Source organism: Spirochaetota bacterium (assembly GCA_025061835.1).
GTDB lineage: Bacteria > Spirochaetota > Brevinematia > DTOW01 > DTOW01 > SKYB106.
The window spans coordinates 1-44214 of the sequence record JANXAC010000012.1 but is presented as its reverse complement, the minus strand read 5'-3'; the positions used below and the strand labels follow the sequence as shown (position 1 = coordinate 44214).

General features: G+C 35.3%; 36 protein-coding genes. 22 read left to right on the top strand and 14 right to left on the bottom strand.

Translation table 11 applies throughout. The features are described from left to right. On the top strand, nucleotides 1–317 hold a 317-nt coding region (locus tag NZ579_05690; GenBank protein ID MCS7299432.1), incomplete at its 5' end, for an alpha amylase C-terminal domain-containing protein. 211 nt (nucleotides 318–528) lie between these two features. On the opposite strand, the gene gatA is transcribed toward NZ579_05690, so the two are convergent. From gatA to NZ579_05675, 3 genes are read right to left on the bottom strand one after another with little or no spacing between them, the layout of a single operon-like run. Continuing rightward, nucleotides 529–1962 (bottom strand): Asp-tRNA(Asn)/Glu-tRNA(Gln) amidotransferase subunit GatA, encoded by a 1434-nt coding sequence (gene gatA, locus NZ579_05685; GenBank protein MCS7299431.1) that lies wholly within the window; start codon nucleotides 1960–1962, stop codon nucleotides 529–531. Nucleotides 1963–1971: 9 nt separating this feature from the next. Continuing rightward, entirely contained in the window at nucleotides 1972–2322 is a 351-nt protein-coding gene (locus NZ579_05680) for a TraR/DksA C4-type zinc finger protein (GenBank protein ID MCS7299430.1), read from the bottom strand. A 1-nt stretch (nucleotide 2323) separates the two neighbouring features. Next, nucleotides 2324–2572: a bL27 family ribosomal protein gene (locus NZ579_05675; GenBank protein ID MCS7299429.1), complete on the bottom strand. Its 249-nt coding sequence runs from the start codon at nucleotides 2570–2572 to the stop codon at nucleotides 2324–2326. 121 nt (nucleotides 2573–2693) lie between these two features. Between NZ579_05675 and aroA the strand changes: the two genes are divergently transcribed. From aroA to infC, 4 genes are read left to right on the top strand one after another with little or no spacing between them, the layout of a single operon-like run. Continuing rightward, a complete protein-coding gene (gene aroA / locus NZ579_05670) occupies nucleotides 2694–4064 on the top strand; it encodes a 3-phosphoshikimate 1-carboxyvinyltransferase (protein ID MCS7299428.1) in 1371 nt (456 codons plus the stop codon). A gap of 7 nt (nucleotides 4065–4071) precedes the next feature. Further along, nucleotides 4072–4668 (top strand): signal peptidase II, encoded by a 597-nt coding sequence (gene lspA / locus NZ579_05665; GenBank protein ID MCS7299427.1) that lies wholly within the window; start codon nucleotides 4072–4074, stop codon nucleotides 4666–4668. 34 nt (nucleotides 4669–4702) lie between these two features. After that, nucleotides 4703–5083 carry a hypothetical protein gene (locus NZ579_05660; GenBank protein MCS7299426.1) on the top strand — a complete coding sequence of 127 codons (381 nt, stop codon included), beginning with the start codon at nucleotides 4703–4705 and terminating at the stop codon, nucleotides 5081–5083. 9 nt (nucleotides 5084–5092) lie between these two features. After that, nucleotides 5093–5611 carry a translation initiation factor IF-3 gene (gene infC, locus NZ579_05655; GenBank protein ID MCS7299425.1) on the top strand — a complete coding sequence of 173 codons (519 nt, stop codon included), beginning with the start codon at nucleotides 5093–5095 and terminating at the stop codon, nucleotides 5609–5611. 22 nt (nucleotides 5612–5633) lie between these two features. On the opposite strand, the gene NZ579_05650 is transcribed toward infC, so the two are convergent. Then, nucleotides 5634–6950, bottom strand: coding sequence for a hypothetical protein (locus tag NZ579_05650; GenBank protein MCS7299424.1), 1317 nt, complete (start codon nucleotides 6948–6950; stop codon nucleotides 5634–5636). Nucleotides 6951–7103: 153 nt separating this feature from the next. Between NZ579_05650 and lptB the strand changes: the two genes are divergently transcribed. Continuing rightward, a complete protein-coding gene (gene lptB / locus NZ579_05645) occupies nucleotides 7104–7829 on the top strand; it encodes an LPS export ABC transporter ATP-binding protein (GenBank protein ID MCS7299423.1) in 726 nt (241 codons plus the stop codon). A gap of 13 nt (nucleotides 7830–7842) precedes the next feature. On the opposite strand, the gene NZ579_05640 is transcribed toward lptB, so the two are convergent. Continuing rightward, nucleotides 7843–10986, bottom strand: a complete 3144-nt coding sequence (locus NZ579_05640; protein MCS7299422.1) for a DEAD/DEAH box helicase — start codon at nucleotides 10984–10986, stop codon at nucleotides 7843–7845. A gap of 107 nt (nucleotides 10987–11093) precedes the next feature. On the opposite strand from NZ579_05640, the gene NZ579_05635 reads away from it, so the two are divergent. After that, entirely contained in the window at nucleotides 11094–16742 is a 5649-nt protein-coding gene (locus tag NZ579_05635; GenBank protein ID MCS7299421.1) for a hypothetical protein, read from the top strand. A 239-nt stretch (nucleotides 16743–16981) separates the two neighbouring features. On the opposite strand, the gene NZ579_05630 is transcribed toward NZ579_05635, so the two are convergent. From NZ579_05630 to NZ579_05610, 5 genes are all read right to left on the bottom strand, one after another. Continuing rightward, nucleotides 16982–17965 (bottom strand): hypothetical protein, encoded by a 984-nt coding sequence (locus NZ579_05630; GenBank protein ID MCS7299420.1) that lies wholly within the window; start codon nucleotides 17963–17965, stop codon nucleotides 16982–16984. Beyond that, entirely contained in the window at nucleotides 17958–18344 is a 387-nt protein-coding gene (locus NZ579_05625) for a polymer-forming cytoskeletal protein (GenBank protein MCS7299419.1), read from the bottom strand. The genes NZ579_05630 and NZ579_05625 overlap by 8 nt, the downstream gene beginning before the upstream one ends. Before the next feature lie 9 nt (nucleotides 18345–18353). Next, nucleotides 18354–18581, bottom strand: coding sequence for a tetratricopeptide repeat protein (locus NZ579_05620; protein MCS7299418.1), 228 nt, complete (start codon nucleotides 18579–18581; stop codon nucleotides 18354–18356). Nucleotides 18582–18752: 171 nt separating this feature from the next. After that, nucleotides 18753–20558: an apolipoprotein N-acyltransferase gene (gene lnt, locus NZ579_05615; GenBank protein ID MCS7299417.1), complete on the bottom strand. Its 1806-nt coding sequence runs from the start codon at nucleotides 20556–20558 to the stop codon at nucleotides 18753–18755. 31 nt (nucleotides 20559–20589) lie between these two features. Beyond that, entirely contained in the window at nucleotides 20590–22461 is a 1872-nt protein-coding gene (locus tag NZ579_05610; protein ID MCS7299416.1) for a hypothetical protein, read from the bottom strand. 353 nt (nucleotides 22462–22814) lie between these two features. On the opposite strand from NZ579_05610, the gene NZ579_05605 reads away from it, so the two are divergent. The 5 genes from NZ579_05605 (at nucleotide 22815) to NZ579_05585 (ending at nucleotide 26804) form a co-directional block, all read left to right on the top strand. Then, nucleotides 22815–23222, top strand: coding sequence for a biopolymer transporter ExbD (locus NZ579_05605; protein ID MCS7299415.1), 408 nt, complete (start codon nucleotides 22815–22817; stop codon nucleotides 23220–23222). A gap of 1 nt (nucleotide 23223) precedes the next feature. Beyond that, nucleotides 23224–24387: a DegT/DnrJ/EryC1/StrS family aminotransferase gene (locus NZ579_05600; protein ID MCS7299414.1), complete on the top strand. Its 1164-nt coding sequence runs from the start codon at nucleotides 23224–23226 to the stop codon at nucleotides 24385–24387. A gap of 224 nt (nucleotides 24388–24611) precedes the next feature. Continuing rightward, complete coding sequence (locus tag NZ579_05595) at nucleotides 24612–25313, top strand: TRAP transporter TatT component family protein (GenBank protein ID MCS7299413.1); 702 nt, start codon at nucleotides 24612–24614, stop codon at nucleotides 25311–25313. 351 nt (nucleotides 25314–25664) lie between these two features. Further along, nucleotides 25665–26345, top strand: a complete 681-nt coding sequence (locus tag NZ579_05590; GenBank protein ID MCS7299412.1) for a hypothetical protein — start codon at nucleotides 25665–25667, stop codon at nucleotides 26343–26345. Continuing rightward, nucleotides 26346–26804: a 23S rRNA (pseudouridine(1915)-N(3))-methyltransferase RlmH gene (locus tag NZ579_05585; GenBank protein MCS7299411.1), complete on the top strand. Its 459-nt coding sequence runs from the start codon at nucleotides 26346–26348 to the stop codon at nucleotides 26802–26804. 155 nt (nucleotides 26805–26959) lie between these two features. Here the strand turns inward: NZ579_05585 and purB are convergent, their stop codons facing one another. Then, nucleotides 26960–28366: an adenylosuccinate lyase gene (gene purB / locus NZ579_05580; protein ID MCS7299410.1), complete on the bottom strand. Its 1407-nt coding sequence runs from the start codon at nucleotides 28364–28366 to the stop codon at nucleotides 26960–26962. Between the two features lie 182 nt (nucleotides 28367–28548). After that, on the bottom strand, nucleotides 28549–29484 hold the full coding sequence (locus tag NZ579_05575; protein ID MCS7299409.1) for a glycosyltransferase family 2 protein: 936 nt from the start codon (nucleotides 29482–29484) through the stop codon (nucleotides 28549–28551). Nucleotides 29485–29936: 452 nt separating this feature from the next. On the opposite strand from NZ579_05575, the gene NZ579_05570 reads away from it, so the two are divergent. The 4 genes from NZ579_05570 to NZ579_05555 all read left to right on the top strand — a co-directional run bounded on the left by NZ579_05570 (nucleotide 29937) and on the right by NZ579_05555 (nucleotide 34245). Then, nucleotides 29937–31535 carry a hypothetical protein gene (locus NZ579_05570; protein ID MCS7299408.1) on the top strand — a complete coding sequence of 533 codons (1599 nt, stop codon included), beginning with the start codon at nucleotides 29937–29939 and terminating at the stop codon, nucleotides 31533–31535. Beyond that, a complete protein-coding gene (gene der / locus NZ579_05565) occupies nucleotides 31532–32914 on the top strand; it encodes a ribosome biogenesis GTPase Der (protein MCS7299407.1) in 1383 nt (460 codons plus the stop codon). The genes NZ579_05570 and der overlap by 4 nt, the downstream gene beginning before the upstream one ends. A gap of 231 nt (nucleotides 32915–33145) precedes the next feature. Next, the gene (locus NZ579_05560; protein ID MCS7299406.1) at nucleotides 33146–33448 is read left to right on the top strand and encodes a hypothetical protein; all 303 of its coding nucleotides are present in this window, start codon (nucleotides 33146–33148) and stop codon (nucleotides 33446–33448) included. Further along, a complete protein-coding gene (locus tag NZ579_05555; GenBank protein ID MCS7299405.1) occupies nucleotides 33445–34245 on the top strand; it encodes an ABC transporter permease in 801 nt (266 codons plus the stop codon). Before NZ579_05560 ends, NZ579_05555 begins: the two co-directional genes overlap by 4 nt. A gap of 40 nt (nucleotides 34246–34285) precedes the next feature. Here the strand turns inward: NZ579_05555 and NZ579_05550 are convergent, their stop codons facing one another. Continuing rightward, on the bottom strand, nucleotides 34286–35581 hold the full coding sequence (locus tag NZ579_05550) for an HD domain-containing protein (protein MCS7299404.1): 1296 nt from the start codon (nucleotides 35579–35581) through the stop codon (nucleotides 34286–34288). Further along, entirely contained in the window at nucleotides 35574–36707 is a 1134-nt protein-coding gene (gene thiH, locus NZ579_05545; GenBank protein MCS7299403.1) for a 2-iminoacetate synthase ThiH, read from the bottom strand. The genes NZ579_05550 and thiH overlap by 8 nt, the downstream gene beginning before the upstream one ends. Before the next feature lie 176 nt (nucleotides 36708–36883). On the opposite strand from thiH, the gene NZ579_05540 reads away from it, so the two are divergent. The 6 genes from NZ579_05540 to NZ579_05515 all read left to right on the top strand — a co-directional run bounded on the left by NZ579_05540 (nucleotide 36884) and on the right by NZ579_05515 (nucleotide 44018). Next, nucleotides 36884–38053 carry an aminotransferase class I/II-fold pyridoxal phosphate-dependent enzyme gene (locus NZ579_05540; protein ID MCS7299402.1) on the top strand — a complete coding sequence of 390 codons (1170 nt, stop codon included), beginning with the start codon at nucleotides 36884–36886 and terminating at the stop codon, nucleotides 38051–38053. 115 nt (nucleotides 38054–38168) lie between these two features. After that, nucleotides 38169–38942 carry a hypothetical protein gene (locus NZ579_05535; protein ID MCS7299401.1) on the top strand — a complete coding sequence of 258 codons (774 nt, stop codon included), beginning with the start codon at nucleotides 38169–38171 and terminating at the stop codon, nucleotides 38940–38942. Next, nucleotides 38914–39168: an EscU/YscU/HrcU family type III secretion system export apparatus switch protein gene (locus tag NZ579_05530; GenBank protein ID MCS7299400.1), complete on the top strand. Its 255-nt coding sequence runs from the start codon at nucleotides 38914–38916 to the stop codon at nucleotides 39166–39168. Before NZ579_05535 ends, NZ579_05530 begins: the two co-directional genes overlap by 29 nt. A 181-nt stretch (nucleotides 39169–39349) precedes the next feature. Continuing rightward, a complete protein-coding gene (gene dnaE / locus NZ579_05525; GenBank protein MCS7299399.1) occupies nucleotides 39350–42802 on the top strand; it encodes a DNA polymerase III subunit alpha in 3453 nt (1150 codons plus the stop codon). Nucleotides 42803–42867: 65 nt separating this feature from the next. Then, the gene (gene rsmH / locus NZ579_05520; protein ID MCS7299398.1) at nucleotides 42868–43755 is read left to right on the top strand and encodes a 16S rRNA (cytosine(1402)-N(4))-methyltransferase RsmH; all 888 of its coding nucleotides are present in this window, start codon (nucleotides 42868–42870) and stop codon (nucleotides 43753–43755) included. Between the two features lie 29 nt (nucleotides 43756–43784). Continuing rightward, the gene (locus NZ579_05515) at nucleotides 43785–44018 is read left to right on the top strand and encodes a hypothetical protein (GenBank protein ID MCS7299397.1); all 234 of its coding nucleotides are present in this window, start codon (nucleotides 43785–43787) and stop codon (nucleotides 44016–44018) included. Nucleotides 44019–44214: the final 196 nt, after the last annotated feature.

Below are 44214 nucleotides of genomic sequence, written 5' to 3'. Positions count from 1 at the left end.
AACGCGTAAATAAACCTTGGTATGTCCCTATAACAATACATCATAATAACCTTAACGACAAAGTAATAGGTTTCTCTAGAACACCTGGTGGCAGTGATGATATTTACGTGATAATCAACTATGACAAACAAAACTATACTAATTATGGTATTCCATTCCCAAGTTCTGGAACTTGGAATTTAATCTATGCATCACCTAGTGGTGCTTATGGAGATAGTTGGGCTGATGCTCATTTGACAGGAACTGTAAACTATTCTGGTGGAAATGCGAATATAAAAATACCTGAGTATGGTGTTTTGATATACAAAAAACAATAAGTTGAAGATTGAGTTTTTGGGAAGGTTTTGTAGAATAACATTTCTACTTTTAGAAATGGCTTGAGATTAATTAGAGTGTTTGTTAGGAACAATGAACTCTAGTAAATTACTCTATTCTTGAGGATTTTAGAAGTCAAAAAGAGTGGTGCTTGAGTAAAGAGTTGTAGAGGATAAATAAACAAGCCTACCTAGTAGGAAGGTTTATTTTTACTTACTTTAATAGACTTTCAACAAAGTAAGCAAACCTTAGTAGTTCTCCATCCTCAAAAGGTTTGCCTATTATCTGCATACCGATTGGTAAGTTTTTATTGTCCTTGCCGACTGGTAGGACAATCGCACAAGTTCCAACGAGATTTATAGTTACGGTGAATATGTCTGATAAATACATCTCTATGGGGTTGGATGTCTTCTCTCCTATTTTGAATGCTGTTGTAGGTGTGGTTGGTGTGATGATAAAATCAACATCTTTGAAAGCATTATCAAAATCTTGCTTTAGTAATGTTCTAACTTTAAGTGCTTTCAGGTAGTAGGCGTCGTAGTATCCTGCTGATAGCACATAATTACCTAGCATTATTCTTCTCTTTACTTCTTTTCCAAATCCTTCTGCTCTTGTCTCAAAATAAGTTTCTCTCAAAGAATTAGATGCCTTTCTAAATCCATACCTAATACCATCAAACCTTGCTAGGTTTGAACTTGCCTCTGCAGGTGCGACTATATAGTAGGTTGGAATGGCATACTTGGTTCTTGGTAGGGAAATATTTTTTACTTTTACGCCCTTTTTTGAGAGTGAATTAACGACTTCTTGAATACTTTCAGATATTTCTTTCTGGACATCACTTGTGAAGTATTCTTGAGGAAGCCCTATCGTTATTGATGATGGATCAAGTGTTTTGTGAATGTAGTTTGAGAAACTTGTGTTATTTACCTTAACTGAAGTTGAGTCTTTTGGGTCGTAGCCTGATATGACTTCAAGTAAGATAGCACAATCTTCAACATTCTTAGTTATAGGTCCTATTTGATCAAGTGAAGAGCCGAATGCAACGAGTCCATACCGCGATACGAGCCCATAGGTTGGTTTAAGACCGACAGTTCCACAGAATGCAGAGGGTTGCCTAATTGAGCCACCTGTGTCAGAACCGAGAGAAGCAACGACCATATCACTGGCGACAGCAGCAGCGGAGCCTCCAGATGAGCCTCCTGGAACTCTCTCTCTGTCATGAGGATTTCTAACTATTCCATAATAGGATGTTTCTGTTGATGACCCCATAGCGAACTCATCTAGGTTTGTTTTTCCGATGAATATTCCTCCTTCTTTTCGGATTTTATCAATCACAGTAGCATCCTCAACTGCTATGTATCCTTCAAGTATCTTTGAAGCACAAGTTGTAGGAAGACCTTTTATGTTTATATTGTCCTTTATTCCAAGAGGAACACCTAGTAGTTTCCCATCAATCTTGTCAATATTTTCGTCAATGTATTTTGCTGTTTTTAATGCTTCCTCTTCGTTAAGAGATATAAACCCATTTATAGGCTTGTCTGAAGAGTTGTCCTGTTTTATTTTGTTAAGGTAGTAATTTACTATCTCTTGGCAAGAAAACTTTTTCTCTTTGAGCCCCTTGATAGTAGAAGTGATCGTGAGGTTCATATCTTTACACTATCTTCTTGCGTATTTTTTAGCACAGGCAGAGCATATATCAGTATACGGTATCGCTTCAAGCCGTTCTAGTTCAATGTCTACTCCGCAACTTCTACACTTTCCATAGGTTCCGTCTTCTATTCTTTTTAAGGCATCGTTAATTTTGTCTATTATCTCTCTCTGGATACCTGATATACTAGCGAGGAGTTGTGACTCATAAAAGTCGCTTGCTCTATCAACGATATCTCCTTCAGAGTTATTTGCAAAGTGTTTTATAGCCATCTCTTCGCCGAAGATGTCTGAAAGTATCTGGAGTTTTTCTTTTAGCAATCTATTCTTTAATTCGTTTAGTTTTTCTTGTGGTATCATACTATACTCCTTCTTTTGGTTCTATAACGGAGACATACTTTTTGCCTCTTCGTGTAAAGAATTTAACTATGCCGTTTTTTAGAGCAAAGAGTGTGAAATCTCTGCCCTGACCAACATTGTCGCCGGGATATATTTTGTTGCCTATTTGTCTTACGATGATATTCCCTGCTCTAGCAAATTGTCCATCGTACAATTTTACGCCTAATCCTTTACCTCTACTTCTGTCTTTCACATTCGGGTCTTTTGCCATACAGACCTCCAAAAAGATTTCAGTAATTCTAAACAAAATGTATAATAAGTTGAAAGTTGAATCTAGAAAGATTAATAAAATCTAGCGTTCTTTTTCTTATGAGTCTTGGTGGTCGTTTTTTATGTTGTCGTTTAAGGGGAATGATGTAAGAATATCATCGGTAGATCATTATATAGATAAGTCTCTAACGGTTCCAGGCTCAAAAAGTATAACGAATAGAGTTTTACTAGTGTCTGCTTTGAATAGTAATAGGGTTAAACTCAAAAACGTTTTGATTTCAGATGATACTACACATATGCTTAACTCTTTGCAGTTATTGGGATTTAAAGTAATTAAGGAAGTTTATTCAAAAAATATGGATTATCCAGAGATAAGAGATTTTATTGACTTTATACAGTCAAGGTGTGTGGATAGCCTAGTCGTTGAGATTGGGGGAGGTGCTGAATTTGAGACAGGTGATGTCAAGAGTCTTTTCACAGGTAATTCTGGAACAACTATGAGGTTTTTATGTAGTTTTTTGCCCCTGTTGAAGGGAGAGTTTGTATTGGATGGTGATGCTAGGATGAGGGAGAGACCTATATCGGACTTGACCAAGGCGTTAAGACAATTAGGAATCCAAATTGAGGATAATAATGGTTTTCCTCCTGTCAGAATATTAAGCAATGGTATAGTTTATGGTGGGGAAGTGAATATTTCGGGTAGGATAAGTAGTCAGTATATATCCTCAATCATGATGTCTGCTCCTTATTACCGTCAAGGAGTTAAAATCAATATAGTGGATGAACTCGTTTCAAAGCCATTTGTAGATATGACATCTAGCCTTATGAGTCAATTCGGTGTTAAGGTTAGCAATCAGGAATACAGACTCATATCTATACCTAGAGGTGAGTATAGTAGGAGTGCGGATTTTTTCGTTGAACCTGACCTTACGAATGCGTTTTACTTTCTGTCAATTCCCGCTATCATTCCTTCTAGGATAACGATATTTGGTATTGGTAGAAATACAATTCAAGGTGATATAAAATTTCTTGACATACTAAAAGAGATCGGTTGTGAAGTTGTAATTAGTGATAGGTTCATAACTGTTGAAGGAAGTGGTAATCCGAGGGGTATTGATGTTGATATGAATGATATTCCTGACCTTGTTCAGACGCTTGCTGTTATATCACTGTTTGCTAACAGACCTACCAGTATAAGGAATGTTGCTAACTTGCGAGTTAAAGAGACGGATAGAATATCTGCTCTGTGTAATGAGATAAGAAAACTCGGTGCTGGAGTTGAAGAATACGAGGATGGAATTAAAGTGATACCAAGGACTTCATACTCTCCAGTCTCTATATCAACATATAACGACCATAGGATGGCTATGAGTTTTGCTCTAGCAGGTTTGAGAATTGATGGACTTGTGATAGAGAACTATAGATGCACTTCAAAAACATTTCCTTCTTTCTGGGATTATTTTGAATTTATTTACACTAAACATTTATATTAGTGAAGTAATGAAAGAACTCATAGCAAGATTAAGATTAAGTCTAAAGAGTGTTCTTGAATTTGCTATCGCAAACAGGATAACAGCATCAATCATTGTTGTTGTAGTTGTTGTAGACCAGATAACGAAATACCTAGCTAGAACCTTTCTGGAGTATGGTAAGCCTGTTAATATTATAGGGGACTTGTTGAGATTTACGCTTGTATATAACAGAGGTGTAAGTTTTGGGTTGTTTGATGCTTCAGAGGCTAATGTGATACATGCTATATTGCCGTTTGTTGTAATCGTCATAATACTCTTTCTAATTTATATTTATGTCTCCATATCAAAGGAGTTAGAAATATCTTTAATGCCACTTGCTAAAGTGAGTTTTGGGCTTATATGGGGTGGTGCTTTTGGGAATTTGATTGATAGAATTATATTTTCTTATGTAACTGACTTTGTGGATTTTGGAATTGGCAATGTTTGGAGGTTTTACATATTCAATGTCGCAGATAGTTGCATAACAATAGGAACTTTAATTATCATATTTACAATGATATACTCAGACATACTTAAGAACAGAAAAGTTGAAAGTGATGGTTATGGTGGTGAGAAAGATATTTGAGATTGTTTTAAAACCTTTCAAATTTCTAATCTCTATGATTTCGGATCTTATCAAGGAAATAAATAGGAGGATTGTGATAAAAACCACTGAGAGAGATATTACTAGAAAACTTAATAAGTTCAAGGTAGAATTTGATGAATTTATGAATGAATACTATGATTATCTTCCGTTGCCTCAAGGCAAGTCAATAATACAGAATACTTTGAAATCAGGAAAGATTTTCTATCTTGTTATATTCAACGATATAAGGAAGAAATATGCTTTTGTCAGTGAAATTTTTTCCGATCCGTATTTCCCTTTACCGTCTCAATATAATCTTTTGCAGAGGATAGATATAACGGAATTTATGAATAAAATAAAGGAAAATATGGAGACTAAACTAAGTGCTAAAAAGAGAAAAATATTTTTAAATTAGGTATGTCGTATGAGGGATATAAGAAGTATAAGAGTGAATGATAGGATAAAGATTCCTGAGGTTAGGCTCATTGATGTTGATGGTAGTCAGATAGGGATAGTCCCTACGAGTGAGGCTTTGAGGATTGCTAATGAAAAGGGGCTTGATTTAGTTGAGGTTAGCCCTGATGCTAAACCACCAGTTTGTAGAATAATGGATTTCGGTAAATACAAATATCAACTTGAGAAAAAAGAGAAGGAAGCCAAGAAAAAACAAAAGGAGATTGAAGTAAAAGAGTTTAAACTAGGTTTTAATATAAGTGATTATGACTACTCGTATAGAAAAGAGCATATGATAGAAATACTGAAGGAAGGTAATAAGGTCAAGGTAACGATTGTTTTTAAAGGGAGACAAATTGCTTTTAAAGACAAGGGATACGAACTCCTTGAGAGAATAAGAAACGATCTGAATGATTGGGCTGTTGTGGAAAAGGAACCAAAACTTGAGGGTAGAATCTTGTTCGCAGTCTTTGCACCCAAAAGGAAGTAGTATCTTAATAATAGTCTTCTGGCTAGATGGATGAATTACCTACTGTTATAGCATCATGGTCTGAATTGAGTGAATTGTTTAGTGTGTTGATGTTGTTTATTTCGGTTCCAGATTGATCTCGGTAAAACCTATATATAGTAGAAGCGTAAAATGTATTGAATGTAATAATATGTCCTGTTATATCAGATCCATCCTCATATATCCCATATACTGTGGAACTCGTTGTCCCACCTATTAAACACTTGTCGATTATGAGAGATATGTTTGGAGTAATACTATGAATGAATATACAACTTCTTTGGGATCCTGTTGAGTCTATGTTTGTTATTATACTCTCTGATATTACTATTTGTCCTACTGGATTGGCGATGTACACACCACCACCTCTAGGTGATCTGTTTCCCTGAAGGTTAGCGGATATAGTGTTTGTGTTAGCATTTGATATAAAGATACCTCCACCACCGGTAGTTCCTGTGTTTAAAGTTATATCTCCATTTATGGTATTGCCACGACTATTAGTTCCTAAAATAGCTACTCCACCACCGTAAGCAGAACTGTTATTGGTTATCGTTCCTTTAAGAGTTATGTTTGAGGAATTTGCTATGACGATAGCACCCCCATAAGTAACTGATACATTGTTAAACATCTCAACTTGAAGTTCAAGACCAGAAGAGTTAGTTATTACGATTCCTCCACCTACATTTAGAGAGTTGTTAGTAATGACCTTTATGAAGAATTTACTATTTTTGACATTCTCAACATACATTCCACCAGCGTTTATAGCAGAATTTGAAGAAACTTCTACATTTGTGATGGTGATACCTATTGAATTTCTGATATACATACCTCCACCAGAGGAGGAATAGGTCTTACCGTTTCTGAGAATGATACCACTTATTGTGATGTTAGTAGCATTTTCAACAACAATAGCCTGTTTAATTGAGTTTGAAACATCTATGATAGAATACCCTACTACTTCACTGAAGTCTGAGTTATATCCACCAGCTAATGAGATCATCCTGTTAGTTATATATACAGTTGCGGCTGTGCTTAATCCATCATCAATCTTGTATAATCCCTCTTCTATCATTATCTCAACATGCCCATTCGTGCTTGATAATATCTCATAGGCTTTGGATATCGCTTTGTGGATTGAGAAGTAGGGAGATGTTGAACTTCCGTTGTTACTATCGTTGCCCGTTTTTGAAACGTACAGCTTGAACTTAACAATAGTGTTAGTATTAGTATTGGTAGCACCGGGATTTACAGTGGTACTACACGATATTAGATGTAAGATCAGACTAGATAATATTACTATGCAGATGAACTTGTAAATCATAACAGCCTCGTTACATCCTTAAAATATTATAATAAATTTTCGTTGCAACAGTAAGTTTATTTTATAGGATTGTAGTGAAGTCTAGGACTTACATTGTTGCTTTACTTGCTTAACTAGAAATCTTTTTGTATAATTGGTTATTATAATTCAACGATGAGCAAATTGAGGGTTGAGAAGGTTTATAAGCAATACAATAGGCGTTTCGTTGTTAATGGTATTTCTATTGAAATAAGTAGGGGTGAGATTGTTGGTTTTCTAGGACCTAATGGTTCAGGCAAGACAACGACATTCTATATAATAGTTGGTATAGTTTCGCCAGATGGTGGTAATGTATTTTTTGATGATAAGAACATAACGAATTTACCTATCTACAAGAGAGCACAACTTGGTATAGGCTACTTACCTCAAGAACATTCTGTTTTTAGGTCTATGTCAGTTGAAGATAATGTCAAGTGTATATTGGAACTCAAAGGCTACATTGGTAAGGAACTAAATAAGAGAACTGATGAAGTTCTAGACTATATGGGTCTTACGAAGGTTAGAAAAACGATAGCATCTGCTTTATCTGGTGGTGAGAAGAGAAGGCTTGAGGTTGCTAGAATGATTGCACTTGAGCCATCGTTTTTGCTGCTTGATGAACCTTTTACAGGAATTGACCCAATAGCTATCAATGATATTCAGAATATTGTCAGGATGTTAAGAGAGGATAAAAACATAGGTGTTTTGATAACGGATCATAATGTAAGGGAAACACTCAAAATTGTTGATAGAGCGTATATAATTCACAACGGTGAGATTATGATAGAAGGAGATGCTGGAACACTTATAAACGATCCGAAAGCGAGAGAGATATACCTTGGACAATCGTTTGATATTTAGTTTATATTTCAAGTTATATTTCAAGAAGTGATTTCACTTCATCCCAAGTCATTGAAGATAGTGTGGAAGAACTTGTTTCTACAATATTGGAGAATATTAGTCTCTTGTTTTCTTGTAAAGCAAGAATTTTCTCTTCAATTGTATTTTCAGTAAGTAGTTTATAAACATTGACAGTTTTGGTTTGACCTATTCTATGTGCTCTATCCATAGCTTGTTTTTCAATCATTGGGTTCCACCACGGGTCGTATAGGATGACTATGTCTGCTGATGTTAGGTTTATACCAAAACCACCTGCTTTTAAACTTATCAGGAATACCTTTATATCATCATTTTGGTTGAATTCATCTATCACAGATTGTCTATTTTTTGTAGAACCATCTAGATATGAGTATCTTATACCTAGTTTTCTAAACTCTTCTTTTATGATCTTAAGCATCTCAACGAATTGAGAGAACACTAGCACTTTATGTCCTCCTTGTATGGCATCATCAAGTAGGTCCATGAGAAGTTCCATTTTACCAGATTTGACATCCTTATATTCTTCTGATACTAGGTATGGGTGATTACATATCTGTCTTAGTTTTGTTAAGCCAGAGAGTATATGAATTTTGGATTTTTCAAAACCTGCTTCTCCAACCTGCTTAAGTATGCTTAATCTAACCTCCTTGGCTACATTCTCGTATATCTCGCTCTGCGCCGGTGATAGCGGAACGAAGATATTTTGCTCTATTTTCTTTGGTAGTTCTTTGAGGACATCCTCCTTTTTCCTTCTTAGTATGAAGTATGATATTCTCTTGGCGAGTTCGCTATGGTTTTCAGGTTTAGAATATCTTTCTATAAAGGACTGATAGTTCCCTAAAACTCCTGGCATTATGAAGTCAAATATGGACCATAAGTCGGATACGGAGTTCTCAATTGGTGTTCCTGTGAGAGCAACCTTTATCTGTGATTTAAGAAGTTTAACATATCTCGTTATCTTTGCTTCTTTGTTCTTTATATACTGTGCTTCGTCAACTACAACAACTTCAAAGTTCTTTGATAAGTATAGGTCTATGTCATTCCTCAGTAGTGCGTAAGATGTTATAATTACATCATAGTCTGAAAAGTTATTGAGTAGTTCTTCTCTGTCTTTTGGTTTCCCAGATATGACTGTGTATTTAAGTGATGGGAAGAACTTTTCTATCTCTCTAGCCCAATTGTGTGTGAGTGAAGTTGGGCATATCACAAGCGATGGGGATGTCTTTGAAGTTTCGCTTATCTTCTTTATGAATGTCAAGGCTTGGAGTGTCTTACCAAGCCCCATATCATCTGCAAGAATACCGCCAAACCCGTTCTTATATAGAAAATGAAGCCAGTAATATCCAACCTTCTGATATTCTCTTATCACCTTTTCTACATCTTTGGGTAATTCCAAACTAAAATCATTACCAAGAGATTTTATCTCGCTTTTAAGTTTCTCAACGATCTCATCTTTTCTAACCCTCAATGACTGGAATAATTTACTCTCAATTATCTCATCTTCAAGAGATATAATTCTCATCAATCTTATTATACTACCTTCATTACTGTTTTCTAGGTCCATCTCTCTGATTTTTTCAATAATCTTGTTTATCTCATCTAAGTTGATTATAGTGTAATACTTTCCAGAGAGGTCAATAATATCATTGCCTGATATCTCTTGAATGCTTTTCAAGAAGTTATCTATACTTGTTTCCTTAACTATCGTATTTGTATCAGGTTCTACTAGGACTACTCTGAAGTTAAATTTGAAGTTTCTCTTGCCTTCAGATTGGATATCAATATCAAATATTACCTTAACTTCTATTGGGACCAATGCCCTCGTCCTGTTTGAAACCTCAAACCCGCTACCCCATCTCTTGTATCCTTGTAAGACCTTTTTGATAAATTCATCCTTGGATATATTTATATAATGGCTTAAGTTATTTACTGAAACTATGTATTCTTTCATCCCTATATCGTATAGTTTATTGAGTATTACCTGCCTCAATGTTTTCAAATCACTTATAAAGTGGTTTGTGTCTATCTCAACGTGATTGACTAGAACATCAAAGAGATCTTTTATTTTTGTTTCCTTGCCTTTATATATAACTGCAGGTTCCCAATACACTTTACCAATACTCTCGTTGTAGTCAAGGTAAATTTTTATATCAACATCTGATACATTTACTATAACAGGTTTATTTATGCTTATATCGCTACTTAAGTTTATTCTTGAGGTCTTTGATAGTAATTCGTAGAATTTTCCGAAGAACTTCGGAAACTCTTTCTCGCCTATCTTGAACTTGTTTTCAAGTATTGTAAGCCATGTTTCAATCGGTATAGGGTTGTCAAAAGTGTATAGATAATTCCCTCTCAATACTCTTTTGGTGTTACCATTTGCGATGATGTATGTATTTGAGTAATCTTCTTCGGTGATTATTCTAAGTTTTTTATTGTTATTATCCTCCTCATAAACTATACTAAGTTTGGGTATGAATACATTATCTGTTATAACCAACTCTTCGTGATTTGGATGTATATAAACTCTTGGATGCTCTTTGAGTAGGTCTATCATTCTGATAAATTGGCTCATTGAAAGGCTTATACCTTCGTCAGGATATGTATAGATGTTGTTTTCAGATATTAGAGTTCTCAAAAACCTATCATCCTCCGGAGTAACTTTTATTGATTTAACATCGTCAATTATGTATTCGTATATGTAGTTTTTAGGGCTTCTTGCTAACTTTTTATCTGCTAGGTCAAATCTCACTCTTATAACGGATAAGGATCTTAATTGGGAGAAGTCAAGGATTATTTCCAAGGGTAGTAGTTTTCTGTCGCTTAAAACTTTCTTACTTTTGGTAAGGATTTCATCTTTATCCTGATTGTTTAGACTTAATAATAGAATAACTACGTGTTCGCAGTTTCTGGAGCCACAGGAACATTCAGAGGATATTATATCTTCAGATTCGGAGTCAATTTCAATCTTTGTTGCTATTGTCTCTTCTTCATCACTTCTGATCTTACCATAAACTTTTATTGTGTGGTCAATTGATATGATATCTATGTCAAGTATCTCAATATTATCTATAGATTTCAGTGCTTTGTTATATGTCTTTTCACCGAACTCATTAAGGATCATAGACCTAGTAATCATAGTGTCACCTAACCGAATTTAAATCAAAAGAGATTATAATTGATTAATGAGTAAAAATCAACTTTGAATTTATGTGGTTTGGAATTATAGAATATTCTATTAATGTTATGAGAGGATCACTTCTTACTCCACTCTTGATATCTTTTTCACTTCTCATTATGCTTGTAGTTTTCGCAAGTGAGAATGTTGATAGCACTTCCTTAACTTCGCAAGCTGCTGATCAATCTACAAATGGAGACAATACTAACAGTCAATCTGACCAGTCTCATCAAAGTTTAACAAACTTGTTAGAACCTAAAGAAATAGATAATCTTCTGTCTTTGAGGATAAGGGAATATGAACCAGAATTACCTACTAATTTTGACTATATCATTAATGAAAGAATCCAAAGGTATTCACCAGATTTAAGTAAGGAGCAGGAAATAGAACAGGTTATGAGAAATGTAGAGTCTTTATTGGATGAAGATTGGATCATAAAGGATATTCTTCTAGAAGATGAACGGATTAGAAGAGAATACTATAGACTAGAGAGACCTGTTGTTGCGGTTGACATAGAGCAACTTGACAGTAGAGTTTTTGCAAGAGGTAATATACTGTTTGGTTTGTCTTACGGAGTTGTTAGGAAAACTCCAGAACTCCTAACACCTATTTCTTCATACATAAAGGAAAACTTCAATGTAAATCAGGATATGAGGGTTTCATCAACAAGTAAGATAGGTAATAAGGTTAGTGTTGATATTGAGTTTGACCAAAAGAGTGCCATAAATAGATTTAATGTGTCATACAAAGAACCTGATAATCCCCCAGCAAAGCAACCAACTACTCCTCAACCTATGCCTATTCCTACTTCTGATGATAAACCCTTTGTAAGGGAACTTACCTTTGGTGATGTCAGTTTTTCAAAGCCTAGTAGTAAGTATATTTCATACACCGCTATATCAAGGTCTGCGCAAGGTATAAAGTTTGTCGGTAAGAGAGGTAATTTCTCAATTGAATCTATAGGAACACTATCAACTACGATACCTTCAAAAAAGTCATTTACAGGAACGAGGAGAGTATCGGAAAGAAATGTTAGAGATATTGATTTTGTAAAGAGGAAGTTCTTCAAACTTCCAGATAGTAATGTGGATGTATCTTCTTTGGTTCTTTTGGTGTCGGTTTCATCATTTGAACCATCAGATGTTTACATTGATGGGATACCTTTTAGAAAATTGGCCCAAGGTAATGAGTACATATTTGACAGATTTAGCAGCGAAGTTGAGTTAAGGTATTCTCTTGATAGGAGTAAATCTCTTGTTGTTTTCTACACTCATAACTCAGGACTGCCTATAACGTTTTCAACTAACATATACAAGGGAAATGGTAGCGATACTAAGGAATACCTCTACCTTTTCAAATCTTCTTTAGGATACTCACCCTACGAACTTAAGAATATCTATTCTCTGGGAGTAGGAAATCTTGACTTGTCTCAAACGTTTGAGATTAGAAATTACCTAACATCTGACCTAAACATACTAGCAGGCATCCAGTTCTCACAATCCGATTACTACATAGATGTGGTAAAGGGAATAATAAGATTTAACAACCCAACGCCGTTTCTATCAAACGCAAACTATAACATCTACACACTATCAAGAGACCCCTTTGATTATGAGTCTACATACACTTTTAAAGTGAGGTACTTTGAGACGATAAGCACATACCAGCTTGACTTTGATATTGTAGAAAATAGTGAAGAAGTTAGAGTGAATGGTGTCTTAATACCAAAAGATAAATACACGATAATATACCCAATAGGTAGGATAGTATTTAGAGATTCAACGCTTATAAACGAAGGTGATAAGGTAGAAATTTCCTATGAATACAGACCGTTTTTTGGAGGTAGTCAGAAAATATCTCTAGGTGCTATTGCTGACTATCAGGTGTTTGACTTTATGAATACGAAGTTATCAACAGGTATCTGGGTTTCACAGACAGGAGGAACGGCACCTAGAATGACAACTGCTCCACCTGAAACTGGTATGGTTACCTCAGTTATAAACAGGATTGATATTAAGAGAATCTTTGGTATAGGAGATAACAAGTTTTCAGGCTATCTTGATACAGAGTATGCTATTTCTGTAGTTAATCCAAACTCGTTTGGTGCAGCGATAGTTGATGATTTTGAGTCAAACAAGAGATCTCTCTTAATAAGCAAGGATGAGGACTCTTGGTATCTCTCATCTCAATCATCAAGTGATGGATGCTACTATACCAATAGAGGCAAATTATATTACAGAGATTACAGACAGTATTATGCGAATGAGTCATTTACTCTTATGTCTTACACTTGGAATATTCCATCTTCTCAAATACTTCCTTATTCTCAGAAGCCTGGTCCTTATATAGCAAGTGGGGGTAGGCTGTCTCCTAATGACTTTCCTAATGTATCGCAAGTATCTTTAGTGTTTGATTACGATTTCTCAAGTGGTAGTTGGGTTGGTGCGATGATGATGTTAAATCCATCTGGAGTTGATATATCAGACTTGAGTGAAGTTATGGTTTCATACAGGCTTCAGATGGATAACGATGGCGATGGAAACTATGAAGATAACAATACAAACCAAGTCGTGATGCTTCTACAGTTTGGTAGGTTTTCAGAGGATATGGATGGTGATGGTGTCCTTGATCAGGAATTCACAACCTCACAGAACGGTTTTGAATTCAACGATATTCAGAATAACAGTGTGATAACTAGAATAGGTAGTGGTAGGAAGGGGGGCGGTAATGGTAGGATTGATACGGAGGATCTTGATAGGAATGGAAGGTTGGATACTAATGAGAGTTTCGTTTCGTTTTCAAACATTGTTGAAGGTAGCGGTTGGAAACAGTTATTTATACCTTTAGCATCTCTTTCACCCTCACAGGTTGAGATCCTGAAAAGAACATTTATGGTTAGAATAATCCTCAAGAAATTTCAAGGTATCAAGGGGAGATTGTTGATAGACGAGATACAACTCAAGTTCAGGACTACTAGAACATACAAGGTTGATGGTATTATACTGAAAGATCCGTATCAGATAAAATCTACCAGTATATCAGTTTATGACTCACCGTTATACCTAAAACATAGGTTTTTCAACATTGACGCAAAAACACCAGAGGAGAAGGAAAGATTACAGGAATACTCATACATTCACGGGACAGGTGGTATATCCGTTTCCGAAGCAAAGTCAATAGATGAAGCATCAGTAAGAGTTATGTATAACCTTTCAAACTCGTCGGTAAACACAAATTTCACTCCGTATCAAGGAGGTAGGGAAGGTGTTTTAAACATAGGTTTCAATTCATCTCAAAACTTTTCTTATTACTCAAAGATAGTGTTTTATGTATTCATCCCTACTGTGAATGAACTTAACCAGAGTATAAAACCTTCAGGTGATACTTTGAATGATGAGAGTATTGTAGTCAGGTTTCTTTCAAAGGAGAGGGATTACTTTGAATTTGTGATACCGACTGGAAGACTTGATAAAGATAAATGGAATAGACTTGAGGTCAGGATAAGAGAAGATTATAGAATGATAATAAACAATAATGTTTATGATACGATCTATCCGAATATAGTCGGTTTCCCTTCCTTTAGAGATGTAAATTCCGTTGAGTTAGGAGTGCGTGTTGATGAAAATTCTTCAGAACCACTCAATATAGGTGAGGTTTGGTTTAATGAGATTTTCTTGACAGATGTGAATTGGTTAGTTAGCAGTGCTGTGAATTCTTCGCTTTCACTCTCGTATGGTAGTGAAATTAAGGCTTTTGATTTACCTTTAATTTCAAACCCATACACAACTTTCTTTGTAGAGAATATATTCCCGAACTTCAGAGGTACTGGTGGTAAGGATAATGTAAATATCTTTTCATTCACTCATTACTATTCATCTGACATGCTGAAGTATTCAGGATTGAATTACTCATACTCAATTCAGACCGAAGATACATATCAAGATCCGACATTGCCAGAGTATCTGCTTTACAACAATTTTGCAAGAAGTTTCAGGTATTCAATTTATTCAAAACATAACATAAGTTTTCTACCGAACCTGTCTTATTCGTACTCTGATAGACATGATAGGTCATACCAAAATGGACTTTTGAGTTTAGGAACGAGTGTCTTTCTAAAGAACACAACGACAGAAGAAATAGGATTGAGTTCTGCCTTAAATGTATCCTACCCAATCTCTCTTTTTGGTAATGTTGTAAGCATAAGGAATTCAGTTGACTTATCTTCAGTCTATAACGCAAGGAATGTGGATACAAGGACTAATAATGTATTTATATTTTCTTCGCCGTCCTTCCAGACTTGGAGTTATTCTTTAGGTCTTTCAACAGGAATAAACTATTTCTTCGTTGGCATTAATAACGTCTTTAAACATTCAGAGACCTTCTCATCAAGTGAATCAAATACCATTCCATTCGTTCAAGAACTGTCAAGTGCGACGATACCAATAAGAAATCAGTACTCATTAACGCTACTACTAGAAGGTTTCAAAGAGAGAGGCTTTAGAAGGGAAGTTTTTGAGTCGGATACTCTTTCACTCTCATTCGCAAACATCCTTAACACATTCAATATCTACATAACACCCTTGTATGAGTTCAAAGACTTTAACTTCAGCTACACAACGAACATAACGAGAGACCTTCAGATGACTGGAAGAATAACATATAAGATTGATGTGAATATCAATAGACTCATATTCAGCACTTTTTCTCTTAATTCATCTCATAACACTACCTTTTCTGCAAATGCTATAGACTATAACCTGAAGTGGTATGACTTTTACACAAACAACATCTACCGTGGAATAGTTGCGATACCTTTCTATGAGTATATTGGGCTTTTCGGGTATAACAACTTAAGTAATGCTCTTGTTTTTGTTTCAAATCTGTATCAGGTAAGGAGTATTCTTAACCAGTTCAGTTCTGCTGGTATATCTCTATCTCTTATACCTTTTGATGATTTAATTCTTGGTATTATCCCTCGTAATTACAATTTTGACTACTCAACTACGACTGTTAGGGAGTTAAGTAGTTTTAGGCAACTGAATAGGATTGTCTTTTCAGCTGTTTCATATATTCCTATATACAAACTTGATTGGTTTATATTCAGAAGGACAACAAACATCTCTGTTAATGATATTATCGCTAATCTATCCTATACTCGTGATGAGGATTTCAACACACTAACTATGAAAAATACTTTGAATTTCTCATCATCCTTTTCTGGTGTTTTTGACCAACAAAACCTTGCAGTATCATACACACTATCCTACTCCTACCAGGATATTATGACAAACATTCCTAGTTTTTATTCTAATTTTGGTATAGGGCTTTCCTATCCTCAATCGCTTTTCAATCTTCTATCGCACAGTGTGAGGCTTACATATTCTTTTAAGGTACCATCTGAGAGTGATGTTGATCTAGTGTTCATCAAGGTAAGAACAGCATCAGTAATAGAGAATAGGGAAGAAGTCAATTTCTACACAGAAAGACCTTGGTATAATAACAATAAATTCGCGAGTTTTAGGAGGAAGGTTTTTGAAGTTAATTTTCTTCACGAGACAAGTCTGAATTTTTCGGACTTTGTCAGGTTTAGTATGTATGGAAAATTGTTGGTAGGACAGTTATCCGAGATATATGTTCAAAACAATGATGTAATGGAGAAGTTTTTTGATGTAATACCTGGCGTTGAGTTTGGTCTTAATGTAAGAATAGTGTTTTGATATTTCTTATAGAGTTCAGGAAGTATTAACTTGGGTCTTTATGTGGTTTAGATAAAACTGTTTTGGAGTTTTATATCAAAATCTTATAAAACTAAAAGTAAAGTGGTGTATGTTAGTTTAACTCACTACTAGAAAACCTAAATGATGCAAATGTTGATAAGACAAACTCCGTTTCCCAATGGAGTTAGGATATTGTTTAGAATATTCAAACACTGGCTGACTGATGAAGTTGAATAGAATTACTTTATTACTCTAACTCTTCCTCTGGCTGTGGAAGAGACTAGTTCATTATCTTTATCCATCACAACCTCAAGTAAGTCGCACTCAAGAGTAGTGTTTTCTTTCTTATTTTGGTAATAGACTTGTTTGCCTCCACCTGTGAAGGTGTAGTATTTGAGTTCGTTAGTGGTATTATTTTCTACGATATTTGAAACTACTCCAACCATCTTGAATGCTTCTACATAAATGTCCTTACCATCAACAATCACATTTGTAGTTAGAACATATCTATCAATCTCATTTCTGCTCCTGAAATTTGCTATCAGATGTTCTGACCTTGAATTTATATTCTTTGTTTCTACTACTACATTACCGTATCCTATGTAGTTTGATATGGTGTTGCTGTATATACTAGCGAAGGCAATGTCGCTTCTAATGTTAAGGTTTGTAGCCATAACTCTAACATCACCGAACATCCTTGCTAGGTTGTTTTTTGATATATACTCAATCTTTTTAGCGAATGCTCTGAATTCTTGGTTTGTGATAAAACCATTTTCTTCAATATTAACCTTATCTTCGTTGACATTCATAAACACTCTATCACCACCAGTGTATAGGTTTTCGTTTGATATATACATTCTAGGTGATTGTGCAAAAGTTACATCACCTGTGTCGCCGTAGAACTCAGAGTATCCTGATGTTATCTCAATGTTTTTCTCGTAGTTTTTGAATACTACATTACCTTCTGAAATAGTGTAGTTTTTTGCTGAGTAGAACTTTATGACATCTGCTTCAATGTAATTTGATCCTTTGGTAGCAATAGGTCTTCTATTTGGTGTGCTTTCAAACAGTGTGAAATCCTTCTGTATCTTGACTTTTGGACCTGTTACAACTATCTTCTCCCTAGTAGGTTTCTGTTGTTGCTTCTTTTGAGCGAATGTATCAATATTCATAAGTAAAGCCATAGCAAACAAAGGTAAAAGTATGTAAATTATTTTACGCATTTTGAGCCTCCTTTTGTTCCTCATCATCATAGAATATGTCACATTCTCCTTCAAACTTAACATCATCCTCCATCCTAAATCTTGGAGATTTTATGTTACCTATGACTTCAGAACCACTGAAAAGTTCAACTTTCTTGGTAGCATTTATGTTTCCTATAACTTTTCCTGCTATCATTATCGTTCCTGCGGATATATCACCAGTAATTGTTGATGTGTGAGAAATTATAAGAAATCCGTTCTCAGATTTTATTTTACCTTTGAAATTACAGTCAATTCTCAAAGAAGTTGAAAATGAGATCTCACCCTCTGCAACGATGTCTTTCTTCATAACTGTTTTCACTATGAAGTCATCAATGCTGTAGGGAATTTTTAGTATCATAGTTGCTTCCTACTTTGTCTTCATCTCAAAAACCCCATCCCAGTCGTCAGGAGGTGGATTTTTAATGTATTCCTTACACCTATCAACATACTCTTTTGAGGGACCGTCTTCAGGATTTATTTTCAAACACTCCTCAAAATACTCAAGTGCCTGTGAGAAGTTTCTCTGTTTATAGTAATTTAGTCCCTGCTTATAATACGACAAAAGTTTAACCATGTTCTCTTTTGATAGTTCCATAGCTTTGACAAGATTATTATAATTGCTAAAAAGCCAGTTTTCAAAAAATGTTCGGCTGGTTGTTGTTGAAGTTTTGATCAGCAACTCGGTATTCTAATTGCGAAGGTTCTTACAGATTTAGTTTCTGTGCGGAGATGTTTTAACAACTTTTTTCTAAAAAGGAGGATTGATTTAACTTCTAGTAGTCCTTAAGATTGATGAAAGTATTATGAAAGCACTGCCTAGCAATAGAAATGCTGTGAATAGTTGGTCTCCCAGTATGGTGTAGAAAGTTTTTATCTTTGCGATTTTCACTCCTTCTACTATGTATCCTTTTGTGAAGTCTTCTAGGTTAGATATTACTAGTCCGTAGGGAAGGATTACAGCGCTTCTTCCAGTGTTTGTTGCTCTCAAGAGTGGTAGTCCAGTTTCAATTGCTCTGTATATTGCTCCAACCAGATGTTGCCATTGACTTTTCACACTGTTAGCCCATCCATCGTTTGTCATATTCACAATTACATCTGAACCCATAAGTGAAAGTCTTTTCGTTATGTAAGGATATAGGTCCTCAAAGCATATTATACCTGCTAGGTTTATGACTATACTAGGCTTTACTTCTACACTAACTACTTTGAACTCTCTTCCCGGTGTTAAGTCTCCACCTACTATTGCGTTTATAGCCTGTCTCAAGGGAGGTATATATTCCGAAAATGGTGTCCATTCTCCAAACGGCACGGTGTGAACCTTGTCATACCTAGTTATTACGTTTCCAAATCTATCAAAAAATAACGCACTGTTATAGTATTCATGATATTCACTTACTATCTGGACTATTCTTCCATCTCGTAATATGAATGAATTAGTTAGAAAACTCTCTCTGTGTGGGTATGTTAAAATAATTGGTTTTTTTACTTCCTTACCTATATTCATAGCCCTTACACCGAAAGCATCTCCAAACCTGTAGTAATAATTCACAGGGTCTCGTAGTATGCTTTCACAACCTACAACTATATCAGCATACTGACCTGCATCTTTATAGAGTTTGATAACCTCGTCAAGTTTCTCAAAGTCTCTTGCTAGTAGTTTGTCCCACGGTGAGAAGTTAGGTTGTAGAAGTCCAAACTTTATGATCTCACCTTTAGCACTATCGTATTTTTGCTTGCTATCAATTGCAATTATGCCCCCTAGGATAATTATCGCTACTGTCAGAGTGATTGGATAGTAAGTTTTGAGTGATAGAAGTAGTTTTTCTCTAGTCTCTCGCAACACCACAGGTGTTGAAAGGAATATTAGGATTAATACGACTAGGGTAGTATAAGTGAAGGAAAATTCTACAATGGTTTCAGTTAGGAAGAATACAAAGAGAGGAAGTAGAGTAGTGTATAACCCTAAGTATGGTGTTCCTTTGAGATACTCGGTATCTTTGTAGTTTTTGAACTTTAGGATTACTATCAAGATGAGTGAATTTATTAGAGCGACGAAAAAACTGACACCGAAGACTCCGAATAGTCTCGCTAGTGACGGTATTGCACCATTCAGAGTGTAGAAGATGTAGTTGTCTGTGAATGAGAAGTGGTATTGTGAGTGAGATAGGTAAATCAAAGGTAAGGACCAAAAGCCATTACCCTTCAGTAATTCCATAGAGGACCATAGGAACGGAAAGGCAAGAATAATGTTTTCACTTCTTCCTTTTGAGACTGCAGAAAACAAAACAAATGGTATCATCGTGTATAGGTATAATGGTATTAGAATACCGAGTGGTGCTAATGGATGAAACGATGAGAACCAATCTGTTGTCCAAACCCAAAATATCAATGAGAAGATAAATGAACCTAAAATTACAGATATATATCCATCCTTATAGCTTCGGTATATAGCGGGGACTAAAGCAAAAAAGCCTAGAAAAGGTATTCCTATGTTTGGAAATGAGAAAGAGAGTAATACTGCGGATGCTATCCACCAGATATATCTAGAAAATGGTGAATGAAAAATCTTCAATAATGAACTATTAATAGCAAATTTTTGGTTTTCATTTTTCATAGACTTTTGCGGATTGTATAAGTTTTTTAATAGTTTTGACAGTTTCTATGTTAGATGCTAGTATCTTTTGAACTTCAATGGTCTCACTTTTACAAACATCTAGTACTTCTTCTACCCGCTTTCTGTCCAAGGATATCTTGTTCAAAGTTACATTCAAACTATTGCTTCCATCAACCAATCTCTGAACTAGAGGTTTGTCAAGCAACTTAACCCCCTCAAGGTCTTCACTAAATTTCTCAGTCTGTTCGCTAAAATTCTTCAAGTGGTTCCATACTACATCTGTTTTCTCGTTCAACCCTGAGATAACCAACCCCTCCGCATCATACATCACAAAAACCGTCTTAATATTATCGTACAGCTCCTTGATTCTGGTTTCAAACTCGTGTGAAACATTCCTCACATCCCTTGCTATCTCGGACATCCTATTCAAAAGTTTACTAAGACCTAACGATATAAACCTAAACTCTTCCGGATATCCTACCTTTGCCATCTCCAACTGAAAGTTTATGAATATCATCTCCATATCCTTTGCATACTTCTCCACCTTCACAAAATTTGACATTACAACATCCCTGGACACCCCTGACATGTAAGATACATTCTGCTCTATAACAGACAAAAACCTTGACATATCGGAAATCAGAGAACCTATCTTTTTCAACTCTCCAACAACCTGTGGAAATGACTTTATCTCACTCAGAAATCCCTGAATGTCTCCCGATGTTCTCTTTTTGAGTGAGTTGAGATATGATAATATATCTGATGATCTCTCACTAAATTCAATCACAAGAGTATTTGTTCTAGATAATTCCTTTTTTACATCTTGGTAAGATGTCAGTCCTATTCTGATGTCCTGCTTTGTTCTTATAGTGTTGATCGCATTCTCAATAATCTTCAGAGAAGAGAGTATTTTGTCAGGAATATTTTGAGTTGATTTGACAATCTCTTTGAGTGTTTCGTCTGCATATTTTGATAACTGGTTGAGTTGGTGAAGGTTTCTTATGATGTCCTCTATGTCATACATTCCGAAACTTGGGGAACTCTGCTTAACCTCACTCCAGTTCTCAAGCACGTAATTAACACTGTTGAAAAGCTTTCTTAAAGTTATATGAGAGGTCATAAATAGCAACGATAAGACTGTAATAGTCGCTATTGCTATCAGAACCTGACCCCAAGCTGCTGCACCTAGAGTGCTTCCAGAAGATATTATTAGAGAACTCATAAGTATTGTTAGAGTTATGAATGTAGGATACAAAAATCTTATAGATAACCTTCCGTGTTTGATGATTTCACTTTTACTCTTTATAGATATGTATTTACTCATCTTTACATTGTAGTCTCCTAATATGTTTTGAAGAACGAAGAAATACACGATACTAGCAGTCCATGCTCCAAAGGTAGGAGATATGAAGAGTGCTATAAATGTTTGTATTGAAACATCTCCGTGCCTTACAAAACCCCATATGTCTGCTATCAAACCTCCTATTGTTATTCTGAAGAATAGATTTATAGATGCGTAGAGCGGTATCTTGGATGTAGAAAACAAAAACTCCTTGAAACTTTCAATGTCGTTTTTCAATATAAACTTGATAAGATGTCTTACGAGAAAAACATTGGTTGGGAACGCTACAAAAGTGACGATAACTACTGTCATGACGGCGACCGGTAGAAAGTAGACATCCATAAAGATATCTGCGATATTACCATATCCTATCGCAATAATAACAGCTACTGGAACTCCAAACCCAAAACCTATGATTTCAGATGAAAAAAAGTTTATCAATGTTTTCAGAGATACTTTTCTTATGTAATCTCTATCCTCTGATGGAATACTGGAAAGTTGTATGCTATCAAGACTCATAAATGACAGTAAGAATTATTTAGAACTATATTGCTGATTTCAAAATTGCTGATTTCAAAAAAATATGATGTAGGTTATAAAGAAGGTTTTGTGAAAAAGTCTCGTTTTATGGTATTGTAGTTTTTGAATGAATCTCATAACAATACAATAATCAATTTTGCGAGAGACTATTGGTAGGATGTATTTTATTGTCTCAACAAAGTTTAGGTTTTTATTCTACGAGTTGGTATGAATTTTAGATTTCATCTTAGGGTATTCAATTAAAACACAAATTACCTTAACACATAAATCTATATTACAACTTTGGTGTGCTATTTGAATAACCTACTACTAGTTGAGTATAATTCTGTTGTATGAACAACTCTAGATCTAGAAGAAATACTATCAGGGTTGGTATTGAGCCTACGCCACTCATAGATGTGATGTTTCTACTTACAATATTCTTTATGCTTACCTCAACGATAATAAAGACATCCTCAATAAATGTCAATCTTCCAAAATCCATAATCTCCGACTCTCAACCAAGAACTCAAATAATAGTTACGATAACGAGAGATAACAAATTGTTCTTGAATGACTATCCGATCTCACTTCAAGATTTATCTTCAGCGATAAAGAGAATAACGGTAAGAGATCCGAATGTCCCTGTTATCATAAGGGGGGATAAGGATATTCCTTACCAGATGGTTATTGAGGTTATGGATAGGGTTAGGATAGGAGGAGCGGTAGAAGTAAGTCTGTCGGTTGAACAGAAAAGATGATATGAAGATTCCTTTTTACAAACCACCTATCACTATCTACGACTATCTTGAAGTTTTCAAGACGATCAGAACTGGCTGGCTCACGACTGGAAAGAGAAATAGAGAGTTTGTAAATCTACTCTCTAGGTTTCTTGGCATTCGGGAAGATAGACTAAAGTTAGTATCATCTTGCACTGCAGGATTACACCTGCTTTACGATGCTTTTAACTTAAAAGGTTATGAAGTAATAATACCTAGCATAACATTCGTATCTGCCGTTGAGATGGCCATTCACACTGGTATAAAGCCAGTGATTGTAGATGTTGAGGATGAATACATTACAATATCACTTGAGGATGTGTCAAGGAGGATAAGTAAAAACACGAAAGCGATAGTTCCAGTTCATTATGCGGGCAACACTTACGATGTTGAAGGGATAAAGCTAGTGTCTAGAGACTACAATCTGGTGGTTATAGAAGACTCTGCTCATGCCTTCGGGGTAGAATATAACGGTGTGAAGGTTGGTGATACTGAAAGGTTAGGTGTTGATGCTAGCGTATTTAGTTTCTACGCAACTAAAACATTACAGACTGGTGAGGGAGGGCTTATATCAACTCACAATTATGAGGTGATGGATAAAGTATCAAAAACATATCTTCACGGTATGGATAAGGACGCTTGGAAGAGGTATCAAGATAATATTTCTATCTACGATATAACAGAAATTGGTTTCAAGTATAACTTTCCAGATATTCTTGCCGCAATAGGTATAGCACAACTCAAAAACTTTGAGAAAGCACAGAAGGAAAGAGAAAGAGTTTGGAACTTTTACCAGTCTTCACTTAAGGATATAGAGGGAATAAGATTACCAAAAGTCCGTCCAAACACAAAGCATTCTTATCATCTTTTCGTTATACGCCTAAACCTAGAGATGTGGAGTATTGATAGGAACAGATTTATATCTCTGCTTTCTGAGAGAGGGGTTGGAACAAGTATTCATTTTACACCAGTATATAGGTTCTCAAAGTATAGTGAAGTGCTAAATCTGTCTCCTTCTGACTTTCCTGTGTCTGAGAAAGTATTCAGTGAGATAGTTTCGCTTCCAATCTATCCTTCGCTTTCAAATAGAGAACTAGAGTATGTAGTTGAAACAATACGGAGTCTTTGGTTGAAATATCGTAGATAAAATTATCGCTTTTTAGGCAAGGTTCTTGGAAGTTTTTTGTGAATATTTGTATAGGAAACTTTCTTAACGATTTCAATGAATGATTTTGGATGACTTTGAATGTAGAAGTTTTTATACGTTTCTGTATCCCTAGTATTTGGAGTTTTGATACCGTTGATAATATTTTGAAAACGACTGTTGAATGTTAAATTAGGGTTTCTTAAAATTATCCTTATGGAGGGAATATGAGAGTTTTAACGCTGTTGATATTATTACTTTTAATGTTTAGCATTGTTGGTTATTCCAATGTATTCAAGGACATAAAAAATGAGTCTGATGCTAAAAAGATGTATGAATACTACAAGGAGCAGTTTTCAAAGGATAAGAACAATTATGAGAATGCTTGGAAGTTGTGTGCTTATGCTAGGTTTTATGGTTTTTACTTCGTAAAGGATAAGGGAACTAGAGAGTCTCTCTTTGAGGAAGCGAAGAATGCCGGTGAAACTGCTGTCAAGTTGAACCCTAACGGTGTTGAGGGAAATTACTTTTTAGGTGTTGCATATGGATCTTTGGCACAAGAAAGAGGAGTTATGAATAGTCTGTTTCTTGCAGGACCTATCGTAGAAAATATGACGAAGGCTATAAAGAAAGATCCATCTTACAGAGATGGTGCTGCTTATATTGTCAGAGCAAACGTTTATTCCAAAGCGCCAGGATGGCCTGTAAGTGTAGGTGATGTGAATAAAGCAATAAGCGATTTTGAAAATGCTATAAAATACAACAACAAAGTTGCATACAGGTATTATGCAGAATTCCTAATAAACAGAGGTGAAAAAGCAAAAGCAAGGGAAATGATACAAAAGGGATTGAGTTTGACACTAGATGAACCTGTGATTGATGAATATGAAACGAAAGTCTTAAAAGATCTCCTTGAGAAAGTAAAGTAGTTGTATCTTTGGTTTTGGACTTTACGATTAGGAGAAGAGATGATAAGTTAGAAAGAACACGAATCTAGGATTGGAGATACTACCTATTTTGCGAGCTTTAGACTTTACTACACTGATCTATCAGATGTTAGATAAGAAGTGTATTCAAACTTGTTAAATGTTGGAAGTAGGTTTGAGTTAGTTGCCGTTTTTATAAACCTGAGTTTTATAGGTTTGAGAAAAGAATTGAGTATAAACTTTATTTTAGTCTGTGCTATTCAAACTTTCGGTTTCTGTTATGCAGAATGTTAGGTAAGTTTAATTTTCAGAAATACCATTCTATTCCGATACCTTCTACAAAGGAGTTTGGCTATGGAGAAAGTTTTGAAGTTTCAGATAGTTATGACGGTATTTTTCCTATTCATATCTTGTGCTAGTAATGGTATGAAACCATCAAAGGATTCAAATACCAAAGAGGATAAGTCTAAAAGTCAGATTACTACTTCTGAGTTTAGTTCATCATACGACATTAAGATACTTGGAGTGTTTGTCTATGACAAGAACGGTTTAAGGGCTGTTAGTAAAGCACCAGAGGAGTTAAAGAAAGTAAAAAGAGGAGTATTGAGTTTTACCAAGACGAATGTAATGATATTAGTGTCGCATTACTACAACTCTTTTGATGAAGCAACTAACGAGGTTATACAGAAAAAAGATATTTCTGCGTTTATCGTTAGCAACTTCGTGTTCTACGACGATGGTAAGGATTCAAATGTAAGTATTGTCAGTTCTTCTGATCCTTTAGCATATATTTTCAAAGATGACTTTAGGTTAGACAAAAGTTATATAGCGAGAGTAGGATTTGATGGTAATGAAATGTTTAAGACCTTATCAATTTACACAACAGGAGATGAAGAACTGGAAAGGAATATCATATCTGTTTGGGAAGGGATATGCTGGGATAAGTCAGTCAATCTAAACATAACCGAAAAGTTTATCCGTTTGATAACATCAAACTACCAAGCGATAAGAAAATTAAAGAGTTGGACCAATTAGATGATAAAGATAAAAGTAATAGCAGTAGGTAAGCTACACTATAAGGAACTTGAAGAAACGATAGATAGGTTTGTCAGAATGGTGTCAAGGTTTGCAAAGATGGAGATAGTTGAGATACCAGAGTCTAGAAAGTCTTTTCCTTATAATCTCAAGGATGAAGGTATGAGAATAATCCAGAGTCTGAAAAATGAGTTTGTTGTGATAACAGACAGGAATGGTGTTGAGATGTCTTCGGAAGAGTTCGCTTTGAATATAGTGAAGAAGAATCTTGATATCGGTAGGAATATATCCTTTGTAATAGGGGGACATCAAGGACTTTCTGAAGAAGTTAAGAGAAAGGGAGAGGTTGTTTTATCCTTTTCAAAGATGACTTTTGGTCATAATATCTTCAGGGTTATGCTACTTGAACAGATATACAGAGCATTTTCTATCATATTTGAGACGGAGTACCACAAGTAGGTATTAGAAAATTACATTGCTTCGGATTTACCAAAAGCAGTATTTCATTTAGGCTAAAAGGATAACTTTAGTGGAAACATTGATAGATACGTAAGTGTTGGTTTGAGAGAGTATTTTGTAGGTTTTAGGTTTATTGAAATGATAACAAGGTAGGGTTAATCTTGATTGGTAGGTATATTTGAGGTTCGTTTTATATATTCTTCTATCCTGCTTGATACCTCATCAACCTGTTTGATTGACATACCAACGAATTCTTTGAAGTCATTTATGTTGCTTACGCTTTTCTTGATAACATCTGGTGCTTCATCTACCTGAAGTTCATCAAGTAGGTTGATACCTTTACCTAGTTTGTTTTCTTCAACGACTTTCATAGATTTGTCTCTTATGAATTTGTGTAGTTCTTGTCTATCTCCTCCTTTTTTGACTGCTCTCATTAGGATGTTTTCAACTGCGTAGAAGGGTAGTTTTTCTTTCATTCTCTGTTTTATTACCTCTTCATTGACTTTTAGTCCATCAACAACTCTTTTGTAGGTGAGTAGTATAGCGTCAGTGCATATAAATGCTTCTGGTATTATTATCCTTCTGTTTGCGGAGTCATCAAGAGTCCTTTCAAGAAATTGTGTTAAGTGATTTTGGATGGCGATGTTGGGTAGAGTAGTTAAATATCTTGCTAGTGAGTTTATCCTTTCGCAAAGGATAGGATTTCTCTTGTATGGCATTGCTGATGAACCGACTTGTTTTTCCCCGAAAGGTTCTTCCATCTCACCTACACTCTGAAGGTATCTAACATCATTAGCAAACTTTGAGGCTGAAGCACCAATCTGTGCAAGTTTTGAAAGGATGATGTAGTCATATTTTCTGGAGTATGTCTGTCCAGTTATCCAAAAACTTTCCTTGAAACCTAACTTCCTTGATACTATTTCATCAAGTTTTTTTACCTTCTCCCCATCTCCTTCAAACAGTTCAAGGTAGCTTGCTTGTGTTCCAGTAGTTCCTTTGACTCCTCTTGTTTTGATATTTTTCAGAAATGTATCAAGTTCCTCAAGGTCAAGGAATATATCATACGCCCACAGAATCGCTCTTCTACCGACGGTAGTAGGTTGCGCAGGTTGTAGGTGAGTGTATGAAAGACAGGGTAGTGATTTATACTTTCTACCAAACTCAATAAGTTTGGTAATTACATCAATAATTCTTTTTCTGACTAACTTAAGCGCTTCCAAGATTATATACATTTCCGAGTTGTCAGTTACCTCTGAACTCGTCGCACCGAGATGTATGATAGGTTTTGCTTTTGTTGCCTGTAGCCCGAAAGCTTCAATGTGTGACATCACATCATGGTTGAGTTCTTTCTCAAGTTCTTTAGCAGTATCAAGGTTTAGTTGTTTTTCAAATCTTTTCATCTCTTCTATCTGTTCTTCTGTTATGGGTAGTCCTAGTTCCTTTTGAGTTTCTGCAAGTACTATCCAGAACTTACGCCAAGTTGAAAACTTCGTCTCTTCCGAAAAGAGTTCTACCATCTCTTTTGAGCCATACCTATCTACAAGGGGATGTTTAAATGCCATAAGAAAAGTCTAATCAATGTAATTTCTTGGATTCAAAGAATGGAGTTTACTATCAACAAATTACAACCTTGGAAACACCAAGGTTAAGAAGAAACTACTCCTGATTGTGAATTTTGAACTCTTTTAGTTTGTTGTAAAGATAGTCCATTAGGACTATAGGAATTTATAGCGTTTGATTCCTTTTAATCCTTCTTTTTTATTAACTCTTTAACTATGAACTCTGGTCTTCCTTTTATCTCATCAAAGATGTTGCCTATATATTTACCTATTATACCAATTGTTATCAGTTGTATTCCTCCCATGAATATGATAGTTATCATAGTAGATGCCCAACCCGGTATTGCTTGAGATGGATTGATTAATCTGACTAATATGACATAGACGGCTAACGCAAGCCCTATGAAGGTAGTTATGAAACCTAGAGTTGTTGCGAGTTTCAGTGGTTTATCGGAGAAGTAGAATATTCCAGTAAGTGCGAAGCGTAGCATTTTTTTAAGGGGATACTTTGTTTCACCTGCAAACCTAGGGTTTCTGTCGTAGTAGATTGGAACTTGCTTAAAGCCCATCCAGCTTATCAGTCCTCTTATGTATTTATCTCTCTCTTTGAGTTTCTTGAACTCTTCTATGACTTTTTTGTCAATCAGTCTAAAGTCTCCGGTGTCAAGTGGAAACTTAACATCGGAGAGTAAGTTGAGAAGTCTGTAAAAGGCTTTTGCCGTGAATTTTTTAAAAAAGCTTTCACCTTTTCTTTCTCTTCTTACTCCATAGACTACATTCGCACCTTGCTCTAGATGAATTTTTATCATCTCTGGTATTACATTTGGTGGGTCTTGGAGGTCTGCATCAATTATTACTGCAACATCGCCAGTTGAGTGCTTTATTCCAGCGGATACTGCAGGCTGATGTCCAAAATTCCTAGAAAACGAAACTACTACTACGTTATCATCCTTGCTTGCTATATCCTTGAGTATTTCTAGTGTCCTGTCTTTACTACCATCATCAACAAATACTATCTCATAGTCATAGTTGTTCTCTAGCATCACCTTCCTAACTTCTTCGTATGTTTTCATTATCACAGGTTCTTCATTATAACAGGGAATAACTACCGATACTTTCATAGTAATTCTACCTATGTGTCTTTTTGTATTATTAATGTATTTGTATTATTAATGTATTTGTGTATTAATTCAAAATTAATTTTTATTCAGTAAGTGTTTATTTTGGATACTATCAGATTGGTCTATCTTGTATTCAAGTTATACAAATTAGTCAAAGATCAAGTTTGCTTGAATTTATAAAAATTTTCCAGATCTTCTAAGAAACTGTTAGTATATAAGTTTTCATATTGTTCAGTTAGGATGGTAGTAAAATCTGTACTGGTCTGATGGTTTATAATATCATGGTTAGCGGGCTTGTTCTGTTAGTTGATGGTTTACTATCATACTAGCCGAGAAGTTGTTGGCTAGTAGTAAATTTGGTAAAGTATCGGATTTATCAGATGGAGTCTTTCAAGAGTTAAGTTTGGTATTGGTATTAGAAGTTTTGGGGTTAAAATGATTATAATACTGTTATGAAAGTAAGAATAATATTCTCATTGTTTCTAGTTGTTTTTTGTCTAACTCCTAGTTTATCCTTTGCTTCTACTAACACTAATGAAGTTATTTTACCTCAAACGGAGTTTTTCGCTGAAGGTGCGGTTTCACCCGTTATAGAAGAGAGGAGTATTTATCTACCTTCAAGGGAAGACAAGAAGGATCTTTATGATACTCCATCTATCAAAAGTGTTGATATTCTTGAAAGAGAAGCAAAGAAAGAGATATCTCAAGATGTCAGGTCAAAACTAATATCTCTCTTCTCATATGGACTTAACGATATTCTGAACTTCTCAATCATAGGTCTGAGTCAGATACCTGTTGATACCTTGAGTGTTAGCACTGTGATAAAGTATGATAGGTTTAAAAGACCTGATATGGTGTTCTACGGTCAGGAGCAGAGAACCTTGAGAAATACATTAAAGGAATCTGATCTTGCAAGTGTTTCTGTTGGGTTATCATCTTCTTCTGTCTTCTGGAATACTATTTTTGAGTTTTCTGAAGAGTTTAAAGGACTCTGGGATAACCAGTCTTACTTGGATGAAAAGGATAGAGATGTCTTACTTAACTCAAAACTAAGATACAGGATTGATAAAGAGTCTACTTTAGATCTCTCACTGGGTCTGAAACATTACTACGCTAACTTAAGGGATAGAGGTTTCAATTCGCTACACACATCGTTGAATGACTTTTTCTTTGGTTTGGGGTACAAGTTTGGAGTTGAGGACTATAATTTCTTCGGGATTGATTTGGGAGTTGGTGCTGGTGTATTCAAACTCACTTACGAAAATGAACTAAAAAGTGGTGTCTATGGGGATTTGTCAATATCTTTTTCTATACCTATTTACGAAAACAGATGGTTTGTAGGTTTATACGCTGGGGCTGTTCCAGATACTTTCTTCCCTATGGAGTGGTATTCCAGACTTGGTGTTATACACAAGTTTTCTGACATATTCTCAATAAAACTATCCGTTTTCAAAGATTACGATCGTTTCACATCTTCTAGTTTATCAAAGGGGTTAAACATACTGACTTCTGTTCCTAGAGGTGACTCATATATCGGCGTTGAGCTAAGTCCTAGAGTATTCTTCCTAGGTAATAACTCCTTGAGTCTTTTTGTAGGTTTGTCTTACTATCTAAATAAGTATTACGACAGACTCCAAGCCGACTCTTATGTTATAGATTATACAAACGCAACTGCTCTGTATTCAAAGTTGAACTTGGATATTATATCACTTGATTGGCTCAATTTCGGTGGTGTGTATAGGCTGCTTTTCTTCTTTCCAAGTATTCCTCACATCTCTCAACATTCCGTTGAGTTGAATGCTAAAGTTATCTTGGGTAGTTTTAATTTTTTGGTTGGTGTTTTTGGTGAAACTGCTAGACTTATTGAGTTTAATGGGTCTGAACTACATCCATATCTAGGTCTCTCCTTTGAGATAGAGTGGGAGGTAATTAAGAACTTTTCAATACTTCTTAAGTTTCAAAATGTTTTGAACAACCTTGTGGAGATAAGAAAGGATAGTGTAGTCTTGGAACCGTTTTACTTCCAAGGTGGTGTTAAAATCAAACTATGAGGTTGGGTGTAGTCTCAATAGTGGGAAGACCTAATACGGGTAAGTCTTCTCTTTTCAACGCGATAGTTGGTAGAGGTAAGGCAATCGTTTTTGATAAGGCTGGGACTACTATTGATATCAACAAAGAGATTGTGAATTTGGATGGAGTTGAGTTTATTCTACAAGACACAGGTGGATACACTCTTGATAGTTATGGCACTGATATTCCTGCTAAACTCGTTGGTAGAGTAAAGGAACTTCTTTTAGAGGCACTGGAGGCATCAACTTTAATACTCTTTACAGTTGAATATAAGGTGGTTGATTTTCTTGATTTTGAACTTGCTAAACTGCTTCGTAAATATCAGGATAAGGTAAAGTTAGTTGTAACAAAGGTTGATACTTTCAACCAGCGTATTCAGGTGTCAGATGATGTCTATAGATTGGGTTTCAAGAGTATGTTTTTTGTATCATCAAAAACGAAGTATGGATTTGATGATCTGCTTGAAGGTATCAAGATGTTTATTCTAGAGAGAAGTAAGGTGAAGGAAGAGGAACGAGAGTCAGAGCCAATCAAGGTCTCAATAGTAGGTAGGGTGAATGTTGGTAAGTCTTCAATAATGAATGCAATACTTAAAAGTAATAGGTCGTTGGTTGATGAAGAACCAGGAACTACCAGAGATAGTGTGGATGATTTCGTTGAGGGTGGGGGAGTTTCTTTTAGGATAACCGATACTGCAGGTTTCAGAAGGAGTATTTTCAAGGCTGGGTTGATTGAAAAGTTCGGAATTGAGAGAACCAAAACATCAATACAGAATTCAGATGTTGTTGTAGTGGTAATTGATGGCAGCGAAGGAATTACAAGTCAAGATAAGAAGGTTTTGAGATATGTTATGGAGAGTTATAAACCTTTCATAATAGTTGTTAATAAGATAGACCTAGTAATTGGGATTGATAAGCTTGGTGATAAGAAGGAAGAGAAGGTTTATGAGAATGCTTTCAAGGATTTCTTATCTAGAAACTTTGAAGGTACTTGCAATATTCCTGTTATTCCTCTATCGGCAAAGTATGGTTATAATCTTGATAAAATTTTTGAGACTGTTAAAGTTCTGTATGAATCTTCCAGAAAGAGAATATCTACTGGTGTCCTTAATAGGAAGATAAGGGAGTTAGTTCCACATCTTTTCAGTGGGGAGTTATCTACGAAGTTAAGGATTTACTACATTACCCAAGTTGATGTCAATCCTCCTACCTTTGCTGTATTTGTGAATAAGGTTGAAAACTTCAAGAAGAACTTTGAGATATTTCTAAAGAATAAAATAGCAGAACTATTCGGATTTACAGGTATTGGAATAAGGATTATAGTTAAGGAGAGAGAAAGGAAGAGGAAGAAGGGAGACTAATTATTCTTGGAAGTTGATTTATTAAGATCAGGTTTGTAGGTATATCTGGGAATATGAACAAGTTAAAAGAGTAATGTTTAAGAGGTTAGGAAGATTGTAGAGTTAGAAAAAATATCTGGAAATTTCTTGGTTGAAATGTGGTTGCGGGATATTCAGGATAGTTTTCTGTAAAAAATACTAACTTTAGTTAGTATGTAGAGTTTTATGTGTATCTTTCTTATAATTTACACTGTGGATAAGGAAGAGTTGAGATCTTACATGATAAGATTAGTTCTTGACGATAAGTTATTATTGCAGATAGGAGAAGACAAAATACATTTATGGCTACCATTGATTGACTATAAGGTTAGTAGTGTAGTGGATGTTGCGAAAAACCTAGACGATAAGAATATGTCAAGAGTTTTGAGTATAACGGTGCCAAAACTACAGAGACTTGTTATAGGTATAAACAACGCAGTTAGGAATAACTATGATAAAGGTGAGGATAGTATAATCAGAGCATTAGTTGAACTACTGACGAGTGGTAGGATATGAACATATTTGGTAGAATAGGTAGGTTTATAATACACAAAATTGACTACTTTTCAGGTGTTGTCTCATTGAGTTTTTACAGTTTAATTGAATTATTCAAGAGACATCCGTATAATCAGAGATTACTGTTTTATCAGAATACCATAAGACAAATATTCTTCACAGCAGTTCAATCATTAAGAGCAGTTTTTGTAGTGTCTCTGGTTTTGAGTATTGCTACCATTTCAATACTTTTCTTTCAGTTTCCAGAGGTAGTCCCCAAAGAGATTATTGCGGATGTATTTGTGATGGTGATATTTAGAGAAATTATGCCTTTATTTGTGATGATAATAGTCATAGCAAGGTCTGTTTCTGCGATAGCGGTTGAAATAGGTAATATGACAGTCAATAAGGAGTTTGATATTTTGGTTTCGTTAGGTATTGACCCTCTTTTCTACCTAACTCTACCTAGAGTTTTAGGTATGACAATCTCATTGATCATACTCACGATATTCGCAAGTTTTATAATTCTCGTTCTAGGACCTATAACTTTGATATTGTTTTACGAAATTGATTTTAATGAGATCACGAACCTCATATTCAGTAAGGTTTCAATATTTGACCAACTATTAGTTTTATTGAAAGTTGTCGTGGCAGGGTTTTTTATGCCTAGTGTGGCATCGTATTACGGGTTCAAAACTCCAACTAGAAACCTAGTCCCTGTATCCGCAAACAAAAGTATTATGGCGGCATTATCTCTTGCCCTGTTCTCAAGTCTTACCTTGAGTCTTCTGTTTTATATATTCGTTTTCCAAGTATAGTCTAGAAGAATGTTTTTAGCAGTTGTGAAGAGTTTTGGTTTTAGACAATTCTGTTTATATTCTTCAGAAATAATAAACCTATTTGAGCATCAAAATGTGATCGTAGATTTTTCTTTATTTCATTGGCTATTACTTCTATGTCTAGTTTCTTTCTATAAACTCTTGCTGTATTCATAGCGTCAAAAGCATCTGCGAGTGTTGTTATTTTAACAGGAATTGGTATGTCTTTATCTTTTAAGCCTAAAACATATCCAAGACCATCTACTCTCTCGTGGTGTAAGTATGCTATATCACTTACATCTCTGAATATACTTACTGATGACAGTAGTTCTTTACCTATGACTACATGGTTTTTCATCTCTTCCATAGCCTCATATCCTAACTTTGAAGTGGCGAACAAAATCTCGTCTCTAACCCCTACTTTGCCTATGTCGTGTAGCAGTGCTCCTATTTCTAGGAAGTTTGGGATGTATGTATTGTTATAAACGAGTTTTGATAAGTTATACGCATACCTTGCTACTCTTTCAGAATGCCCTTTAGTGTAAGGGTCTCTCGCTTCTAGTATTGATACCAACATAGCGGTGAACCATCTAAACAACTTCTCTTCATTCTTCACCTTTGTGGAGAATTCATCCATTGTATGTTTATATTCTCTATATACTTCTAACATGTTCCTTATTGTGATTACCGAGATTGTTATATTGAGTGAAAGTATTAGGATAGTTATCAAACCTTCAGGTAGTATTGAACCTGAAAATTCTCCTATCGTAGACAAGGACAATATGCTAGGAATTAATGCGAATAGAGTTCCTTTCAATTTGTCTTCAATGTTTAATTTTTTAGAGTTGATAGTTATGAATAATATACTTTCTGTTACGAAAACAACTGTAGAGATTACTAGTATAACCAGTTTTGCAAATACGATGTTCCAAGTTGAGTTTATTATTACCATTATTAATGCTGTGACGAACAATGTTCCGTATATTGTCATAGTTGTTTCTAACTTTGTTGTTTTGATCCATAACATTCTTGTAGCCAACGGTGAAAGTATTATACTTAAGGATAGTATTATGTTTTTAAGTAGATAGAGGACTTTATCCGAAAAAACTCTTTCAAAGATTACATTAGCCAAATATAGTGTTATTAGCGAAACTATTATAAAACTTGATAGTATTCCTTTCTTCTGTAAGTTTTGTGTTTCAAAATCGGGTATATGTAGTGTTTTGAAACTTGATATAGATGCAAGTATTATTGATAAGTATGCGAACCATAATACGAACGAGATCCCAGTATTCACTGAAAGTATGTATTCGTATATTGTGTATAAATTATCCATTAAACTCTCTTATCCAATTGACAAAAGTAGGGCACAGTCCTTTACTTTCAAGCATTTTTACAAACTCTTCTATTGTTCTTTCATCAGATACATCAAACTGCGATGATTTGATGTTTTGTGAGTATCCACCGACGGCGGTTGAGGATTCTGCTGACATTCTAGTAGGTCCTAGAAGCGCTATATTGTCTCTGAATTCACTGGATTCTCTAGTTGATATGTTTATCGCAATCCTGTTTAAGAATATTCTAGCAACTGATATGAATTGAACCATGTCGGTATCACTAACTTCGTATATATCAAACTTGAAGCTACTACTGTTGTGAATAGGTCTCATTCTAGGGAATGAGATACCAATCTCTACATCAGGGTATGTTTCAAAAAGATACTCTGCATGCTTGAGCGTCAGGAATATCTCCTTTCTCACAGGTGCAAGCCCAAGAAGTGCTCCTATGTTTATCTCTCTAAATCCTGCTCTTCCACCTCTGTCTGGTGTCTCTAGTCTATACAGATAGTTCTTCTTCGGTCCAAAGACATGTAGTTTGTCATAGATATCCTTATCGTATGTCTCTTGATATACTGTTAAGCCTTCTGCTCCGCTTTCTATGACCTTCCTGTAGTCATCTTCATCCATAGGGTATATCTCTATTGAGACTTCATCAAAGTATTCCTTCAGTATCTTAACAACACTTGTTATGTAATCTATTCCTACAAACTTTGACTCACCTGTGAGTAGTAATACATGTCTTATTCCTTTACTTCTCAATATTTCCGCTTCCTTCCTAACTTCATCAAGATTAAGTGTCTTCCTTTTAAACTTTTCAAACACACTGAAGCCACAGTATAGACAAGCATTTACGCAATGGTCTGAAACATATAAGGGGGCGTATATAAACATCACATTTCCAAAGAATTGCCTAGTTATTCTGAATGACTTCCTAGCGAGATACTCTATGTATTTTTGTGCTTTTGGTGATATAAGGGATATTAGGTCGTGGTCATTGAGATATTCTTTTGACAATGCTCTCTCTACATCGTCATAAGTTACATTATCAAATAGAGTGTCAAAGTCCCAATCGTAATATCTATCAAGAACATCTTTGAATGACTTCTTCTCTAAAACAATCATAATTAAATTATAAAAACTTGCTTCAGGTTAATCCAATTAATTTTTAGGGGAATTTAAAGCGAAGTAGGGTTTGTGGTAAGGTCTAGAAAATTTTCAGTTTATTAAGCGGAATTTTGAAGGATACTTTCATCTATGATTGCAAATATTCCTTAAACAAAAATACAATTTTTGTTGTTATGAACATTGACAAGGTAAAGTCATTTATAGTAATGGATATATTAGAGAAAGCACTTGAGATGGAGAGGTATGGTGTTGATATTATACACCTGGAGATAGGAGAACCTGACCTTCCAACACCTCAAAAAGCACTAGAGAAGTTGCCTGAATACTTATCAAAGTACAAGATGGGATACACACCAAGTCTAGGAATTCAACAACTTAGGGAGAGTATTTCAAATTACTATTTCAGAGAGTATAAAGTTGAGATACCGCCTTCTAATATTGTTATAACTCCAAGTAGTTCCACGGGGATGTATCTTATGGTATCACTCCTTCTTGACGGTGGTGGCGAGTTTATAGTTTTTGACCCATCGTATCCGTGTTATCCAAACTTCATATTACACTCGGGTGGGGAGGTAGTGAGAGTAAATGTTTTCAAAGAGAATAATTTTAATCCAGATATAAGTGATTTAAAGAAGGTTATAAACTCTAGAACCAAAGGGCTTATAACATCCTCTCCTTCAAATCCTACTGGAACATTGCTAAAAGATGATATTCTAGAAGTGCTTCTAGAGACAGGATTACCAATAATTGTTGATGAGATATATCAGGGTATAGTATTCACAAAACCAAAAAGTGAGAGTAGCGTTGCTAGGTATTTCACTCGTGATGGAAACTTGATAATCTCAAATGGTTTCTCAAAATACTTTAGTATGCCTGGATGGAGAGTGGGGTGGTTAGTGCTTCCAGACAGGTATATACCAAACATGCAAAAACTACTTCAAAACATCGTTATATCAACTCCAACGCCTTCACAAGTTCTTGCTAGTATATGTATTAGTGAATGTATAGATATTCTTGACGAATACACTAGTACATATCACCAAAGGTTTATTTCAGCGAAACAATACCTTGAGAGGTTCGGTTTCTCAATAGGCTATGAGGTAGAAGGTGCATTCTATATCTACCTTGATATGTCAAAATACACAAATGACTCATACGAATTTTCCAAAAGATTTCTGGAAGAATACTCTGTAGCAATAACACCAGGTATAGATTTTGGTCAGAATATGACTAATAAGTTTGTCAGAATATCACTAACAAACAGGCTAGAGAATATCCTTGTGGGACTTGAGAGACTAATAAATATGATCTACGGATACCATCCTAATCCAAGACCAGTATAAAATAGAGTATTTTTTGATTTTTGGGGTTAGGAAGTTTTGTAGGTTCTTCAATTTTACTATCTGGTTGTATTTAGATTTGATTAGTTTGTTTTTGGTCTATAGAATTTATAAATGTATGGATAAGATTGTAAAAGTTTTGAGTGTGTTAGGCAATTTCGCTTGGATTAGCATTGATGGTAATAAGATTAAAGCAAAAGTTGAGGGTAGCATTCCTTCCAATGTTTTCCTTGGTGAGGTTTTAAAGGAAGGTGATAAGTTAATAGTGAGAGTAAAAGATAGTCTAGTTGCGAAGGATATAACTAGGATACTATCAAGTATTGACATTCCTAGGAATCTCAAGAATTATCTTATTACCAAGATACTTATGTCACTTGATATTCCGATTGACAGGTGGAAGTATGATTTGCTTAAGAATTTTGAATTACCACTACTTCTTTCAGCTTTGGTTTTAAAATCCAAAGGTATTGATGCAAAAAAGCATCTGTTTTTGGTTGATGTTGTGTATGGTGAGGTAATGAAGAAGTTTGATAGAGAAGAATTTGAATTTTTCTTCAATTCCATCTTCTTGGATGAGAAGCGCTTTGTCAGAGTGTTTGATGATCTGGATGAAAGTGGTAGTAGATGGTTTGCGTATTTTGAGTTTGAAGATGAGGGGATAAGGAAGCTTGTTTTGTCTGCAAGTTTAGATAGTGTTGATGTTTTAGTGGTTTTTGAGAGGGTTAGAGTTGGTTATTCTGTTTCAATAAACTTATTTGGTGAAGTAAATGTTTCATCAATTGATGTTACTCAGCTTAGGTCAAAACTTGAGGATATAGGTTTTAGGCCGATTAATATAGGAGTGAATATTTATGGAGGAAGTGATGAAAAAAGCAGTAGCGTTGAAGTATGAGCCTTCTGAGATGAACGCACCACAAATTGTCTCAAAGGGTGTTGGATTGCTAGCACAGAAAATAATTGAGATTGCAGAAGAACATAACATTCCCATTGTCAAGTCTGAAGTTGTTGATCCTCTTATATCGTTAAAACTCCGTTCGGAGATACCACCTGAACTTTACTCTGCAATAGCGGAGATTATCGCTTATGTGTATAAGTTGGTAAAGGATAGTAAGAGATAAAGAAAGCCCCCAGTGTGACTGGGGACTGTGATTGGGGGTGTATCTTAATTACTAAGTCTCTACTAATAATTTAATACTAGTTTTTTCATTTTTCAAATTTTTGTCATCAGGTCATCTCTATTAATTTCCATCCTAACGATATTTATTTTTAGTGCGGGAGTTTTTTAAAATTCAAGATAGTATGAGAGATTTTGTTCATTTACATACTCATACGGAGTATAGTCTTCTTGATGGAGCGTCTAGGATTGAGGATTTAGTTTCAAGAGCGAGAGATTATGGAATGAAGAGTGTTGCTATAACGGACCATGGAAATCTCTTTGGTAGTATCCATTTTTACAAGACGTGTAAGGATCTGGGTATTAAACCAATAATCGGCGTTGAGGCTTATTTATGCGAGGATATGACAATTAAGGAGAAAATGGTTAGAACTACTCCTGATGTTTTTGATAAGCAATATTCACATCTTCTTCTTTTAGCGAAGGATATAGTAGGATACAAAAACTTGGTGAAACTGGTTACAAGGTCCTACCTTGATGGTTTCTACTATAAACCTAGGGTAGACAAGAAGCTACTTGAGAAACACAAGGATGGAATTATAGTGTTGAGTGGTTGTATAGCGGGTGAAATCCCTCAACTGATACTCAAAGGTAACTATAAAAGGGCTATGGAAGTTGCTGATTGGTATGTTTCAGTTTTTGGGAAGGATAATTTCTACATTGAGATACAAAAGCACGACCTTGAAGAAGAAAAACAACTAAACCCTGCTCTCGTGAAACTTTCAAAAGAGATGGGGTTAAAACTTGTAGCAACCTGTGACTCTCATTATCTTTCAAAAGAGGATGCCGAATCTCATGATACACTTCTATGTATCCAGACAGGAAACAAAAAATCAGACACTGATAGACTTAAATTTTCAAATGATAGTTTCTACTTCAAGTCTCCAGATGAGGTATGGAAGGATTTTGACGAATTACCAGAATCTTTAATAAATACTGTTGAGATATCTGAGAAGTGTAATCTTGATATACCATTTAATAACAAGGAACTTATGCCAAAGTATATGGATGGGGTTGATGCTGATGAGAAATTAAGAGAGATTGTATTTGAAAACTTGAACAGAAAGTTCAACGGAAAAATTCCAGAAGAGTATGTAGAGAGGGCAAATTATGAGTTAGAGGTTGTGAAGAATATGGGGTTTAGCAACTACTTTTTGGTGGTTCAAGATTTTGTTAACTGGGCTAAAAGTAGTAACATACCGGTAGGTCCTGGTAGAGGTTCTGCAGCGGGAGCACTTATTACTTACGCAACAGGAATTACAAACATAGACCCGATAAGGTATAACTTGCTTTTTGAGCGATTTCTAAACCCTGAAAGAGTGACTATGCCTGATATTGATGTTGATGTTGCTGATAGAGATAGAGATAGAGTTATTGAGTATCTATCCAATAAGTATGGTAAGGAGAACACTGCAAACATCATAACATTTGGAACATTACAGGCAAAGGCGGTAATAAGGGATGTCGGTAGAGTTTTAGGGATACCACTACATAGAGTAGATGAGATCGCTAAATCAATATCTAACGTTGATAGCATAGAGGAAGCGAAGAGTTTGGTTTCTGAGGTGAGAGAAATAATGACAAAAGGTAGCGACTTGGAGAAGGAATGGATAAACACTGCCGAGAAACTTGAAGGAATGGTTAGACACGCATCAGTTCATGCTTCCGGGATCGTTATATCTTCAGTTCCAATAGACGAGTATATAGCACTTTATAGAGATCCGAGGGAGGGAACAGTTTCAACTCAAGTATCTGCGCAGTTTCTTGAGGAGCTTGGTTTTCTAAAGATGGATATACTAGGTCTTGCAAACCTCTCAGTTATACAGGATACTATACAATTGGTGAGGGAGATAGAAGGAAAAGAGATTGATATTGATAATATTCCTTTGGATGACAAGAAAACCTATGACTTGCTTTCTTCTGGGGAGACTGCCGGTGTATTCCAGGTTGAGTCTGATGGAATGAAGGAGATGCTTAAAAATATGAAGCCTTCGGTGATTGAGGATATAATCGCTGCACTAGCGTTATACCGACCGGGACCTCTAGGTTCAGGAATGGATAGACAGTATATAAATAGAAAGCATGGAAGAGAGAGTGTAGAATATCCGCATCCAAGCCTTGAAGATATACTCAAGGAAACATACGGAGTTATACTCTACCAAGAACAGATAATGAAAATTGCGCAAAAGATATGTGGTTTTACACTTGGGCAGGCAGACAATCTAAGAAGGGCAATAGGGAAGAAAAAGAAAGAAATAATGGATCAAATGAAGAATGATTTTGTAAGCGGTGCTGTTAGGAATGGTTATGACGAGAAGTTTGCGCGGGATCTTTTTGATACGATAGAGAAGTTTGCGGAGTATGGTTTTAATAAGTCTCATAGCGCTGCTTATGCAATCATAACTTATCAAACTGCATACCTTAAAGCGCATTATCCTCTTGAATATATGACTGCATTGATTAACTCTGAAATTGGTAAGTTTGAAAAGATGGTTAGTTATGTTGAGGAGTCTATGAAAATGGGCATTAAGGTTCTACCACCAGATGTCAACAAGAGTAAAAAACTCTTCTATCCAGAGAAGACGAAAGATGGTTTCGCTATAAGATATGGTTTTATGGGAATAAAGGGTTTTGGTGAGGCTTCTGCTGATGAGATAATAAGTGATAGAGAAAAGTATGGTGAATACAAAACGATAGAAGAGTTTTTTGAAAGAACTATTTCTTTTATGAAAAGAAATTCTTATGAACCTCTCATCAAGGCAGGTGCTATGGATGTCTTATACAAAGATAGAATGAGATTGCTGTCAGGACTTGACAAGGTTATCAACTTCTTTTCGTCTCTTTCTAAAGAAAAAGAAATGGGACAGAATAATCTATTCGTTTCACCTCAGAATAGCAATGGTGGATACAGTATATCTTCACTTTTACAAGATGTTCAAAAAATTGAAAAGGATACTCTAGCGTCTTACGAGAAGGAAACGATAGGTGTTTTCTTCTCATACAATCCTATGAAAGAGTATTGGAAGGAAATTAGAAACTATGCCTCTTTTGAGATAGACTACCTTGAAATACTACCTGAGGGTTGTCCATTCACAGTTATGGGAATGGTTTCTGAAATTGAAAAAAGAGATACTATAAAAGGTAAAATAGCTAATGTTAGAATTACCGATTATTTCGGTAAGAAAGCCACACTCTACCTTTCTGTTGAGGCAACAAAAGAGTATGAAAATATTCTAGCAGATGGTAGAATACTCATATTCAAAGGTGTAGTATCTAGAAATACTTTAGGCAAAACATTCCCGAAAGTTTTGAAATTGTTTGATATATCTAGCTACAAGAGTGATAGGATAACCGAACTGCATATAGTAGTTTCGGAGGATATTCAAGAGGATCATCTGTATGAATTAAGGAAAATACTAGTGAGTAATAACGGTAAATGCTTACCTTACATTGGTGTTATCTTAAATGGGAGTATAGAATACTATAGGTTGTCCCCTATTTATTCTGTTAAACCTTCTTACGACATCACATCCAAGTTGAGGAACATCCCTGGTGTAAAGTCTTTCTGGTATTTCTGAAAGGTGTAGCGATTTCTTATTTCATCCATCATCAAAGTTTGAGGTGATAGATTATGGAGGATCAGGTGTATTATCACAGGCCTATAATGGTTAGAGAGGTCCTTGAAAACCTTATCACTGATCCTTCAGGGAGTTATATTGATTGCACTTGTGGTGAAGGGGGTCATTCTTATGAGATAGTGAAAGCAATTGATGGTAAAGGTATTTTGATCTGTGTTGATAAGGATAGAGATATACTTGAAGTAGCAAAACGTAGGCTTAGTCAATTTAAGAATGTCTATTTTATAAACGATGGTTTTGAAAATATAGATAGAATAGCAGTTGAGAGTGGGATTTATAAGTTTGATGGAGTTCTTTTAGATCTAGGTGTCTCAATGTATCATTATGCTAACAAGAGAAAGGGTTTTAGTTTTGACTCCGAGTATCCACTAACTATGACTTATGCTAAAGCAGACAAGGTTAAGTTTACTGCGTATGAGGTTGTAAATAAATTCAGAAAGGATGAACTTTCGGAGATCATATTCAGATACGGTCAGGAGCCGATGGCTAGAAAAATAGCAGAAATAATAGTGAGATACAGAGATAAGAAGAGAATAGAGACGCCGAAAGAACTTGCCGACTTGATAAAAAATGGTATCAAAAGGTATTATAAAACCAAAATTCATCCTGCTACCAAGACATTTATGGCTTTGAGAATATTCGTTAATGAGGAGTTTGAGGTTATTGAGAGATTTTTGTCAAGAGTTTCTAACTTTATCAAGAGTGGTGGTAGGTTATGTATAATAACTTTTCATTCTGGGGAGGATAAGATAGTTAAAACCAAGATGAAGGAACTATCAAATGCTGGTGAGTTTAGAATACTTACTGCGAAACCGATAATTCCAACGATGGAAGAGGTTAGGTCAAATCCTTCGTCAAGGTCTGCTAAGTTAAGGGTTTATGAAAAGGTGTGAGTATGAATAAATGGTTTTATTTTAGCATTATGTTGTTGCTGATTTTTGGGCTTTTGGTGGCTTCTGTGGTCCAGAGAGAATATTACAAGTCTCTCTGTAAAGAGGAAGAGAACCTTAAAAAGAAACTTATCTACCTTAAGAATGAACATAATAAACTAGTCTGGGAGATTGAAAGAATAACGACTCTTGAAAGACTAATAGGAAAGGAGCCTTCAAAGTATAGAGTATCAATGAATAGAGTTATCGTAATAGATGATGAGTAATTAATGCAGGTTTTTTGTGTTTTTATAGTCTTTCGCTGTTTTCGGTAAAATCTAAAATCGGAGAAAGTAAATCTATGCTTCGTTTATCAGTCTTCCTGATAGTGTGAAACTCTCAGAGGAGTCTTGACTTTATTGAACTACATCTAATAAATTCCAAAATTTGAGAGTTATTTGGGTATAGTTAATGCTTTTAGTG

What these genes read in the sequence shown, in the direction of transcription:
- gatA (MCS7299431.1), bottom strand. Translation starts at nt 1,962, where the DNA reads ATGAACCTCACGATCACTTCTACTATCAAGGGGCTCAAAGAGAAAAAG.
- NZ579_05680 (MCS7299430.1), bottom strand. Translation starts at nt 2,322, where the DNA reads ATGATACCACAAGAAAAACTAAACGAATTAAAGAATAGATTGCTAAAA.
- NZ579_05675 (MCS7299429.1), bottom strand. Translation starts at nt 2,572, where the DNA reads ATGGCAAAAGACCCGAATGTGAAAGACAGAAGTAGAGGTAAAGGATTA.
- aroA (MCS7299428.1), top strand. Translation starts at nt 2,694, where the DNA reads ATGTTGTCGTTTAAGGGGAATGATGTAAGAATATCATCGGTAGATCAT.
- lspA (MCS7299427.1), top strand. Translation starts at nt 4,072, where the DNA reads ATGAAAGAACTCATAGCAAGATTAAGATTAAGTCTAAAGAGTGTTCTT.
- NZ579_05660 (MCS7299426.1), top strand. Translation starts at nt 4,703, where the DNA reads ATGATTTCGGATCTTATCAAGGAAATAAATAGGAGGATTGTGATAAAA.
- infC (MCS7299425.1), top strand. Translation starts at nt 5,093, where the DNA reads ATGAGGGATATAAGAAGTATAAGAGTGAATGATAGGATAAAGATTCCT.
- NZ579_05650 (MCS7299424.1), bottom strand. Translation starts at nt 6,950, where the DNA reads ATGATTTACAAGTTCATCTGCATAGTAATATTATCTAGTCTGATCTTA.
- lptB (MCS7299423.1), top strand. Translation starts at nt 7,104, where the DNA reads ATGAGCAAATTGAGGGTTGAGAAGGTTTATAAGCAATACAATAGGCGT.
- NZ579_05640 (MCS7299422.1), bottom strand. Translation starts at nt 10,986, where the DNA reads ATGATTACTAGGTCTATGATCCTTAATGAGTTCGGTGAAAAGACATAT.
- NZ579_05635 (MCS7299421.1), top strand. Translation starts at nt 11,094, where the DNA reads ATGAGAGGATCACTTCTTACTCCACTCTTGATATCTTTTTCACTTCTC.
- NZ579_05630 (MCS7299420.1), bottom strand. Translation starts at nt 17,965, where the DNA reads ATGCGTAAAATAATTTACATACTTTTACCTTTGTTTGCTATGGCTTTA.
- NZ579_05625 (MCS7299419.1), bottom strand. Translation starts at nt 18,344, where the DNA reads ATGATACTAAAAATTCCCTACAGCATTGATGACTTCATAGTGAAAACA.
- NZ579_05620 (MCS7299418.1), bottom strand. Translation starts at nt 18,581, where the DNA reads ATGGAACTATCAAAAGAGAACATGGTTAAACTTTTGTCGTATTATAAG.
- NZ579_05610 (MCS7299416.1), bottom strand. Translation starts at nt 22,461, where the DNA reads ATGAGTCTTGATAGCATACAACTTTCCAGTATTCCATCAGAGGATAGA.
- NZ579_05605 (MCS7299415.1), top strand. Translation starts at nt 22,815, where the DNA reads ATGAACAACTCTAGATCTAGAAGAAATACTATCAGGGTTGGTATTGAG.
- NZ579_05600 (MCS7299414.1), top strand. Translation starts at nt 23,224, where the DNA reads ATGAAGATTCCTTTTTACAAACCACCTATCACTATCTACGACTATCTT.
- NZ579_05595 (MCS7299413.1), top strand. Translation starts at nt 24,612, where the DNA reads ATGAGAGTTTTAACGCTGTTGATATTATTACTTTTAATGTTTAGCATT.
- NZ579_05590 (MCS7299412.1), top strand. Translation starts at nt 25,665, where the DNA reads ATGGAGAAAGTTTTGAAGTTTCAGATAGTTATGACGGTATTTTTCCTA.
- NZ579_05585 (MCS7299411.1), top strand. Translation starts at nt 26,346, where the DNA reads ATGATAAAGATAAAAGTAATAGCAGTAGGTAAGCTACACTATAAGGAA.
- purB (MCS7299410.1), bottom strand. Translation starts at nt 28,366, where the DNA reads ATGGCATTTAAACATCCCCTTGTAGATAGGTATGGCTCAAAAGAGATG.
- NZ579_05575 (MCS7299409.1), bottom strand. Translation starts at nt 29,484, where the DNA reads ATGAAAGTATCGGTAGTTATTCCCTGTTATAATGAAGAACCTGTGATA.
- NZ579_05570 (MCS7299408.1), top strand. Translation starts at nt 29,937, where the DNA reads ATGAAAGTAAGAATAATATTCTCATTGTTTCTAGTTGTTTTTTGTCTA.
- der (MCS7299407.1), top strand. Translation starts at nt 31,532, where the DNA reads ATGAGGTTGGGTGTAGTCTCAATAGTGGGAAGACCTAATACGGGTAAG.
- NZ579_05555 (MCS7299405.1), top strand. Translation starts at nt 33,445, where the DNA reads ATGAACATATTTGGTAGAATAGGTAGGTTTATAATACACAAAATTGAC.
- NZ579_05550 (MCS7299404.1), bottom strand. Translation starts at nt 35,581, where the DNA reads ATGGATAATTTATACACAATATACGAATACATACTTTCAGTGAATACT.
- thiH (MCS7299403.1), bottom strand. Translation starts at nt 36,707, where the DNA reads ATGATTGTTTTAGAGAAGAAGTCATTCAAAGATGTTCTTGATAGATAT.
- NZ579_05540 (MCS7299402.1), top strand. Translation starts at nt 36,884, where the DNA reads ATGAACATTGACAAGGTAAAGTCATTTATAGTAATGGATATATTAGAG.
- NZ579_05535 (MCS7299401.1), top strand. Translation starts at nt 38,169, where the DNA reads ATGGATAAGATTGTAAAAGTTTTGAGTGTGTTAGGCAATTTCGCTTGG.
- NZ579_05530 (MCS7299400.1), top strand. Translation starts at nt 38,914, where the DNA reads ATGAAAAAAGCAGTAGCGTTGAAGTATGAGCCTTCTGAGATGAACGCA.
- dnaE (MCS7299399.1), top strand. Translation starts at nt 39,350, where the DNA reads ATGAGAGATTTTGTTCATTTACATACTCATACGGAGTATAGTCTTCTT.
- NZ579_05515 (MCS7299397.1), top strand. Translation starts at nt 43,785, where the DNA reads ATGTTGTTGCTGATTTTTGGGCTTTTGGTGGCTTCTGTGGTCCAGAGA.